65 protein-coding genes, 1 tRNA gene and 1 pseudogene (1 of these 67 running past the window's edge) are annotated in these 53,537 nt (G+C 56.1%); 18 read left to right on the forward strand and 49 right to left on the reverse strand.

Going from position 1 to position 53,537, the window contains the following annotated elements; genetic code table 11:
* The first annotated feature begins 260 nt into the window (after window positions 1-260).
* The 7 genes and pseudogenes from V6M90_RS28260 to V6M90_RS28290 all read left to right on the forward strand — a co-directional run bounded on the left by V6M90_RS28260 (window position 261) and on the right by V6M90_RS28290 (window position 7,143).
* On the forward strand, window positions 261-1,217 hold the full coding sequence (locus tag V6M90_RS28260) for a tyrosine-type recombinase/integrase (RefSeq protein ID WP_332847520.1): 957 nt from the start codon (window positions 261-263) through the stop codon (window positions 1,215-1,217).
* A 60-nt stretch (window positions 1,218-1,277) separates the two neighbouring features.
* A pseudogene (locus tag V6M90_RS28265) lies at window positions 1,278-1,409 on the forward strand (site-specific integrase); the annotation flags it as partial.
* 244 nt (window positions 1,410-1,653) lie between these two features.
* A complete protein-coding gene (locus V6M90_RS28270; RefSeq protein WP_332847521.1) occupies window positions 1,654-3,138 on the forward strand; it encodes a hypothetical protein in 1,485 nt (494 codons plus the stop codon).
* Window positions 3,139-5,052: 1,914 nt separating this feature from the next.
* Window positions 5,053-5,250 carry a hypothetical protein gene (locus tag V6M90_RS28275; RefSeq protein WP_332847522.1) on the forward strand — a complete coding sequence of 66 codons (198 nt, stop codon included), beginning with the start codon at window positions 5,053-5,055 and terminating at the stop codon, window positions 5,248-5,250.
* Window positions 5,247-5,741, forward strand: a complete 495-nt coding sequence (locus tag V6M90_RS28280; RefSeq protein WP_332847523.1) for a hypothetical protein — start codon at window positions 5,247-5,249, stop codon at window positions 5,739-5,741. The genes V6M90_RS28275 and V6M90_RS28280 overlap by 4 nt, the downstream gene beginning before the upstream one ends.
* A gap of 428 nt (window positions 5,742-6,169) precedes the next feature.
* Window positions 6,170-6,385 (forward strand): hypothetical protein, encoded by a 216-nt coding sequence (locus tag V6M90_RS28285; protein ID WP_332847524.1) that lies wholly within the window; start codon window positions 6,170-6,172, stop codon window positions 6,383-6,385.
* 146 nt (window positions 6,386-6,531) lie between these two features.
* Window positions 6,532-7,143: a recombinase family protein gene (locus V6M90_RS28290; protein ID WP_332847594.1), complete on the forward strand. Its 612-nt coding sequence runs from the start codon at window positions 6,532-6,534 to the stop codon at window positions 7,141-7,143.
* Between the two features lie 284 nt (window positions 7,144-7,427).
* Here V6M90_RS28290 and V6M90_RS28295 read toward each other — a convergent pair whose 3' ends face one another.
* From V6M90_RS28295 to V6M90_RS28310, 4 genes are all read right to left on the reverse strand, one after another.
* On the reverse strand, window positions 7,428-10,613 hold the full coding sequence (locus V6M90_RS28295) for a type I restriction endonuclease subunit R (protein WP_332847525.1): 3,186 nt from the start codon (window positions 10,611-10,613) through the stop codon (window positions 7,428-7,430).
* A gap of 5 nt (window positions 10,614-10,618) precedes the next feature.
* The gene (locus tag V6M90_RS28300; RefSeq protein WP_332847526.1) at window positions 10,619-11,887 is read right to left on the reverse strand and encodes a restriction endonuclease subunit S; all 1,269 of its coding nucleotides are present in this window, start codon (window positions 11,885-11,887) and stop codon (window positions 10,619-10,621) included.
* Window positions 11,884-13,449, reverse strand: a complete 1,566-nt coding sequence (locus V6M90_RS28305) for a type I restriction-modification system subunit M (protein WP_332847527.1) — start codon at window positions 13,447-13,449, stop codon at window positions 11,884-11,886. Before V6M90_RS28305 ends, V6M90_RS28300 begins: the two co-directional genes overlap by 4 nt.
* 651 nt (window positions 13,450-14,100) lie before the next feature.
* Window positions 14,101-14,229: transfer RNA gene (locus tag V6M90_RS28310), tRNA-Ser, on the reverse strand.
* A 132-nt stretch (window positions 14,230-14,361) separates the two neighbouring features.
* On the opposite strand from V6M90_RS28310, the gene V6M90_RS28315 reads away from it, so the two are divergent.
* Window positions 14,362-14,721, forward strand: coding sequence for a hypothetical protein (locus tag V6M90_RS28315; RefSeq protein ID WP_332847528.1), 360 nt, complete (start codon window positions 14,362-14,364; stop codon window positions 14,719-14,721).
* Here V6M90_RS28315 and V6M90_RS28320 read toward each other — a convergent pair.
* From V6M90_RS28320 to V6M90_RS28360, 9 genes are all read right to left on the reverse strand, one after another.
* Entirely contained in the window at window positions 14,702-15,223 is a 522-nt protein-coding gene (locus V6M90_RS28320; RefSeq protein WP_332847529.1) for a lysis system i-spanin subunit Rz, read from the reverse strand. The two genes, V6M90_RS28315 and V6M90_RS28320, sit on opposite strands and share 20 nt — an antisense overlap.
* Window positions 15,208-15,528, reverse strand: coding sequence for a DUF6527 family protein (locus V6M90_RS28325; RefSeq protein ID WP_332847530.1), 321 nt, complete (start codon window positions 15,526-15,528; stop codon window positions 15,208-15,210). Before V6M90_RS28325 ends, V6M90_RS28320 begins: the two co-directional genes overlap by 16 nt.
* Entirely contained in the window at window positions 15,525-16,058 is a 534-nt protein-coding gene (locus V6M90_RS28330) for a glycoside hydrolase family 19 protein (protein ID WP_332847531.1), read from the reverse strand. The genes V6M90_RS28325 and V6M90_RS28330 overlap by 4 nt, the downstream gene beginning before the upstream one ends.
* Before the next feature lie 56 nt (window positions 16,059-16,114).
* Complete coding sequence (locus V6M90_RS28335; RefSeq protein ID WP_332847532.1) at window positions 16,115-16,501, reverse strand: hypothetical protein; 387 nt, start codon at window positions 16,499-16,501, stop codon at window positions 16,115-16,117.
* Window positions 16,502-16,503: 2 nt separating this feature from the next.
* A complete protein-coding gene (locus V6M90_RS28340; protein WP_332847533.1) occupies window positions 16,504-17,034 on the reverse strand; it encodes a hypothetical protein in 531 nt (176 codons plus the stop codon).
* A gap of 30 nt (window positions 17,035-17,064) precedes the next feature.
* Complete coding sequence (locus V6M90_RS28345; protein WP_332847534.1) at window positions 17,065-17,721, reverse strand: hypothetical protein; 657 nt, start codon at window positions 17,719-17,721, stop codon at window positions 17,065-17,067.
* Window positions 17,722-18,047: 326 nt separating this feature from the next.
* On the reverse strand, window positions 18,048-21,773 hold the full coding sequence (gpJ, locus tag V6M90_RS28350) for a TipJ family phage tail tip protein (protein ID WP_332847535.1): 3,726 nt from the start codon (window positions 21,771-21,773) through the stop codon (window positions 18,048-18,050).
* Between the two features lie 58 nt (window positions 21,774-21,831).
* Window positions 21,832-22,425 (reverse strand): tail assembly protein, encoded by a 594-nt coding sequence (locus V6M90_RS28355; RefSeq protein WP_332847536.1) that lies wholly within the window; start codon window positions 22,423-22,425, stop codon window positions 21,832-21,834.
* 55 nt (window positions 22,426-22,480) lie between these two features.
* The gene (locus V6M90_RS28360) at window positions 22,481-22,903 is read right to left on the reverse strand and encodes a hypothetical protein (protein ID WP_332847537.1); all 423 of its coding nucleotides are present in this window, start codon (window positions 22,901-22,903) and stop codon (window positions 22,481-22,483) included.
* A gap of 196 nt (window positions 22,904-23,099) precedes the next feature.
* On the opposite strand from V6M90_RS28360, the gene V6M90_RS28365 reads away from it, so the two are divergent.
* A complete protein-coding gene (locus V6M90_RS28365) occupies window positions 23,100-23,327 on the forward strand; it encodes a hypothetical protein (protein WP_332847538.1) in 228 nt (75 codons plus the stop codon).
* A gap of 102 nt (window positions 23,328-23,429) precedes the next feature.
* On the opposite strand, the gene V6M90_RS28370 is transcribed toward V6M90_RS28365, so the two are convergent.
* The 36 genes from V6M90_RS28370 to V6M90_RS28545 all read right to left on the reverse strand — a co-directional run bounded on the left by V6M90_RS28370 (window position 23,430) and on the right by V6M90_RS28545 (window position 48,366).
* Window positions 23,430-24,185, reverse strand: coding sequence for a C40 family peptidase (locus tag V6M90_RS28370; RefSeq protein WP_332847539.1), 756 nt, complete (start codon window positions 24,183-24,185; stop codon window positions 23,430-23,432).
* Between the two features lie 2 nt (window positions 24,186-24,187).
* Window positions 24,188-24,940, reverse strand: a complete 753-nt coding sequence (locus tag V6M90_RS28375) for a phage minor tail protein L (protein ID WP_332847540.1) — start codon at window positions 24,938-24,940, stop codon at window positions 24,188-24,190.
* Between the two features lie 9 nt (window positions 24,941-24,949).
* Window positions 24,950-25,288: a phage tail protein gene (locus V6M90_RS28380; RefSeq protein ID WP_003175020.1), complete on the reverse strand. Its 339-nt coding sequence runs from the start codon at window positions 25,286-25,288 to the stop codon at window positions 24,950-24,952.
* Complete coding sequence (locus V6M90_RS28385; RefSeq protein ID WP_332847541.1) at window positions 25,288-28,344, reverse strand: phage tail tape measure protein; 3,057 nt, start codon at window positions 28,342-28,344, stop codon at window positions 25,288-25,290. The genes V6M90_RS28380 and V6M90_RS28385 overlap by 1 nt, the downstream gene beginning before the upstream one ends.
* 27 nt (window positions 28,345-28,371) lie before the next feature.
* The gene (locus tag V6M90_RS28390) at window positions 28,372-28,674 is read right to left on the reverse strand and encodes a DUF1799 domain-containing protein (protein WP_332847542.1); all 303 of its coding nucleotides are present in this window, start codon (window positions 28,672-28,674) and stop codon (window positions 28,372-28,374) included.
* A gap of 17 nt (window positions 28,675-28,691) precedes the next feature.
* Window positions 28,692-29,072, reverse strand: a complete 381-nt coding sequence (locus V6M90_RS28395; RefSeq protein ID WP_332847543.1) for a phage tail assembly chaperone — start codon at window positions 29,070-29,072, stop codon at window positions 28,692-28,694.
* A 3-nt stretch (window positions 29,073-29,075) separates the two neighbouring features.
* The gene (locus V6M90_RS28400; protein WP_332847544.1) at window positions 29,076-29,732 is read right to left on the reverse strand and encodes a phage tail protein; all 657 of its coding nucleotides are present in this window, start codon (window positions 29,730-29,732) and stop codon (window positions 29,076-29,078) included.
* A gap of 73 nt (window positions 29,733-29,805) precedes the next feature.
* Window positions 29,806-30,222, reverse strand: coding sequence for a phage tail terminator-like protein (locus V6M90_RS28405; RefSeq protein WP_332847545.1), 417 nt, complete (start codon window positions 30,220-30,222; stop codon window positions 29,806-29,808).
* On the reverse strand, window positions 30,219-30,875 hold the full coding sequence (locus V6M90_RS28410) for a hypothetical protein (protein WP_332847546.1): 657 nt from the start codon (window positions 30,873-30,875) through the stop codon (window positions 30,219-30,221). Before V6M90_RS28410 ends, V6M90_RS28405 begins: the two co-directional genes overlap by 4 nt.
* Complete coding sequence (locus V6M90_RS28415) at window positions 30,872-31,240, reverse strand: hypothetical protein (protein WP_332847547.1); 369 nt, start codon at window positions 31,238-31,240, stop codon at window positions 30,872-30,874. Before V6M90_RS28415 ends, V6M90_RS28410 begins: the two co-directional genes overlap by 4 nt.
* A 17-nt stretch (window positions 31,241-31,257) precedes the next feature.
* Window positions 31,258-31,761, reverse strand: coding sequence for a DnaT-like ssDNA-binding protein (locus V6M90_RS28420; protein ID WP_332847548.1), 504 nt, complete (start codon window positions 31,759-31,761; stop codon window positions 31,258-31,260).
* Window positions 31,762-31,819: 58 nt separating this feature from the next.
* Entirely contained in the window at window positions 31,820-32,395 is a 576-nt protein-coding gene (locus tag V6M90_RS28425; RefSeq protein WP_332847549.1) for a hypothetical protein, read from the reverse strand.
* A gap of 49 nt (window positions 32,396-32,444) precedes the next feature.
* Entirely contained in the window at window positions 32,445-33,413 is a 969-nt protein-coding gene (locus V6M90_RS28430; RefSeq protein WP_332847550.1) for a major capsid protein, read from the reverse strand.
* An 11-nt stretch (window positions 33,414-33,424) separates the two neighbouring features.
* On the reverse strand, window positions 33,425-34,135 hold the full coding sequence (locus tag V6M90_RS28435) for a hypothetical protein (RefSeq protein ID WP_332847551.1): 711 nt from the start codon (window positions 34,133-34,135) through the stop codon (window positions 33,425-33,427).
* Window positions 34,136-34,174: 39 nt separating this feature from the next.
* Window positions 34,175-35,263 carry a minor capsid protein gene (locus V6M90_RS28440; protein WP_332847552.1) on the reverse strand — a complete coding sequence of 363 codons (1,089 nt, stop codon included), beginning with the start codon at window positions 35,261-35,263 and terminating at the stop codon, window positions 34,175-34,177.
* Window positions 35,238-36,698: a DUF4055 domain-containing protein gene (locus V6M90_RS28445; RefSeq protein ID WP_332847553.1), complete on the reverse strand. Its 1,461-nt coding sequence runs from the start codon at window positions 36,696-36,698 to the stop codon at window positions 35,238-35,240. The genes V6M90_RS28440 and V6M90_RS28445 overlap by 26 nt, the downstream gene beginning before the upstream one ends.
* Complete coding sequence (locus V6M90_RS28450) at window positions 36,695-37,996, reverse strand: terminase large subunit domain-containing protein (RefSeq protein WP_332847554.1); 1,302 nt, start codon at window positions 37,994-37,996, stop codon at window positions 36,695-36,697. Before V6M90_RS28450 ends, V6M90_RS28445 begins: the two co-directional genes overlap by 4 nt.
* On the reverse strand, window positions 37,983-38,444 hold the full coding sequence (locus V6M90_RS28455) for a DUF2280 domain-containing protein (RefSeq protein ID WP_332847555.1): 462 nt from the start codon (window positions 38,442-38,444) through the stop codon (window positions 37,983-37,985). Before V6M90_RS28455 ends, V6M90_RS28450 begins: the two co-directional genes overlap by 14 nt.
* 31 nt (window positions 38,445-38,475) lie before the next feature.
* Window positions 38,476-39,099, reverse strand: a complete 624-nt coding sequence (locus V6M90_RS28460; RefSeq protein ID WP_332847556.1) for a putative metallopeptidase — start codon at window positions 39,097-39,099, stop codon at window positions 38,476-38,478.
* Entirely contained in the window at window positions 39,065-39,535 is a 471-nt protein-coding gene (locus V6M90_RS28465) for an Ntn hydrolase family protein (protein ID WP_332847557.1), read from the reverse strand. Before V6M90_RS28465 ends, V6M90_RS28460 begins: the two co-directional genes overlap by 35 nt.
* Window positions 39,532-39,723: a hypothetical protein gene (locus V6M90_RS28470; RefSeq protein ID WP_332847558.1), complete on the reverse strand. Its 192-nt coding sequence runs from the start codon at window positions 39,721-39,723 to the stop codon at window positions 39,532-39,534. The genes V6M90_RS28465 and V6M90_RS28470 overlap by 4 nt, the downstream gene beginning before the upstream one ends.
* A gap of 48 nt (window positions 39,724-39,771) precedes the next feature.
* The gene (locus tag V6M90_RS28475; RefSeq protein WP_332847559.1) at window positions 39,772-40,110 is read right to left on the reverse strand and encodes a hypothetical protein; all 339 of its coding nucleotides are present in this window, start codon (window positions 40,108-40,110) and stop codon (window positions 39,772-39,774) included.
* The gene (locus V6M90_RS28480; RefSeq protein WP_332847560.1) at window positions 40,110-40,481 is read right to left on the reverse strand and encodes a chemotaxis protein; all 372 of its coding nucleotides are present in this window, start codon (window positions 40,479-40,481) and stop codon (window positions 40,110-40,112) included. The genes V6M90_RS28475 and V6M90_RS28480 overlap by 1 nt, the downstream gene beginning before the upstream one ends.
* Before the next feature lie 132 nt (window positions 40,482-40,613).
* Window positions 40,614-41,438: a DUF1983 domain-containing protein gene (locus V6M90_RS28485; protein ID WP_332847561.1), complete on the reverse strand. Its 825-nt coding sequence runs from the start codon at window positions 41,436-41,438 to the stop codon at window positions 40,614-40,616.
* Between the two features lie 368 nt (window positions 41,439-41,806).
* A complete protein-coding gene (locus V6M90_RS28490; protein ID WP_332847562.1) occupies window positions 41,807-42,352 on the reverse strand; it encodes a hypothetical protein in 546 nt (181 codons plus the stop codon).
* Window positions 42,349-43,137 (reverse strand): HNH endonuclease signature motif containing protein, encoded by a 789-nt coding sequence (locus V6M90_RS28495; RefSeq protein WP_332847563.1) that lies wholly within the window; start codon window positions 43,135-43,137, stop codon window positions 42,349-42,351. The genes V6M90_RS28490 and V6M90_RS28495 overlap by 4 nt, the downstream gene beginning before the upstream one ends.
* A gap of 47 nt (window positions 43,138-43,184) precedes the next feature.
* Window positions 43,185-43,784, reverse strand: coding sequence for a recombination protein NinG (locus tag V6M90_RS28500; protein WP_332847564.1), 600 nt, complete (start codon window positions 43,782-43,784; stop codon window positions 43,185-43,187).
* Entirely contained in the window at window positions 43,781-44,050 is a 270-nt protein-coding gene (locus V6M90_RS28505) for a hypothetical protein (RefSeq protein WP_332847565.1), read from the reverse strand. The genes V6M90_RS28500 and V6M90_RS28505 overlap by 4 nt, the downstream gene beginning before the upstream one ends.
* The gene (locus tag V6M90_RS28510) at window positions 44,050-44,466 is read right to left on the reverse strand and encodes a recombination protein NinB (protein WP_332847566.1); all 417 of its coding nucleotides are present in this window, start codon (window positions 44,464-44,466) and stop codon (window positions 44,050-44,052) included. The genes V6M90_RS28505 and V6M90_RS28510 overlap by 1 nt, the downstream gene beginning before the upstream one ends.
* A 124-nt stretch (window positions 44,467-44,590) precedes the next feature.
* Window positions 44,591-45,328: a hypothetical protein gene (locus V6M90_RS28515; RefSeq protein ID WP_332847567.1), complete on the reverse strand. Its 738-nt coding sequence runs from the start codon at window positions 45,326-45,328 to the stop codon at window positions 44,591-44,593.
* Window positions 45,325-46,068 (reverse strand): replication protein P, encoded by a 744-nt coding sequence (locus V6M90_RS28520; RefSeq protein ID WP_332847568.1) that lies wholly within the window; start codon window positions 46,066-46,068, stop codon window positions 45,325-45,327. Before V6M90_RS28520 ends, V6M90_RS28515 begins: the two co-directional genes overlap by 4 nt.
* Entirely contained in the window at window positions 46,065-46,763 is a 699-nt protein-coding gene (locus V6M90_RS28525; protein ID WP_332847569.1) for a helix-turn-helix domain-containing protein, read from the reverse strand. The genes V6M90_RS28520 and V6M90_RS28525 overlap by 4 nt, the downstream gene beginning before the upstream one ends.
* Before the next feature lie 23 nt (window positions 46,764-46,786).
* Entirely contained in the window at window positions 46,787-47,593 is an 807-nt protein-coding gene (locus V6M90_RS28530; RefSeq protein ID WP_408637345.1) for a Rha family transcriptional regulator, read from the reverse strand.
* Window positions 47,594-47,676: 83 nt separating this feature from the next.
* Complete coding sequence (locus V6M90_RS28535; protein WP_332847570.1) at window positions 47,677-47,922, reverse strand: hypothetical protein; 246 nt, start codon at window positions 47,920-47,922, stop codon at window positions 47,677-47,679.
* A gap of 19 nt (window positions 47,923-47,941) precedes the next feature.
* Complete coding sequence (locus tag V6M90_RS28540; protein WP_040267807.1) at window positions 47,942-48,136, reverse strand: hypothetical protein; 195 nt, start codon at window positions 48,134-48,136, stop codon at window positions 47,942-47,944.
* A 35-nt stretch (window positions 48,137-48,171) separates the two neighbouring features.
* Window positions 48,172-48,366, reverse strand: a complete 195-nt coding sequence (locus V6M90_RS28545) for a Cro/CI family transcriptional regulator (protein WP_040267806.1) — start codon at window positions 48,364-48,366, stop codon at window positions 48,172-48,174.
* Window positions 48,367-48,474: 108 nt separating this feature from the next.
* On the opposite strand from V6M90_RS28545, the gene V6M90_RS28550 reads away from it, so the two are divergent.
* The 9 genes from V6M90_RS28550 to V6M90_RS28590 all read left to right on the forward strand — a co-directional run.
* Window positions 48,475-49,260: a LexA family transcriptional regulator gene (locus V6M90_RS28550; protein WP_332847571.1), complete on the forward strand. Its 786-nt coding sequence runs from the start codon at window positions 48,475-48,477 to the stop codon at window positions 49,258-49,260.
* 9 nt (window positions 49,261-49,269) lie between these two features.
* A complete protein-coding gene (locus tag V6M90_RS28555) occupies window positions 49,270-49,509 on the forward strand; it encodes a hypothetical protein (protein ID WP_332847572.1) in 240 nt (79 codons plus the stop codon).
* 4 nt (window positions 49,510-49,513) lie between these two features.
* On the forward strand, window positions 49,514-49,936 hold the full coding sequence (locus V6M90_RS28560) for a hypothetical protein (RefSeq protein ID WP_332847573.1): 423 nt from the start codon (window positions 49,514-49,516) through the stop codon (window positions 49,934-49,936).
* On the forward strand, window positions 49,923-50,390 hold the full coding sequence (locus V6M90_RS28565; RefSeq protein WP_332847574.1) for a hypothetical protein: 468 nt from the start codon (window positions 49,923-49,925) through the stop codon (window positions 50,388-50,390). Before V6M90_RS28560 ends, V6M90_RS28565 begins: the two co-directional genes overlap by 14 nt.
* A gap of 118 nt (window positions 50,391-50,508) precedes the next feature.
* Window positions 50,509-51,087 (forward strand): hypothetical protein, encoded by a 579-nt coding sequence (locus V6M90_RS28570; protein ID WP_332847575.1) that lies wholly within the window; start codon window positions 50,509-50,511, stop codon window positions 51,085-51,087.
* A gap of 438 nt (window positions 51,088-51,525) precedes the next feature.
* A complete protein-coding gene (locus tag V6M90_RS28575) occupies window positions 51,526-51,963 on the forward strand; it encodes a hypothetical protein (RefSeq protein ID WP_332847576.1) in 438 nt (145 codons plus the stop codon).
* Window positions 51,964-52,026: 63 nt separating this feature from the next.
* Window positions 52,027-52,788, forward strand: a complete 762-nt coding sequence (locus V6M90_RS28580) for a class I SAM-dependent methyltransferase (RefSeq protein WP_236318823.1) — start codon at window positions 52,027-52,029, stop codon at window positions 52,786-52,788.
* A 55-nt stretch (window positions 52,789-52,843) separates the two neighbouring features.
* Entirely contained in the window at window positions 52,844-52,987 is a 144-nt protein-coding gene (locus tag V6M90_RS28585) for a hypothetical protein (RefSeq protein WP_332847577.1), read from the forward strand.
* Between the two features lie 94 nt (window positions 52,988-53,081).
* Window positions 53,082-53,537 carry the 5' portion of an HNH endonuclease gene (locus tag V6M90_RS28590; RefSeq protein WP_332847578.1) on the forward strand. 78 nt of this gene lie beyond the right edge of the window, so the window shows 456 of its 534 coding nt (coding positions 1-456); its start codon is at window positions 53,082-53,084; its stop codon lies beyond the right edge, outside the window.

Raw genomic sequence — 53,537 nt, forward strand, 5'->3', positions numbered from 1 at the left:
TTCACCTCCAAGTCACCAGCGTGGCCACCACAGCCAAGCTGGTTGCGCTTACGCGCAACGCGCCATGCCTGGCGCACACAAAAAAGGGCCCACCTTTCGGTGAGCCCTTCTAGACCGCCCAGCAGAGCGGATTTTGTTTGGTAGGCGCGATTGGACTCGAACCAACGACCCCCACCATGTCAATGTCTGCTTGCGCAAGCTGCAAGCCTTGCTGCTCTTGGATTTCACAGAACGCCCATTCACATCATGAGGCGTCAAAAATGGCCAATATTCGCTTACTTCCGTCCGGCAACTGGAACGCTCAGGTACGGATAAAGGGTAAATCTCCCCAGTCAAAAACCTTCAACACCAAAGCTGAAGCAGAGTCATGGGCGAACCAGATCGAAGCCGTGACGATGGATCGCAAGCATCACACTATCTATACGTTAGGTATGACGTACTGCGAAACCATGCTCAAGGGCAAAGGCAGCTACGACCACGCACGGAAAATCGTGGAGCATCTGGGCAGACACTTCACCCAGCCCATTCACGAAATCACCCCGCAGATGATCAACGACTTCAAGATCATGCGATTGAAGAGAGTGAAGCCGTCCACGTGCAGAACGCAGCTCGCATTTATGTCCCGCTTCTTTAGGTTCGCCAAGCGCGGCTTGCTGATCGACATTCACAATCCCGTTAGTGACATTGCACTGCCCAAACCTGACCGGTCATCAGACAAGGTAATCCGTGCAAGTGAGCTTGAGCGGCTGCTGGCAAAATTATCTCCAACAATGAAGCTCATTGTTGAACTGGCATACGAAACTGCGATGCGACGCTCTGAAATCCTGAAGCTGACGAAAGACTGCCTGCACCTCAGTGACCGCATTGCCGATGTGATCGACGGGAAGAACGGCACACGGTCAGTCCCCCTCACCCACCGTGCTGTTGAAATACTCCAACTTGCCCAACTGTGGGCCACTGTGGCACGCCACCCAAACGGCCAAGTGTTCATGGTTACACCGCACGCCGTAACTCAGGCTGTGCGCTTGGCACGCGTGAAGGCAGGCTTAGACAGTAGCGTCCGACTTCACCAACTCAGGCATACCAGAATCACTAACGTGGCGAAGAAAGGGTTTAACAATGCTCAGATAATGATTGTCTCAGGACACAGGGATACACGATCCGTAGCGCGATACTCTCACCTGAATGTCAGGGACGTATTACACCTGATCGACTGAACAAACCGGATAGGCAGCCATGATGAATTAGGAGTTGGCTGCCTCGCCCATCCAAAGTGATTCGGCAAGTCAAAGACGAAATGTGGAGTTAACGATCCTCGTAAGACCTTCCACAGCTTCCGCCATACGTTCATTAATGACTTGAGGGATGCAGGAGTAGAAGACTCGCTGATCAAGCGTATCGTTGGTCATCTTTCCTACCAACCACAAAACGACCACCAATAGAAACACAACGATTGACAATATTCTCAGATGCTGTATAATTATGCCCCTTGCTAAAGCGAGCAAACAGACAATATGAAAACCTCCACGCGACCACCGAGCCAAATTGGTGCCTTGCAAGGAGGTTTTTTTGCGTCTGCGATTTACCAAAACCAATTGGCAGCAACCCGAGAGGAATTGCCTATGAATTGAACTTAAAGAAGGAGAAATTAAGATGACCAGTATCGCCCCCAATAAAGTGATCCACACCGCTGTATCCGCTCCGGGAGCAGGCAAGACTCAGGCACTCATTAGCCAAATTCCGTCTCTGCTTTCTGCGGGACGCTCTATTGCTCTAGCACTCCCCACCCTCGACCTCACCGATAGCTTCGTCAGCCGTTTGCCGACTGACGTAAATTACTGCGTCATCAACTCCACCACCTGTGATCATGTTGGCACGGAGCTGACGACTGCTTTGAAGACGAAGGCAAACCATCTGATTATCACGACACATCTGAGCATCTTCGCGGTACGACCAAATTTGCTCCAAGACTGGATACTAGTCATCGACGAACTTCCGCCTGTAGTTGATTTTCCAGCGTACCCATTCGAGCCATCGGAGCTTGCTCAACTGTTTGTGAACGCAGTGGAGCGGGATGGACGTCTACATATCCGGGAGGGTTGTGCAGGTGCGATAGAAACTTCATTGGCGACCTTCAAGGCTGTATCAGCAGGAGCTGAACGCACGTCGATGCTGAGCAAAGAAGGCGCTCGTATCTACGAATGCCTGAAGGATGGGCATCCAGTTTTTATTGATTCAGAGATACCTAATGGGAACAGGTATGTTCGATCAGTAGTCGAGTCCAACTGCTGGGACACCTTCGCTGCGGCGGAAGAGGTACACGTTCTTGCGGCCAGTGTAACTGGCAGTCAGTTCGATGATTTTGCTCAGGTGCATGGCGTCACATACGCAGGGTCGGATTTCACGCCAGCGTTTGACGGCTACACCTCAGCTGTCACGATCTACCCTGTCATGCCTAAGGGGCGCGATTTCAGCAAATCCGCAGTGACTATGACTGCTCATGGTGAAAGCCCCACGAATCAGCAGATAACGGGAAAGCCTATGGTAATTGATGAAATTCTAAAGGCCGCTCTCCAGAGAACTGTTGGAACTCCACTGCTGTTCAGTAACAAATGGGCAAGCTTCAGATGGTTGCCAAGGGGAGCTGTGCATCGCTGCTCGATCGACAGTCGAGGCTTGAATGATTATCAAGCCGAAACTGACGCCATCCTCTTGTTTGGTGGAAACCCATCGCCATCCGATCAGCTCGCACTGGAGTACCTAGCTGCAAAGTATGGTCGTGTATTTCGCCAAGGATTCATCGTCACTAGATTTTTGGAACCTAGCTTACAGGCAGCAACTCGGACAGCAGTACGAGACAGAAGCAATACCAAGGAAATTCAACTATTCGTACCGGATGAGCGAGTGGCTGATTACATTGTCTCTACGCACATGCCGAACGCCAGGATTGACTGGAGCTTGTCTGAAACCATCCCTGTCCTTAAAGATCGCAGAACGACTGAAGACCCAAGGAAACCGCAAGTATTCGAGCTATTTGCACAAGGCAAGAAGAATGCTGAAATTGTAAGCATCACATACGCTCATCGAAACACCGTTTCGAATTGGAGAAAAGAATGGCGTTTAGCTCAGGCTGCTTGACTCATAGCAACCCTGTAGATTCACCACCGTACGCTGACAATCCTGCACATTGATCCTAAGAAGCTTATTAGGAAAGGTGTGCAGTTTCATAACCTCTCCTCCCAAAGCTTAATCTTTGAGCATTGAATATTTCTGGGCTAGCTAGCCCAGTGAGGTATTAGAGATAGGTAGAGAATAGGATGGGGATAGACCCTATCAAATAAAGAAATTATATTCTGTTGTATACAACAGAGAGTATATATTCAGAGCCGCACCCTGAAACAACATAAAGTCAACATCTTTGTTTTGTGTTGGTTTCTCACCGGTACGGTGTACATCAATTAGATAGGCAGTGACACTTCTCGCGTCAGCGAACATTGGTTTGTATGAGAAATGAAAATCGTATCCAAATTAGTAGTCATGGTTATCACCATGTGCGCAGCTTTTGACTTCGTTCTGTGTTTTTTACCACAGAAACATCCTCAGCAAACATTCAATAAAAAGAGAGCGAAAGCGAACAAACCTCTACACATTCCACTCCAACGTTGACGTTGACGTTGACGTTGACGTTGACGTTGAATGCTATAGAGAGTGAATTGTCTGTAGACAGACAAACGTGCCCGATCACAAACACATACGTTTTAAACAATCAGTCTCGGTCGTCTACGACCAAAAGAAAACATATCACAAACATCCACATACCTCCCTAAAGTGTCAACATTGCATGCTTCTTGAATAAATCTAGATTACACTTCAACTTGAAAAGTAATCAAAATAAAGATTGCATTTAGTTGAATCAGTATAGACAAATTAGCTAAACTTTGATATAATAACCATATTAGGAGAAGAGCAAAACAACATCCTTACCATCATCCCCTCGTGGTGCTCCTGTTAGGTTATTTAGCCATTTCTCGACAGCGTGCTGGCAACTCTCCTCCACTAAATTCAAAAGGTCACCCTCAACAGGATGGCCTTTTTTATTGGCTACTCGGCAACATATGTAACCATTCAACCAATCACCTTAACAACCTCTAGGAGGTACATCTGTGCGTGTAAAACATTGCTTAAGCTGTAACAAAGAAATGATTAACAAACGGGCTCATATCAAAACATGCAGTTCAACTTGCAGAGTTCGTATTTGGCGATCCAAACAAAAACAACACATTCCATTGAAGTTGCTTTTCACAGTTCAGCACTTTGAAAGCTTGCGGCTTGCAGCGAACAACCTTGGACTGACTGTTGATTCGCTTGTGATGAGCCGTGCACTTGGAGCTCCACCATCCAGTTGCTGATGGCATTTACAACCTCACCAACTTCCATTGTAAAACATAGGAAATTTATTAACGAAAATAAGGAAATACAAAATTGAGCAATTTCCTCGTACTACATACACCATCACAATTGATTAAAACCGTGATCACCAGTTCAAAAACTCCGACACCAGATAATGAGCACACCTTTCATAATGCATCGATGAGGGTGCTTGATCGTTACTACAAGTTAAAGTCAAAAGCCAACCGCAATGGGACTCTGGTGTCTGCGGGTGAGCTCGCAGCCGTTAGTCCGTCGTTCCTGAGTTCGCTGGTCGAAACCGGATAAAAATGGCGACCCCCTAGCTAGGTACAGAGTACCTGTTTTACCTCGTCTACAAGCCACATAAACCGGGCATGTAAAGTACTAAATCAAACACATGTCAGCCTATTTCTACAATTAACTATTCAAAAGGAAAATCCACAATGAATATAGTGAACTTACTCACTACGTACGACCTTGAACGTATCTTGGCGTTTCAGCAAATCAAGCACTACATTTACATAAAAGTAGCAGCAGCTGGAATAGGTGATAAAACCGGATACCGCCGTACTATCGACTACATCGACAGATTTACCACTGAGTACGGTATCGAGGCTCGACGCCAAGCCGAGAGTGAATACCATGTTTAATCTAGAAGCATTCAATCGGGCAATTATAAAAGCCAAAGATCGACAATCAAAACAACAATCTACAGCCTACAAGCACAGCACTGCATCAAATGAACGTGCTGCAATAACTGCCGACGAGCAGTACCGCACAACAAGACTGAGCAAGATGCTTGCTCACATTACCAAACTAAAAGAGGTGAATTATAAATGACTGAGAAAACCACCAAGACTGAAAAGATCGTTATCAATGGCGCTCCCCCTAAGTGGAACGATGTTGAATTCGAAGCCCGTGTTGACGGATGGGTCAAAGTTTACCGAGGCACGACCCAATGTATGGAGCATGTGTGTTCACCTCTCCCACATGATTTTCTTGAGTTGGTAGCTGGAAAAGTATCAGAGGGTTACACGGTGGCTCGCAATCACGGCGTAACCAGTGAGTCGCTTAATCACTCATGCTGGATGATAAAACCAGAGGCTAGCCAGCAGAAAGACATTGATGACATTCGAGTGCGAGTGAAAGCTGAGTATGTTGAATTCCTGCAAGTTGAACACGCCCGATATCAAGACTTGCTGCGTCAACAACTCATTCAATCTGCTGAAGAAAAGGAGCAAAAGGCAATTGAACTTGCTAGACTCAAGCAGTTGGACGCTATTGAGAAACAAGTTCAAAGCTGCTACAAGCCACTTGAAATTCCAGAATAACAGGCATCACGAACAAGCAAGCCCGCTGACTGCATATGGTGGTTGGTGGGTTTTTTGTGGCCGCTATTCCCACAGTGCAAACAATGCAGTCACACAGTTTCAATCAACACTGAGTGACCAGTGATGGTTTCACCCTGCTCATCAGTGCAATGTTATCGCCAACGATCACCACCGTTTAAAACAGGATTACTTTCAGGTGATCAATCAGGAGTGACAACAGTCACCCACACACCTGCATTAGTGGGTCAATGCTGCTGAGCACCCGATTAAACCTGGGTTTCAACCATTCTGGGTTAAGCACGCTTCACTTTCTTCATCGAAAATCAAACGTAGCGAAACAATCCGAACACACTCAGGAAGAAAGCCGCCCGTTTCAGTCGTCCATGTGCTGAACTACGGTCTTTACACCATCTTCAAGGACGACAGGCATGCGAAACAACACAGATGCTCACATAGCCACCGCTGATGTGTTAACCCTTCTATTACACAACCAGCACGCGCTTGCCGCAGCAATTGAAGAAGTCGCCGTGTGGGCAAGGTCAACAGGTTCACCCGAAGTGCATGAGAACGCCGTGACCGCACTGGAAACTCTAGATGCGAACGCGTCAGCTATCACCACTGGCATTCTCAAACTGAGGCAATGATCGCTCGTACTGATAAGGGTATAGATCAACGAGCACGCATGCTAACGACCTTCGGGTGGTTTTTTTGTACCTTTATAAATCAATTGACCACCCTAACGAGCACGCATACAATGAGTATACCCAAACAGATACATGGAAAAATCATCATGTTCATCCGCGCATATCTTCGTGCTTCGACAGATTCGCAGGACGCCAGTCGCGCAAAACAATCGCTGATCGAATTCGCTAGTGAACACCGTCATAGGATCGCTGCCTTCTACATTGAAAATGAATCTGGTAGCAAACTGGATCGACCTGAACTGTTCCGATTGCTAGAGGACAGCCATGAAGGTGATGTGCTGCTGATTGAAGGTGTTGATCGTCTGTCCCGGCTTACTGCCCCAGATTGGGACATGCTGAAGGTCAAGATCGCGGCCAAAAAGGTGACAGTCGTATCCCTCGACCTTTCCACCAGTCACGCGGTGCTGAAACCTCAGAAGGACATGGATGATTTCACCAAGGGAATGATTGCTGCTGTGAATGGCATGTTGCTCGACATGCTGGCAGTGGTTGCACGTAAGGACTATGAAGATCGGCGTCGCCGTCAGGCGCAGGGTATTGAGAAAGCGAAAGCAAACGCCGTATACAAAGGTAGGCAGGTTGACCAGGTACTACACGCCCGCATCAAGGCATGCCTGGCTTCTGGGATGAGTCTCCGCACTACAGCAACCACGGTTGGTTGCGCACTGAGCACTGTTCAACGTGTGACGAAAAACTGAGCCCGCCTGTAAAGCTCTAAGGGGTCACTTAGACACAAGGGATGGGGTGCATAACAAATCACATGAGTGTTCTGCTTAAGCTACTACAGAGCCTTGCATAACTCCACATGGCCCTATGCTGGATTTTAATATTATGTGACACCCCCCAATCTCTCACTTAGCCTAAAGGGTTAAACATTGCCGCCATCCCGCCGGGGATTTCTACTGACGCTCAACTAACTCTGTTTCTCCCCCGGCTGTAGGAGAAGCATTAAAACACCGACAAAATACTTCGACCAAATACTTCAACGTGCAGCCGAGTAGACGCTCTCACCACCCCCAAAATAGCTACTGAAGATATGGACAAAAGCCAACTCGCACTTCTCATTATAGATTTCCTCACTGTAGCTGTCTGGAAGTCCATGATCAAAGACGATTTCAAGAGTACGACGAACGTCACCTCGTGCTCTATCCTTTTTCCGCCAGTCCAAAACTAACTTCTCAGCCTTCAAGGCTTCCAGCAGTTTCCGACAAACTTTTTTCACCTCCTCCTTTTCCTTTTCCGTCAAGGCAGGTTCCGGCTGAGTCAGTATGTCAAACAGTGCCAACTCCTCTTCCGAGAGTCTCTCGCGGATGGCACGCTGATCTTCCTCTTGAAGATCCACACTGAACTCAATCAGCTCTTTGAAGAGTGCGTCTATGTTAAGACTTCCGGAATTGTACGCATCGATCAGCTTTTGAAATTTCTCCATGAAAGTCTTCCTGATAGGATTTTCTGTCATCATGGATTCAAGCTTTGTACTCAAGAGAGCTCGGAGCTTTTCCGCCTCTGTTCTTTTGCGCCCTTTGTTGAATTTCTCTTTGAGCTTTTCGAAGTCAATTTCGCTTAGGTTTTGCAATGGCTCATCATCGATGTCTTTTATGAGATAAGGCACAGGGGCAACGGAATTATCCAGCAAATCTTCGACCTGCTGCATCACTTCGGAAATATCTACCGGCGGCTCCAGTGCTTTGATCTTCTGGGCCAAGACCGAGATCAGCACTGCATCCGCTGCCAATTCATTTGCTGATGGATCAGGTAGGATAGCTCGGTATACCCGAGAGATCATCCGAGCCAAGCTCATGAAACTATTTTTAATTTCCTCTGTTTCGATGAGACGCTCACGCGCATCGTCTAGCTTGGCCACCTTCCCGAAACCTGATGCATCCTTGATGGTTTGGGCATTGATGCCATGATCAGACAGAAAGGAAAGACCTTTCGCGATCAAATGCTTAAGGTACTCAACCAGTTCTGCCTTGCTCTTGATTGGACTGCCATCGCCTTCACCGCTACCAGATGACGCGCCGCCATAGATAGCCAATGCTTCTTGCAGCTTACGGAACACCCCGACGTAATCTACGATCAACCCAGCCTCTTTGCCCAGACACTTCCGATTTGCACGCGCAATGGTCTGCATCAGAGTGTGATTTTTCATCGGCTTATCGAGGTATATAGTTGAACAGGACGGCACGTCGAACCCGGTGATCCACATGGCGCAGACAAAGACCAAACGAAGAGGATCCTTAGGATCCTTGAACTTCTCTCCCAGATTCTCCTCAACCATGCGCTTGCGGTGAGGTAAGATATCCAACCCCTTGTCCTTTAGCTCTTTGACCTCATTCTGACCTTGCGAGACAACCACAGCCATATCGATAGAGGACATCACCTTTATCTTGTAGCGAATCGCTTCCTGAAGCTCTACAGGCGTTTTTACCAACTCCACCTTGAGTTGAGCCAGGTATGTTTTCCAGTGGTCCTGGACCTTGTAGTACATCTTCACGGCAGTTGCCTTGTCGATGCAGACCATCATCGCTTTTCCCTGGTGTCCACGACCTACAAAATGGTGCACCAAGTCCTTTGCGATAGCTTCCAAACGATCCTCGCGAGTGATCAGATGGTATTCACGGGCGAATACTTGCTCTACCTTCCGTTCCTGCTCCTCATCCAGATCGGCATCTTCTAGCAACTGAGCAAGATCCTCATTGAGATCCTCATTGATGAGCTGCATCTCAGGGATTCGATTCTCGTAATACAGAGGAACCGTTGCGCCATCAGCTATGGACTGCCCGAAGTCATACACCGAGATGTAATCTCCGAACACCTCCTTTGTTTTTTCCTCACCGGCCATCAAAGGTGTCCCTGTGAACCCCAAGAAGGCAGCGTTGGGCAGAGCCGTCCGCATGTTCATGGCCAGTGTGTCGTATTGGGAACGGTGAGCCTCGTCGGTAATGACAATAATGTCCGGCCGCTTAGAAAGCTCCGGATATATATCTCCCTTCTTGGTGCCGAACTTCTGAATCAAGGTAAAGACGTAACGATGATCCTCAATCAGCAGTTGCTTCAGGTGAGCACCGCTGCTGGCGTGGGCTTCGACTTCGCCTACAGCTCCGGTGGCTGCAAAAGTCTTATAGATCTGATCATCAAGTTCGCTACGGTCAGTGACGATCAAAAACGTCCAGTTACCAGGAATTTTCCGCAGGATTTTCTGGGCAAAGAAAACCATTGATAAAGACTTTCCTGAACCTTGAGTGTGCCAAAAAACACCTAGTCGGCCAGCTTCATTTTTGGGACGATCCTTGACCCGCCTTACTTCGCCAATGGCTTTGTTAACTCCTAGGTATTGGTGGTTCTTGGCTATTTTTTTGACGATCCCGCCAGCAACCGCCTCGAATACCGTGAAGTTCTCAAGGATATCTAATAGTCGTTCAGGCTCTGCGACCCCACGAATAGCAGTCTCCAATGAGACCACTCCGACCTCCCCTTCATCGTTGATTCGCTTCCACTCGAACAGATGTTCCCAAGCGGAGTAGGTGCTACCCACTACGGTCTCTGATCCATTGGAAAGCATCAGGAGTCCGTTATAGGTGAATAACTGCGGAATAACGGTACGATAGTCCGTGAGATTGTCATCGAAGGCCGCTTTCAGTGTCTTATGGCTAGCCTTCAATTCAACAAAAAGAAGAGGAATCCCATTGATGAAGCCCACGAGATCCGTTCGGCGGGTATGGTAATCACCCCTTACCCAAAATTGTGATGCGAGGAAGAAATCATTGGCTTCAGGATTCCTCCAATCGATCAGCTTAACGGTCTCAAGCCTGCTCCCACCGTGCTCATCAGTCACCTGAACCTGAATTCCATCCTTCAACAGGCGATAAACATCCAGGTTTGCGTTTACCGGTAGCATTTTGGAGCGATCACGGGTCAGCTCTTCGATAACCTGTTCTATGGCAAATGCTGGTAGATAGGTATTTAGGCTTTCAATGGCTGCTCTCAGACGATGCACCAGTACTACATCTTGCTGGGTCTGTCGCCCTTCCTTTGAAGTGCTTCCTGTCCACTCACTATAGAGATTACCTGTGCCCCAACCGAGAGAATCAAATAAGGCAATGGCAGGCTGCTCGATAAGAGCATCCTCTGAGTAGTCATGTGAGTGGGGCAGTGTCAGACTCATGCGACCTAAAACTCCTTCTCGTCGGGCATGGAAATATTGGAAACGTCAATTTCACCTGATATTAACTTAGGGAGCAGAAGATCGCGCTGAATGCGTAAATTATTGCTCTTTTTCTCAAGTGTTTCGCAAAGATCGAACATTGGCTTAACCAGTTTAGCAAATCGCTTGCATAGGTCGAGATGAGGTAAGCGTAGCTGGTAAGCTTTGATCAAGTCCGGATGAAGATGTAGCACATTGGCCCCGGTCGCATGGTTCTTGACGTTCTCAGAAAAGTCCGACCACCGCAACGCAGCATAGAGATAACTTGATGGAATTTCACCCTTAGGTTCAATCTTCACCAAATCCATTGAGATGATTCCTTTCAATTCGCCAAGCTCAGGAACTAGAGCCGCACGGGCAACTATTCGCCGATCTTGGGTCATATCGGTCACAGCCATTACAATATCACCACGACGAACCAACTGTTCTTCTTTGTATTTCCCTTCGTATCCCTTAAGCCCATCTCGCCTAAACCCACCATCTCGATTTACGCACTTGAGATTGACAAACGGTCGACCGCCTTCTTCGGCAAGCTCAGAACTTCTATATGATCTACCTCTGATGATTTCCGCAATATCTCCAATAGGCGTCAGATCAAATCCCGACTCCTCATGCTCAGGCAGGCGAAAGTGGACGAACCACTCTTCATACACGCGCCGAGCCATTTCCTCTAGGATTTCAATGCGGCGCTTGTTATTCTCAATCAGATTATCGTACGCAGAAAGAACTGAAGTTATTCGGTACTGCACGCTTAAGGGAGGCAGTGACAACGAAATTCGCTTGATTATATCTTGATTCAAAGACGCCATAGTGGCGCCATGCGAGCATTGCTGCATCATCCATGCCTGATGCTCATGTGTTAAAAAGCTATAGGAAAGATACTTTGCTAAGGCACGCCGCTCATTTAGAAACCTAAGTCGAAGACAATCGGAGCCCTGAAACCAATTATTTTGCTCTTCCTGTATGAACACGTGACGCTCTACAGCACCTTTTCTGCCGAAAACAATATCACGCGGCCTAAGAAGATGGGACGAAAGTCTTTTGACTGTATCTTCAGCAATAAACTCTAACTTTTGTTTTCGGATACTCCCAAACCCTATGTTTCTAACATTTATTACAGGCGTTCCGCTTTTAACATAGTCACTAGCTCGAAGCTGCGTCCCGAACGGACCCGTCTTAACTTCAGCCTCGCCAGACTCAACTAAGTCTCCAACTGAGCATGAAGTCCAGTTCACAGAGCAGCCTCCAATACCTGCAAAACATTCTGACCAACCAGCTCCTCCAGCTCTTGCGCCTCAGCATTCAGAACTTCAAGCTCCTCTGCGAGCTCCTCAAGACGCTCTGTGAAGTCCACGTCCTCGACCTTCCTCGCCGCCGCTCCCACATATCGCCCAGGATTCAGCGACCAGCCTTGTGCCTCAATTTCCTCACGAGAAGCTATCTTGCAAAGGCCAGGTACGTCCACGTAGCCATTACTCAGCCCCTGCTCTGCAAGTAGTTCGCCACCGCCCTGTTCCAACTCAGGAGCTTCCCCACGATAGAGCCGAACGATATTGGCGAGAAACTCTATCTGCTCTGGCTTGAAGTCTCGATGAGCACGGTCGATCTGCCGATAGGTATGGCGGGCATCAATAAATAGCACCTTCGCCGCTCTATCAACATCCCGCTCCTTGGCTCGATCAAAGAACCAAAGGGTACAGGGCAGTGTCACGGTATAGAAAAAGTTGGACCCCACAGAGACGATTACATCTACCGCGCCGGTCTCGATAAGCTTCTGACGAATTACCTGCTCACTACCCCGAGCGTCACCCGCCGAGTTGGCCATGACGAAGCCAGCCCGCCCGTTTTTTTGAAGGGATGAGTAAAACAGCTGAATCCATAGGTAGTTGGCGTTGTCCGTCTTGGGTGGTCCAAATGGGAATCGAAGGTCGCCTTCCAGACGCTCTTTGTCCACACCGGAGACATTGAACGGCGGATTAGCCATCACATAGTCGAAGCGACCGCCTTTCTCTGTCACGGACTCATGGGGATCTTCGTAGTAGGTGTTGGCAACCCGTACATCACCAGAAAGGCCATGCACTGCCAAATTCATCTTGTTAAGGTTGACAGTGACTTGTTCTTTCTCGGTACCGAAGATGGAAATTTCATCCATCGCAGTCTTATGGTGGCGCCTCACGAAGTCCGCCGAATGAGCAAACATGCCACCTGAGCCACAGGCAGGGTCGAAAATTCTCCCGTGATAAGGCTCTAGGACTTCAACGATCAGTTTTACGATTGACTCAGGAGTGTAGAAAACACCTCCTTTCTGCCCCTCTTTCATAGCGAAGTTGGCGAGAAAATACTCATACACCTTGCCAAAAGCATCACCGGACAAATCTACTGGACCTAATAGCTTGATCAGTTCCAACAGCACGTTGTTGCCCAACGGGATGTAATTGTGTGGCAAAGCACCTTTAAGGTCGGTGTTCTCGGCTTCGATGGCCTTCATTGCATCATTGATCGCTAAACCAATGACATCGCCCTCGGTCAGGGTCTGCAAGTATGAAAAGCGAGCAATTTCCGGTAGAAAAATGACACCTTCCGCTAGGTAATCTTCCTTCTTCACCTTCCGTCGACCACCGGAACCTACCGGACCTAGCTTCGTCTCAGCCGCAGCATAAATTTTATCGGCGTACCGTAAGAAAATCAGCCCAAGTACAGGAGCTGAGAACTCCGCTGGCCTCAATCCGGTGTTTGCCCATAGCTGGTCGGCCACTGCCCATAGTCGCTTTTCTACATCCCCACTAACCACGTCCATCCCCAATCGTAATTCAGAATCAAAGGACTGAAGTCTACTACAGCCAAAATATATAGTGGGTTTGTTCGGTGATAGCCCCCCCTAGACTCCTACCATCGTGGCGCGACATTCGCACTGCGCGAACTCAGTCCCTGCACTCGGGAACAGAGCGACCAATGCTTGAGATTGATTCGACGCTGCTCACGATTGAGCGACCTCGATTCAAACCATGCAGGAAGCAAAGGCAATGAAAGATATCGTGATCACCGTTTGTGAATTTCTTCGCTTGGGTAGGAATCATCGTGGCAACGGTTGAGGGATATTTCGCAATGAAAGGCACTTATGAGTATATCGGTGCCCTGATCAGCTTCGCTGTTGGCTGCCTAGCCTCTGGAGTGTGGCTTGTACTCTCAGCAATCCACCAAAATATTCAGACCATACGGAACATTGCCATCAAGCAGTCGCAAGGTTGATCCAACCTTCAACACCCGACCAAATCCCCACTGATCCAGAGCAGAATCCCATCCGAGAATGAGCTGATATCGGCGTTCACATTGCCCAGTGTGAACGAACCCGATATTTTGTGAACGTTCTGCATTAAATCCAAGACAACAAAAAAGGGCCCACCTTTCGGTGAGCCCTTCTAGACCGCCCAGCAGAGCGGATTTTGTTTGGTAGGCGCGATTGGACTCGAACCAACGACCCCCACCATGTCAAGGTGACAACGGAACAGATGCATCCCATTGATAATAAAGGAAAACATGCTGATTTTAGCTGCTCCCAAAAACAGCAATACGCCCTATAAGAATCAATAACTTAGCGTTGGATATTCCTACAGTACTCCCCTCCCCGGCGTCCTGCCGACGAACACCACTCCCAAATCACATACGCCTCGATTACTGTACACGCATACAGTATTTGAGCTGACCCATCATGAACATCGACGAAGACACCTCGGCGTGGCTTGGCTGCCCTACGCCCCTGGAAATGTACCGACACCAGTGCGCCCTGCTTGAGGACGAACTCACACAGACCCGCGCGATGCTGAGCAAGGCTCGGGCGAATGTCGCCGGCCTGGTGCAAATGAATGACGCACTGATCACCGTTAAGGCAGACGCTGAGAGCGCACTCAAAAAGGCAGCGTCAGAAATCAGCCGGCTGAACCTGGACAACTCACAATTGGACCGCCGCCTTAATAGCCTTATGGTCGTGGCCGAGCAGAGAGACCACTTGTTCAGGGAAAATCAGCGGCTGCTGATGGAGCTGAAGGCACTTAAGGAGCCACAGTCCTGACGTACGCCTGGCACGCCCGCAACGCGATCAGTCCTTGGTCGCCGGCATCAGTGATGGCGATAATTCGTTGAGCATGCGCTGCGTCAAGTTGGGCTCGACGGGTTGCATGAACCACGCCGACGGCGCCGGGGGCGGCAGGCACATTGCAGCCACTGGCTGGATCCTCGATGAGGACTGACAGCCGCAGATCAGAAGTGGCAAGGCGATCGCGCAGGCGAGCCTGTTTGCGCTGGGCATCGGATAATTCCTTGGTGTGTTGTTGGTCTTGGGTGGCGAGTTGGTTCTCGGTGGCCAGGCGCTTGTCCTGCTCGACGCGGACCTGGGCGGCGGCGGCGTTGCTTATCGCGGCCAGGTCGTCCTTGTGCAGGCCGGACTGCTCGGCGAGTTTCTTGCCCATCCGCCAGTCCTGCACCTGCCAGGCGCCTCCAGCACCAATGCCGATCAGCAGCAGGCAAGAAAAGAGGATCAGCGCGACCTTGTACTGTGTTACCAATTCGCCCATGACTCCTCCCAATTTGGCAGATCGACAGTTTGACCAGCCAGAGCATGCGTGCAGTCACTCAGGTACTGGATTCGACCATCGGTTACGAAGGAGTGGCAGACCACATCCTTTCCATGCATCCCATAGCGCGATAGCACAGAAGGCGTGAACGTTGGCGCCTCGGCATTGCCGTTGTAGCCCCAGCGTGGTCCAGGGCCAGCTCCAACATTCAAGCTATGCGGAAGATCGCAGCCATTGCAGAAGAACCACAGCGAACCGTCGGCCGCCTGTCCCAGGACGCGGGAGATCGTTTTTATTTCGCTCATGCCAGCACCTTCAGCGCCTTGTCGTACAGCGCCTGGCGGCCTGCAAGACCATTGGTGCCGCCGTTGATCCTGCGCGTGATCTTCACGAACTCACCCTGATCAGCCAGCGTGTTCAGGCCCTTTACCGACCAGAACCAGGCCGCCGACATTGCGGCGTGCTGTGGCTGCTCCAGCAGCTCAGGATTGTTGATCGGGTCCAGTCCAAGGGCCTCGCCGCAAGCGGCATAGTTGGCCCGGCCGGTGATCTGGATCAGGCCCCGGCCACGGTACTTGAAGCCGTCCCCCTTCACGGTATTGCCCAAGTCGGCACGGCCCTCGTAACCGGCCTGCTGCGCGGTTGGGCCCCAGATCTCGCGCACATACCGCAGCTGGCCAGACTCATGCCCGACCTGGGCGATGAAGGCGGCAACCCTGAGCGTGCCAACAATGCCGTACCGGCCCATGGCGGTGTTCAGCGCGGAAACAAAAACGCCGGCATTGCGGCCGGCGTTCGGGAGGATCTCCAGCAGTTGTTGCTCAGTGATGGGCATACCTTTCTCCAGGCGAAAAAAAACCGCTCAAGGCGGCTGCGGTGTTCCAGTGACGATCAGGCTTCAGCTGCTGGGATCTCTTCCTGCCGCTCTGCAACTTCTTCGGTTGCCACCATCGCTGGCGTGTCAATCACAACCGCATCCGGCACCAAGATGTGCAGTGTGATCATGTGCTTAAGGTCATACGGTTGGCCGTCCTTGGTGACGGTAACGGTCAATAAGCCATCAGCAAAATCTATCTCGACGTCCGCACGGGAGTCGATCTGGTTCACGGTGTAGCCCCAGCCACTATCAACCGGTGGAAATGGCACCATCCCCAGGCATCCGGTAATTTGATAGACCCCCTTCGATAGGCGCGCTGAGGTGACAGCAGTATCACCTTGCGTAACGAAGTCGTAAGTCACGCCTGTGGCGCCCAACACATTAATCGCTGCTCTTGCCATGGTCAGATCGCCTTGAGTGTGCCGTCGGAAGCACGGGTAGTGTTTTGAGTGGTGTAAATCGTCGCCCAAGCCGTCGGGGTTCCGCTATTTACGACGCTCCGAATTTTAAGGGCGTTCTGTCGCCAGTCACCAAATAGCTGCACCGCGTAAATATCAGGCAGTCCATAGTTCATGGACAGCAACGCACCATCTTGCGAGCCTGGCGGAGTGTTTGACGCCAGCGTCGAGAAGTCCCAGCCCCTGCCAGTCAACAGAATGTCGGTTGGGTTGGTTGAAACCCGCCCTTTAAGAGGTGCGTTGATTCCAGCATCGCCAACTTTCAATACGCGCCCAGCGGTTTGATCTTCTGCACTGGTGGTAAGAGTAAGTCCGATAGCTGCACGCACTCCTGCTGGAGTTATAGCTCCGGAAGGAGCGCCAAGCGCAGCATAGAGTTCTGTCGTCATCGCGTTGATCTTCACGCCGGTACTGCGCGTTGTATCTCCACCAGCCCCCGTAGGCGCGGTGCCGAGATTGATATCTTGTCTTGCCATCTAAGTAAACTCCGATTTGTGCATAAGCATCTATGCGATCTGCTTTGCAAAAACAACGGGGTTATACAGCGTTGTTGATATATCAACGCCAACAACCTGAATTACGAGCCTGTCATTTTCATATTGCCAGAGCGCATACATATTCCCCTGTCTGGACGTCAAGCCAGCAACATCCATAGCTACGTTATTAAGCAGCATGTAGTCTCCGCTCGACAGGCTTGATGGTGCTGTCCAGCTAAGTCTCGTTTGTCCTTGCCCTGTTTGCTCGGATCCAAGATACGTCCAGCTAACGATTGACCTGGTGAACTGAGCGCACGGCGTGCCGTTGTCGAAAAGTAGTTTTGCTGCACCGTCCCACAACCGCATCCCATAAGTGGCCGTAGGCGCGGACTTAAATGCCGCAGCGAACCACTTGCCAGACGTTGCCGTACCGGTTATCCCGATGAATGAAAATCCCGTCCAAGCCCCTGTTGTTCCGAGAACTTTACAGAATGAGAACAGGTTTGATTGGTCTGGCCGGATGAAAACAAGCGGAGGCTCATCCGAGGTAATAGTGCTAGGGAATGTAACGCTTACTCCTGAGCCAGCACCATTCCATGTGCCCTTCCCTAAAACCACCAGCCTGGAAAACTCAGAGTCTAGCGTGGTGACATTGTTATTATTGGTATAGGTTAAACCATAGGTCATTTATCTATACCTCATTACAAGTAGCCTTTGAGTTGTGGTTCCAAGTGGGCCGCTACTGCTTTGCCTGTTGCCAAACCAAACCCGGACAACTCCATTGAGCACCTCGGGTATAAACCCAATAGCACTGTTGAATTGCGCCGTGGTGTCATAAGGTCCCACCGCCAAACAAATTGCATTGTGCGTTGACGGTGAAACCCCAGCGACAGCAATGTCAACTGACCTGCCGGCGGACTTTGGCACCAGTACCGAATAGGTAACCCCGACCGTAAATGAGTTTTCATCAAGCTCAAGGGAGCCTGTAGGCCCCCATATCCGCATGCCTTCACTCATTCGGTTAAATCTCCGATCTGAACCCGCTTAACTCCGTTCACATCCCAGAATCGAAGAGAGCGGTTTGTCATAACGGAACGCCCCTGACCGGCGACGATACCGTTAATTTCGAAAGTGCCGTCGAAGTTCAAACGCCAACCAATAAGGCCTGGGTCGTAGTTGTTGGACTGGATAAAGCTGCCGATCTTGGCGTTCGTAATGCTGGCGTCCTGAATGAATGCCGACTTGATGAACGTCTGCCCGCCGGTGACCGCAAAGGGCACAATGCCGGCCTGCCCAATAGCGAACCTGTCGGCATCGATGATGAACTGCGTTTGCAGCCCGCCCGGACCGTTCTCCAGGCCGAGACCAATCCCGGCGTACTTGTAGAGACCGGTGGCGGTTTCGTACTGCATGCGCACCGACCAGTTCGCCGTCACCTTGCCGCTTACCGTTTGAATGGCTGTGGCGTTGGTCTGGATAGCCAGGGTATTGCCGTTGAGCGAGGTTTTCACCGTTTCGATGCTGGACGAAAGTGCGCTGTCCGCATTAATCCGCGCGGTTTGCTCGCTTACGACTGCCGCTGAGGTGGTCGCCAAGCTTGCCTCGACCACGTCGGTCCGCTGGCCCTGCACCAGATCGCCCTCGATCAGCGCGGACTGAGTGGACCAGACGCCCACGTAGCTCGCCTCCGATCCCATCAGCGCGCTGTCATCGCCCTGTAGCGGCGGGTTGACCTGCAGGTAAATGCCGTCAACCCGCTGCGCCGTGGTGGTGACCTTGCCGTCGAGCGTAGTAACCGAAGCCTTGAGCGTGCTGAGGCCGCTCGCTGTGGCCGTCACACCGGTTACCGGGTCGTTGACCGTGGCCTTGACCGCGTTCAGCTGCGTGGCCTGTGCGGTGATGTCCTGGCCGTGCTGGTTGATGGTGGCCGAGTTCTGCTGAACCTGGGTCACCAGCGCATTGACCGTCTGCACCACTGTGCCGATATCGGTCCAGTAGGTTGCGTTCGGAGGTGGGTTGTTTGCCGGTACCGAGCTCTTGGCCTGATACAGGTGCTGCCCCACGCGCACAATGTCGTTCAGCACATATGCCTTGGTCGGCACGTACTCCAGCGCATCCACTACCTGATCGATCAGTTGCTCCAGTTCGTCCTTGGCCGCTTCAATGCGCCCGTTTACCGAGTTCGGCCCATCACCATCGATCAGGTCGATGCGATCCTTCAGTAGCTGGCCCAGAGCTGTCTCGTCGATCTGGCCCTTGATCTGCTCAAGGATAGGCCCGGCGTCCGAGCTGGACTGGCCCATCACGCCATTCACTACCGGGTAGAACGGCCCGATGTTGCCGGTACGGTCCACCAGGCGCGCCCAGAAGAACAGGGTTGCGCCCGCCAGCAGAGACTGCATGCGGTAATCGTGCTGCGGATACGCCAGATCGGCGAGCTTGGTCGCCGCCGCCAGGTCGTTCGCCTGGCCATACCACAGCTCGGTGCGCTGGGTGTCTTCCGCGCCAGCAGGGAAACCCCACTTGATGCTGATCCCGAACAGCTCGCTGGTGGTGGTCAGGAACGACACCGCCGGCGGCAGGCCGGTTTTCCCTTGCAGATTGGTCAGGACGGAGTTTTTCCACACCGACGAGATGTCGAACGCACTCACCGCACGCACGCGGGCCAGGTAGGCACCCGAGTAGATCCCAGTGACGTCGACGCTCGTAGATCCCGTACGCTGCACCTTGATCCAGTTGCCGCTGTCCTTGCGCCACTCCACGTCGTAAGCAACAGCGCCGGTGACAGCAGGCCACGATATGTTCATGGTGCTGATGGCGATTCCCTGGTTTACCGCGAAGCTCGAGGTCAGCGTCACGCTGGCCGGCGCCGGAACCACGGTAATCGGGATGACACTTATCGGGCGTTCTTCCAGGCGCGCGCCGGTGTCGATGTGCGCGAACTTGCTCGGGTCGTACTGGACAGCCGAGATTTCGAACACGCCAGCCTCTGGCCGGGCCACGCTGACCACGCGATAAAGCGGAATGGCCAGGTCGTCAGCATCCAGCGCCCACACCAGTTCGGGCTCAGGCGCAACGGAATAAGCCACAGTAACGGTGACTTGCCGGCCGCTGACCAACTGCACGGTGCGCCCCTCGCACTTGCCGTCTGGCAGGTTGAGAATCAGCCGGTCACCGGGTTTGGCCTGGGTATCACGATCCAAGGTGATGACTTTGCCGCTCACCGCCGAGATACGCCCGCCCACCGGCCGACCGGCCAGGAGTTCGTCCGCGATGGGGATCACGTAGCCAGGCAGCGGGATGCGCCCGTCGAGGCCGACCTTGAAGGTAACCGCCCGATCCTTGGAGTTCGTGAGCAGCGCCCACTTGCCTCGGCGCTGGGCCTCGGATTCGCGGGTGCAGCCAATAGCGCTGATCTCCAGTGGATTATCACCATAGCGCCGCTGAAGCTTGGCGTCGGTCACTGCGGTGACGTCGGTGTCGAAGTTGTTCAGTGGGTTGTCGTAGCTGATCAGAGCCCGCGTGTAACGGGTTCGCTCCGATGCGCTCGAATAGGTGAACTTGCCGTCGATGACGTTCGCACGGGTGTAGGCGAAGTCGAAGTCGGTAGCGCGCGGCATATCTGCCAGCGTGAACACCTGGCCCTGGGCCCAGTAGGTCATGCCACGATAAATGGTCGAAATATCCTGTAGCAGCGACCAGGCGTCAGCCTTGCTCTGAAGGTTCAGGTTGCAGATGAAGCGCGGCTCCTGCCCGCCCTTCCCGTCCGTCACCAACTGGTCGCAATACTGCGAAATCCTGTACAACTCCCACTTATCTACCATCCACGGCTTGATGCGACGGCCAAGGCCGAAACGGTCGGCAGTCGTGATGTCGTAGGTCATCCAAACCGGGTTATCGGTCCAGGCCTGCTTAAACGTGCCGTCCCAAACGCCAGAGTAGGTGCGAGACACAGGATCGTAATTGCTCGGCACCTGCATCTTCTTCAGCTTGGTCTCGACGGTCACCGCCGGGATGCTGCGGAACTGCTCGGCTGAAAACTCGATGTAGAGCAGCGCGGTATTTGCGTAGCGAATCTTGGCGTCAATCACCTCAGTAAAACCGGCGATCTGCATCGTGTCGGAGATTTTGTTGTTGTTTTGGTTAATGGTCAGGCGCGTGATTTTCATCAACCAGCCAGTGGTCGCCTTTGGCAGATCGATACGGCGTGTGCGCTCGTACAGGCTTGTGGTCTTGCCGTCTACAGCCTCGCTCAGCACCTGCTGATAGGCGCCACCATCGGTCGCAAGCTCGACCTTGTACTCGATCCGGTAGCCGTTAATGTTGCCGCCAGAGTCCACCGACTGGAGCGCCGGCCACGCAAAACGAACGCGCACAGCGGAAAGCTGGGTATTGCTGATGGCCCGCACCCACGGCGTGCCACTGCGCAGTTCGGTGCTGATGGTGGTCTCGTTCTCGACCGAAGGGATGCCCTGGATATAGCTCTGATCCACGGCCCCGGTGCGCCATTCCCACTTCACGTTCGGGAAATTCATATTGCCCTGGGGGTCTTGAAGCGGCGTGTTGTCGAGGTAGATGTCTTTGGCGGTGGGCGTGCCTTCAAACTCGCCCTCCCCTACAGCGATCAGCATCTTGGCGATCGCGACAGAGCGCAGGCTATCCGGCACTTCGGTTGGCGTTTTCGGCTTGTCGGAGCCGCCCTTGGCGCCGTAAATGTCCAGCTTCTGTGCTGCGCCCATGCTTTTCTCCAGGCAATAAAAAACCGGCTCATGGCCGGCTGCTGTACTGCAATTTGGTTTACATCTGGTCTTCGGCGTAGATGGCGGCGCTGATAATCGCCCCGCCAACTCGACGCTTGCCGTAGCAGAGTGGTACCGGGTTGCCCGATGCCGTGGTGTTCTTGGCGCTACCGAAGGCGTAGCCGGGGGTGTTCTCGGGCGCCGCGCTGGTCTTGAGGCCGCCAGCCTGGGGGCTGAGCATCTGGATTACACCTCCGGCGACCAGGCCGATACCTGCGCCAATAAGCGGGGTGCCGAAGGGCGTTGCCGAGAAAATCACCCCGACCACAATCAGGATCGCGCCGACAATCGTTTGAAGAATGCCGCCACGTTTACTTCCCACTATCACTGGAGCAATGCGAATATCCCCGGCTCCGCTGTAGGCCAGCTCCTTCTCGCCGATGTTTCGTTTATCACGGAACACTGCAAACTCAAGCCCGCGTGATTTTGCATTCGACAGGAACCGCTCAAAGCCCGGAATCTGGACGCAAAGGGCTTTAATCGCTTCGGCCGGCGACTTCACAGAAAGCCTAAACGACTTCCCGAACTGACGGAGCTGCCCGTGCAGGCGAATGATCGTCATCGGTTGGTAGTTGATAGCTGAGGTCTGCATCAATTTCTCCGGGCGTTAAAAAACCGCCCTGAGGCGGCTTCATGATTTTCGTTTTTCAGTTGTAGTCGACGTATGGGCCAATGTAGAAGCCGGACATATCGCCACTGATGCGGTACAGACTTTCCTTTCCGGATTGAACTGTCGCCGCGATAGTTCGTATTGCAGCTCCTGCACACAGTCCTGATCCGGCAAGACCGGCGCCGAGATTCGGCGAGCCTGGAGGAAGGTAGAATGTGGCGCGCTGGCTGGTGCCAATCTTTGCTGCTTTTCGGCCATCGAAGTAAACGACGATATCGCAGCCTGACCCAACTGCGCCCGAATCCCTGACCACGGTAATTTTTCCGCTTTCGCCTTTAGGTTTCGACTGGAAGGCGTAAAGCTCATCAGCCGGAACCGGCTTCGCATCCCGCACTGAGATCGCCGACGAGGCACACCCCGCCAGCATCGCCACCGCTATCGCCGCTATCAAAATCCGCATGATCGATCCTCGTCCTGAAAGTAGCGACTGTACCCCGGACCTGGCCGTGCATCCAGCGTGGATGGAACTCCAGTGGCGACCGGGCGGCGCTCAGTAGTAGCCTCCTGCCACACGCAAGGATTCCCCAGTCCTTCGCCTGCAGGCCCAAGGACTGGGATAGCGCCAATATCGGCGTGTTTATGACCTGGAGGTCAATGTGTCAGAGTCAGATAACCAAGCAATGCAAGATCCTTTCAAGCTGGGCGTCCTCACCACACTTGTTCTGATAGGAAAAGCTCTAAAGTCCGACCAGGCCATCAATACAGAAGCGCTCATTTCGGAAGCTGAGAAACTGATTGCGAAGCTTCCGACCGGAGACAAACCACTGAATGAGCAGGATGATCACACGCTACCGCTTCGCTGGTTCTTAAGCGGTCTTCGCTAATGGAATCGCAGACAGCTCGCAAGATGCTGTCTGCGCTCATCGTGGACGGATCAATTCGATCTTTCATGCAATCTCTCCTGCGGCGATGCCGCGTCATGTTGGTTATTTTGCGTCTCTGTGCCTGAGGATCAGGCGTGTCCGGTCATGCCATGGGCCGCCGTAGACGATAATTTCCGACGGTCTGCCGTATAGGTGGTGCAGCAGGAATGGGCCAGGGCCGAACGTGCCCGACTCTTCGCCAGGTAACGCCGGATCAGTGCCCAGGTAAATCCCGGCGTGGTTCGGGTGAACGGTACGGCCCACATGCATGACGATCATGTCGCCGCGCTGCGGCCGATCGACACGCACGAAGCCGGCGGCCTCGTAGTTCGACTCGTACAAGCTCGCGTTCTCCGCACTTTCCCACCAGCCATCGGTGCGCTGGAAAGCTTCGAACTCCAAACCCCATTCGCGCGCATACCAGTCAGCGCAGACCTGCCAACAGTCCCAGGCGCCGTGCACAAACGGGCGCTTGAGCAGCGGCGTGCTGCCCGTCGGCGTGATCGTGCGCATGTCGCCCTCGGGCCAGGACAAAATGTGCCAGGGCAAGGCGCTAGCCTCGCACATGGCCAAGTCATGCGGTGACGGCCTGCTGGTGGCGTCTGGGTGCGAGTGGACAATGCCGATCACTTCGCCCAAGTCTTCCGCCGCAGCGTAGTCCTCGGGATCGAGCCGGAACTCTTCGTTCGGCTCCGTGGCGATGTTCCGGCAGGGGAAATACTTCTGCGCCCGGCCGACGGCCAGCAGTAGGCCGCAGCATTCGCGCGGATACTCGGCCGCCGCGTGCGCCTGGATAGCCGTAATAATGTGCTTGCGCATGGTCAGCTCCGGGCAATCAGGGAAACGGCGGGGAATCCACCGAAGGACAGTTCGTTGTTCTCGCCGAAGCGCAGCTTGCAGGACGACAGACAGCCCTTGCACTGATCCTTGGCAGGGTCATCAGTGGGGTCGTCCTCGTCGTCGAACATGGCGGCGCCGGTGTAGCCGCAATCTGGCCCGCGGTAACCATTGGTCATGGCCCAGTGGCAGAACGTGGTCATCTGCCGGCCTGGCAAACCGTGGTTATCGATCTCTCCAGGGGATGACAGCTCCCAAACTACCGCCTCGCCGTCCTCGCTCGTTTTCTGGTCGATGTACCAGATCTCTAGCGCCTCCTGAGTGGGGTCAGCGGTTGGGTTGCCCTCGGGAAAATTAGCGGCGTCGAGGTACTGCGCCAGCGTCTCACGCACAGTCAGCTTGAACTTGAGCATGTCCTCGAAGGCCAAGCACAACGCTGTGACGCGACCGTTGACGTTGCCTGCGGCAAAGGTTGGCCGAGAGGCGGTGCCGTCACTGCTCGAGGAAATACCCTCAATCTGCACCGGCCACGCCGCGTATTCCTGGCCCTGCCAGATAATCGACTTGGCGGGCAGATTCTCTTCCGATCCCTCATAGGCCAGCAATTCCTCTGGCGTGTGCGGTATCGCGTGACCGTGGAAGCGCAGGTAGTCCGCGCCGTATTCGGTACCGTCAATTTCGAACAGGCGAATCTCGCCGCCGGGCTCCAGTTTCTGGATGTCCGTGATCAGTGCCATGGGCAGGCCTCAGGGGTGAAAGGTTTGTTCGAAGGTGGCGGTGATTGCGTAGACCTGGCCGCCACGGTGAACCGGTTTGTAGCCGTTGCACTTGTAAAGGCCAAGCTCACCCAGGGGCGGCTCCCAGAGGAAGCCTTTCGCCCCTTTGTGTCGATCGAGGAACGCCATGATGTCTTTGATGCGAGGCTTCAAGCCAGTGAAGGTCACCGGCCAGGATTGCGACCGGTTGTTGAGGCCATCCTCGACCGACTGCTCGTACCCGTCGCCGAACTTCTTGGAGCGGACGCGCTGGGCTATATCGCCCTCCGCGCCCTTCTCCGTCGCCCAGGTGAATCGTTCGATAGCCATCAGCGCCCCTTGATTGCTTTGTTGATGACGCCGCCCTGGCGCATATCCTTCGAGCGCAGCTCTTGGTACTTCTGCTCTACAAAGGTCGCCAGCTCCTTGCCGAACAGGTCATAGCCTGGCTCGTCAGCGGTAGACGTCGCGTTACCGTCACCATTGATATGCACCTCGACGTTGATCTGTGTGCCACCAGTTCCGCCACCGCCCATCGCTATGACCCCAAGCTTGCCGCTCGACGTCCTGGTCAGAGGCATAATCGCCTCTTCTCCAGCCTCACCCATGACTCCGGTCTTGCCGTTTGCCATACCGAACGCGGTGGGCTTGCTGACGATGGAGTTCGTGAATGCGCCGCCATCGGCGAACATCTGAACGCCGCCAGACCAGGCTCCGCCATTGGCTTGTGGGAAGTAGGTGCTGGAGTAGCCGGCTGAGGAAGCGCCCAAGTTCGAAGAGGTCGCACCGGCAGAGCCGGCGGCCATTCCGTTGCCACCTCCAGCAGCGCTGCCGCCGAGGTAGCTCGCCGCCGCACCAACCAGGCTGCCCAGCAGTGCCGAACTGGCCTGTCGAGTAGCTATGCGTGCCATGTCAGCCAGTATCGACTTGGCGAAGTCGGAGAACGAAGCTTTGCCCGTCATGGCAAAGTTGACGATGGAGTCCTCCATGGAACTGAAGGCGTTGCCGAACAGGCTTTTTGTTTGCCCGGCGATGTTGCGCGCCGAATCCAGGTAGTTATCCCAGGCTGCCGTTGCGCCTTTCGTCCAATCGCCCTGGGCATTCTCCACATCCGCATAGTTCTGCCGGATCTGGTCCGTCGCGGCCTTGTTCGCGTCTGCGAGAGCCTGAGATTTACGAGTGAACTCCTCCTCCGACATGTTGCGCGATGGATCAGACTTCTGGTTTGCAAGCTCCAGCGACTGCTGCGCAAACCGGTCCTGCTGACTGTTCAGCTCGCCGCTGAGTGCGTTCTGGCGATCGCCCTGCCCCACGCCGAGCACTGCACGCTGACCTGCAAGCTCCAAGGCCCTCTGTTGCTGCCCCAGCGCCTGCACGTAAGTGCTGATCGCCCGCTCCTGCCTTGCCAGGCGCCCGGTCTCGTTGGTAGCGAGCACTTCAAGCTGGCTGTCCGCGTCCTTCTGCGCCTTGACCATTCCTGCGCGCGCGTCGGCGATCTTCTGGTCCAGCTGGATGCTTTGCGCAGCCGAAGTGGACTTCTTGCCCTTGGCAGCCTCAAGCGCTGCAATCTCTGCCTCGTAGGCGGCCGTCGTCTGGTCAAGTTCGTTGCCGATCAGGGCCTGGCGGCGCAGCAGGTAGTCTTCCTCCGACAGCAGGCCGGCTTTTTGAGCCGCTTCCAGTTCCTTCTCATAGTTTTTGTAGGTGTCAGTGATCGCCGCCAGGTCGTTTTTTGCATTGTTGAAGCTGGTCAGATCGACCTGGGTGCCAGCGGCTTTCGGATCCTTGAACTTGTCGTTGATGTTGGCGATGTTTTTGTCGACCGTTGCCTTGGCCAGGCGAGGGTCGTTCGGCGCAACCTTGCGGATATCGTCGAGTTGTTTTTTGTAGTCCTTGAGTGCGTCTGCCCGCTTTTGCTCATTTGTCCAAGAGGACTTGGTGAGCGCATCAACCTTCTGCATCGAGGTTATTGCAGACTGCTGAGCCTTCGCCTGATCGCCTTCCAACTTGGCGATTTCAGCCTGGGCCGCCCTCTGGTCCTCGAGCATGTTCAGTCGGTTTTGATAGAGATCAATCATCTCCTGCTTGTTTTGGAACAAGCCAACGTCGCCGGATTGCGCGCTCGACAGGTCCCGGCGAGCCTGTTCAATATCGGCGCCGATATCCGGGCGGCCGATGTTCTTGAGGCTGTCGGCGGCCCGTGCGACTGCGTTGTAACCTTTCTCCCAGAAACTCAGGTTCTCCAGGATCTTCGGCGTGCGCTCGTTGATGGCGTCGGCATAGGACTCGGTGGCCAGCTTCACAGCGCCGGCGTGGTCGCGCTGCTCTTCCAGGGCGGCGATCTGAGAGAACACCGAGGCGGTTAGGTAGTGGTACTGCTCGTTCAGCGCTGCCGATGCCTTGACTGGCTCGTCGGCCAACTTGACGAACTCGGATACCGTCTCGCTGACGGCCTTGCCAGTGGCTTCCTGCATCGATACGGCGGCTTGGGTGATGCTGGCGAAACTCTCTCCGGCGATCTTGCCGTTATCTGCCAGTTGGGCCAGAGCTGCTGCTGCCTGGCCTGTGGTCCCGACGGTAGCGCCGACCTGACGCGCCATATCGCCCAACTGACCAGCACCCACACCGGCGTAGTTACCGGTGAGGATTAGCGACTTGTTGTAGCTGTCCTGCTCTTCACTGCCCTTGTGGTAGGCGTATGCCAGTCCACCCACGGCCGCGGTGGCCAGGGCCAGCGGCGCTAGGATGGCGAGAAGTCCGGCAGCACCTGCACCCGCGCCGGCGCCCAACTGGGCCACGGCACGTACGCCACTACCCCAGTCACCCGAAGACAGCGCGTTACCCAACTGTACGACGTTTTCCTGGGCCTGGCGGGTGCCGAGGCGCAGCTTGTCGAAGCCTGTGGCGGTCTTTTCGAGCTTTCCGTAATCCTTGTCGATCTTGCTCAGGGCGCTGTTGTACTGGTCCTGACTGATTCGACCCTCGTCGAGATGCTTGCCCAGCTGCTCGACCTGCGTGTCCAGCTTAGCCAGCGCGGCACGGGCAGGGTCAATAGCCCCCAGCAGGCTGTTCAGCGCCTTCTGCTCGTCCATAGCGGACTTGGCCAAAGCCACCTGCTGCTTATCGAGCTGAGCCGAGATCTTCGCCGCCTCGGCCTCGCCGTAGGCGCCGGTCTTGGTCAGCTTGGCAAGCGCGTCGCGCTGTTTCGCCAGGTCCTGCGTGGTTTTGGCGCTGGTAGACAGCGACTTCTCCAGCGCCTGCATTTCGTTCATCAGCGAAACGGCGGACTGCTCGGCCCGGCCGCCGGCCTTCGCCATTTCATCCAGGCTCGTTTTGGCCTGGATTGCATCGGCCGAGTCGATCTTTACGCCGAGTTCTGCAATGTTCATCGACTCACCTTGAATAAGTGCCCGCAGTCACGGGCTGTTTTCCCTTTCCTCCGCCATAACGCGCAGGGCTTCGCCTTCCAGCACCTGAAGGTCAGGGAAGATTTCAGCGAGTTTCTTTTTCTTGATGCCGAGGAACCCGGCCACGTCGCGGATGCTGCTGTAATCGAGCCCAATTGCGCCGCCGGCGCCTGCTCGCCACTGGGTGGACATGCGATTGAACAGAAGGAAGGCTGCCCAATTGCAGGGCCAAACCTCCACTTCTTCAACCAGATCGCCGGGGGCAAGGCCGAACATGCCGATAACCGCATCAGGCACGCTCGGCGAGTACATCGCGCGGGCGGCGTCGGTCAGTTTCCCAAGCGTGCCTGGCTGTATGCGCCCTCATGGGCTTTCACGACAGCCTCGGCGGCACCGTGACAGGACTTCACGAATGCGACGATGTTGTCGTCGCTGTATTCGTCATCGAAACCCCAGCCGACCACCAGGTCTTTGATCTGCTGGGTTTGCTGCTCGGTATCCACGGCAACAATTTCCGACCAAGACGGCTTATCGCCCAGTGCGGCCTGTGCCTTCTTCCGTTTCTCGTTCCACTCATCGAAAAGAGCGGCAAGCTCGGCGCGATCGCGGTACCTGAAGGTGAACTCCACCTTTTCGGGCGTGCCGCCGACGATCGGGATCAACACGGGCGCAGTGAACGTGGCGTTCTGCGCGATACGAATCTTGGCCATGGATTACACCACCGCAGTCAGGTAGCGGGTCGGCTCGGATTGCAGAGCCAGGCTGACGGTTCGGGTCAGCAGGTTGCTGCGGGACACGGCTGGCTGCTTGGAGAACGACGTGTAGGTGCCGTACAGCAGCGTGTCGTTGCCAGGGAGATTCAGGCGCGCGGCTTCGATTTGCTTGCCTGCGTCAGCCTTCATGAGCACGCCGTTGAACGCCTGGGCAGGATCATCCGCGATGGTCAGCGTCATGCTGGCCGCAGCCTTGTCGGTCGGGATTTGCTTGCCCTGATCGTTCTCGAGAAACACCACGTCCAGGTAGTTCTGGTCACCGCCCGAGAAGGCTACGTCGGTGATTTGTGGGATCTGAACCCAGGTCAAAATCTTGCGCATAGAGCCCACGCCGCCGGCCGCCGGGTAAATCTGCGTATCTGTGGTATCGATGCCCTCCAGGGTGATCGCCGTTGCCGTGGCAGCCTTCACGCGCACTACCTTGCTGTCCAGCTTGCTCCAGCCAGAGCTGAGCAGGACGATATCGCCCGCAGCAATGGTGCCGCCAACAACGGTAGCGATCGCCTCGCTCGCATTGCTGAGCGCAGTAAACGGCAGAGCCGCAGCGTACGTGGCGGCGTGCTGAAAGGTGCCGCCGTTCGGGATTTTGTAGCCCATGGGGTATTTCCTCTTTGCAGATGTGAAAAAACCCGCTCGATGGCGGGTCTCTGGGTTTGCCCAATGGGCGGGATCAGTTGGTGTCGGCTCGGTACAAGAACGAGACTGGAACGGTATAAGTTGAATCACCCGTAATGCCAGGGCCTGGGTCAACTGGCGACATGGTCACCACGGTGAACGCACCCTTCGTGTCCCTGGCGTATAGCGGGAACAGGTCAACCAGTTCGGTGGTTATTGGGTTGGTCTTGGCCTTCCCGGTGCCGGCCGGCGCGATGATGCTGACCTGAAATACTCCGGTGTACAGCCGGTGATCTCCGCCGAGCGTGTTGCTCGCGGTATCGCCGGGAATGGTGAAGGCTCGTAGGTAGGTCTCGCCGTCTGCCGGCGTGTAGGCCGTGTTCTCGAAAACGATCTTCAGCTTCTCCAACCTGGCAGCGTTCCAGGCGATGAGCTTTGCCTCGTAGATCGAGGCGATGATTGCGTGACTCATACCTGGTTGTTCCTGATGGCCTCCAACACGATCTGCTGAAAGCGAGCCACGGTTACCCGGACCATGCCGCCGGGGGCCTGGGTGGAATGGCCGAACTCCAGCGGGATTGCGTACGGCAGGTTGTTGACGATGAAAGCGGTTTCCCCGGCATTGAACTCAATAGCGCCAGCCACAAGCCTTGCGGTCGCTGCGGCGCCTGTCGGGTCCGGGTGAATGCGGATGCTGTTGTCGACGGAGCCGATGGAGAGGTTCCAGTTCGCCCGGAACCGGCCGCCAACATAGTCTTGGCCCGCAACCAACCCATTCACATTGAAGTTCTGGTCGCGCTCGGTCTTCGTCAGAGGCTTGGCGTATTTCACTCCACGCTTGAGGTTTCCCGCTTTCGTGAAGTTCGATTCGTTCAGGTTGATAAGCGTGTTGCGGACCGCGACCTTGAAGTCATAGTCGTCGGCCGCCCGTGTGTTCGCCTCGCGGTAAGTGACGTTTGCGGCCCAGATCTCCGGGTTACCCACGGGAGACATCCGGATCAGGCTGCTGCCGATCTCGATGATGATCTCTCGCAAACTGGCGTCGATCGCTTCGCTGGCCTGAGCGGCGAACTCGGCCAGGCTCAGGGCGAAACTACCGGACTGGCCGGCGCCTGCCCGGCTCAAGACCGCACCTGCAGCTCATACAGGATCGGTGTTCCGGCCGGGTTGATCTCTTTCAACGGTGGCACGATTGACCAGGTGCGGCCTTGGGCGACCACCTTGTCCAGCAATCCAGGAACCCATGCCAAACCCTGAGCGGCAATCTTCAGCTTCTTGTCGCCCTGCCTGATAAGGCTGTTGTTCTGGAATTCGATACCCGTGAAGTCGAGCAGGATGCCTTGGGCGATTTGCTCGACGGTCGCGCCCGACGCTTCCGCGCCCGTCTCCGGGTCGTACTCGCCGGGCTCCGTCTTGCTGATGGTCACGGGCTGGCCGAACTCTGTGATCATCTCCAGAGCCATCACGGCCATTTCGTCGTAAAAGGCCATAATGGTCTCCATTACAGCTATGCGCGCACTGCGAACAGCCCGCGCTTTTGTAGGTAGTCGGCAAACTGCGTAGCACTCGGCCGGTCCGGCGCCGCCGGCAACAGCCGACCGCTGGTGTTGGAAATCGTGGCGTACTCGCGAGTTACCGCGCCCTCGACGCGCTCCAGAGTCACAGCCCCCTTTCGTTTGTCGATTGGGTCGATGTCATCCTGATGAATCTCGGCGGCCAGGGCCATCTGGCCGTACTGGATCCGTGCCGGCAGGTAGTTATCCGGCTTGATCTGGCAGTCCAGCTCAACACCCCGGCGCGGCCAGGCCAGCGCCTGCTCGCTGTTCATCTTGCGGCCTTTCCAGGTCATGCCATCCATCACCAAGGCGGCCCGGCGAAGCAATGCTTCCTGCTCAGGAACGCCCGCGGGAATGACCGTACCGAATTTCACGGCATACAGGGCCAAGTCCTCGGCACTCGCGTAGCTTTCGGCGTCAGGCTTGCCGGTGCCGTCCTCGATGATGAGTGTCATGCGTCAACTCGCTGGAATGGTTTGAGATCGGCCGCCGGGTCACCGGCAGCCAGCATTATCACGCCTTGGGCAGATCGGCGACGAGCTTTTCCAAAGATTCTTTCGAGGCGTTGGCCCGGTATGGCACCTTCGCTTCGTCGAGTTTGGCCTTCAGGTTGGCGATTTCCTTCGCCTCGGTATCCACCTGACCGGCTTTGTCGGCCTGCTCAAGAAGGTCGTCCACCTGCAGCTGAAGAGCTTTCAGCTTCTCGACTTCACCGTCACGCTCGCGAATGAGGCTTTCCACACCGGCGTTTACCGCTTCGAACACCTGAAACAGGCGATCAGCGACAGGACCAAGTTCGCCATCCGGGCGCACCAGTTCTTGACCGGCGAATGACTCGACGATCAGACCGACAGATTCGAGTTCTGCACGGAAGGCATCGATATTGACGCTAGAGTTGCCACCATCAATCAGCAGCACCTTCGGTACTTCCTTGACCGTAACGTCAGGCACGTCGTCGGCAGCATCTTCGCGGCTTTCGGTAACGCTTGCGTCGACGATGCGCAGGCCGCTTGCTTTGGCGAGTGCCTTCACATCTTCCTGGTACTGGTGGAATGGACCAGGCAGATACCAGATGTTCTTGTTGCTCATGATCGTGTCCTCGCCAAGCCGGGCACTGGGCCCGACTCGGCTGTCAGGGTTACTTGGAGGCGTCACCGATCAGAGCCACACCGGCGGTGTGCTTAATGCTGGCGGCGGTTTTGTCCCAGTTGGTCCCGGTGCCCAGCTCGGCGTCGGTTGGCGACGCCCCGCCGGTGGCGGTATCCCAGGTGTAACCCTTCAGGCCCAAGCCGAAGGTGTAATCGACCTGAATGGTGGTCTCGATGCGAGCCTTACCGTTGTCGGTGGACACGTTCGAGATGATGTCGCGGTTGTCGTGGACCAGCGCCGAACCGGTGGACAGGCCGAGGATGATCTCCTTGTCCGGGGTGCCAGCCTGCAACAGCGCAGGAGCATCGGTTACCACGGACACTTTGCCCAGGATGTCGACGACGCGAACGTTGCCCGCGACGAACAGGTTGGTGGAGTTGGCGATGGCCTGGCCGATCAGCTTGTGCCAGGTGCTGCCGCGCATCACTTGAGCTACCAAGTTCTGGCTTGCGTCACCGAACTTCGCGTGTGCGTTGTTCAGACCGGCCTGGGTGATACCAGCGGTTGCCGACACATCGTTCACAGCTGCCGCTTGGGCGGTGATCGCAGCCACCAGGGCCGCGATTGCAGTGTTCAGCTGGTCCTTCAGCAGGATCTCGGCAAACGCACGACTGGCAACCTCGATGCCTTGCGCGGTTGGGCGCTGCAACCAGGTCATCTGCGATGGCTCGTAACGAACCGGACCGAAGCCACCGGCGATCTTCACCGAGGTGTTCTTCAGCTCAGTCAGGTCGGTTGCGCTGACTGCGGAGTTGGTCGCGTAACGATCAACACGGCGCTGGGCGGAAGCCAGATTCTGGAAGAACGACTCCTGCAGGTAGTCGCCGGTGAAGCCGTTTGGCGACAGGACAATAGCGCCATTGCTGGCTTGGTTGAACGCGTCGGTCATCTGATCGAGCGTTTCCAGGGTGGCAGGCATGACGAAGTCGTTGAAGACCTGCATTTGAGACAGAGACATGGGTTATTTCCTTACTTGAGAGGGAGATCCGGGAACCGGCTCGCGATCGCGGCCTGTCGTTCCTCTTTGGTGCCGCCGATTTTTCCTTTTGCGGCCCCGCCGCCACCTCCGGCACCGGCAGCCCCGCCGCCAGATGCCTTACTACCCGCGATCAACGGCGCGAAGGCCGTGTCGTTTGCGAATTCTGCTTTCAGCTCATCCAGCGTTGCGGCGGAGAGCTTGCCCTGCTGGTCGAGGACGACCACAACAGGCTTCCCATCGCGCTGCTCGACGCTCAGACGGCGCTCAATGTGCGGCAACAGGGCTTTGGCGCTGCCTGGAATTGCCAGTGCAGATGCAATATCAGTAGCGGTACGGCCAACGGTCAGATCCCGGATCTGTGTGCTCAGCGTCCCACGCTCCTGTTCCAGTAAGCCGTTCAGCTCAGCTTCGCGGCGGTTGAATTTTTCCGACCAGGACTTTTCAAGCTCTTCGACGTTGCCGGATTTGCGAGCGTTTTCTTCACGCTCCAGGCGGGCCTGGTCTTCGGCATCCTTACGCGCCTTGTCGGCGGTCTTCTTCTCGTCCAGCAACTCTTGGACCTTGGATTTCAGGCCAGATACGTCTTCTTGCTGCGGCAGGCCTTCAATACCGAGGACAAACTTGCCTTCCTTCTCGGTGTAGAGCGATTTAACGGAGTCATCGAGACCGTCAAGAGTGTCCAGCTGATATTTCAAACCCATTTGCTTGTCTCCCAGAGACGTTAGTGCAGGCCCTGCCTGCTATTTGATGCCTGCCCGCTCGAACGCCAGAGGCTCAAGAGCCTTCATCTGCACAAGGGTCAGAGGTGAAAAGTTGCGATCAAGCTGCAGCTCGGAGAATCGTTCGATGCTCAGGCCGCCTTCGCGGAACAGCTTGGCGCGGACCGGGCCGATGGCCTTGTCCTGAAACGCCGCTGGCTGCTGCTGGAGCCAGTCGTAATAGCTGAGGTCAGCCCTCACCTGCTGCGCACCGCCGTCGCCTATGGATGCCCTCGTTGCGTCCTTGGCGAACAAGGCGCTAAAGCGAGTCACCGCCACCACTGTCGAGCGACAGTTGATGTGGATCGGCGGCCTCGGCCCCTCAGTCAGCTTGAACCGTTGCTTATCCAGCGTCCGGCACTGGCTGGTGGTCTTCGAATCCAGGGTGCTGACCCACTCCACCGACTGCACGACGTCGCTGTTTTCCTTCAGCGTCTCCATGCGCGCCTGGGTGGCGACGTGCTGCACCGCCGTCCGCACGATGGCGCCGGCGTTGCGGTTGGTCGTGGCCAGGATGCCGTCGTTGTACTGGAGTGCCTTGGTGCCGCGAATGTTCTTGATGATCTGGAAGTTGGTTTGGCCTTCGAAGAAGCCCTGCCTGATCGCACCTGTGAGGCGTTGCCGCTCCGTGGCGGTGAATCCATCAATGAACAACTTGAGCAGCTTCCCGCCGTCGGCACCGCGCACGCTGAGCGGATTGGTCAGGATTGCCGCCCTGATGGCAGTAGCACCTGGCACCGCAGCATCGAAGGTGACGCCCACCGGCGCCGCCCGAGTCAAACTGGTCGCCTCAAACTCGGCCTCGTAGTTGGCGATGTCCACCAGATCGAGGTTCAGCTTCTCGCTGTACCGGTCAAAGATGCCCAACAGCAGGCTATCAACCTCGCTCAGCAGCCGCTCCAGGCGAGCGACGGTGTAATCCGTCAGGTCCGTGCGCGTCAGCCGCTCACGAATCGAGCGGTCGATCTCCTTGAGGAAGGGTGCGAACTTCTTCACCTCTCCCGACTTCAGCTGCTCCAGGAACACCGCATGCCGAATGGTGGCGTCAAGGATTGCTTGGTTTGCCGCCATTCGGAATTACCTCGGTGTCGTCCAGGGCTGGCCCGGTGCTTTGTGCCTCCAGCTCATCCCGGATGTCGTCGTCCGTCTTCTCTGGGTTGATCACGCCGCGATCACGCAGGTACTGCCAGAAGTCGCCTTCGGGTAGCTTGCCGCCCTGAACTGCGTTGAACAGCGCCGCAAGGATCGTTGCATCCAGAGTGATCTGGCTGAAGTCTTGGTTGAGTTTGTAGACCACTTCGCCGGGGGCATTCACGAACTCGGCCATCCACGTAAGGCACTGGCTGTACGCCTCGCTGACGTTGCTCACCACCAGGGAGAGAACGCTGTGCTCGGCGGCGCTGTCGTTGTCGGCCTGGGTTGCGGTCTTCACCGCACTGCCCCGCTCGATCAGCCGGGCACCAAGCGAAACCATGTCCTGTTTCTTGGCGTCCATGGCCTCCTTGGCGACCGTGTTTGGCTGAGCCTGCCATACGCCGCATGCGCCATTCACAGGTAGCAGCCAAGGCGCCCTGGAGCCCAGGAATATCCCGGCCTTTTCGAGGTGGTCGCGCCATTGCTCATCAAGGCCAGACATCCATGGTTGGGGCTGGCCAACCAAGTACGCTGCCTCTTCATAATCCGCGCTGTTGCGGTAATGACCGATATTCACTTCGGCCATGTCGTATAGCGGGGAGTCGTCGATGCTGGTGTCGTTGTTCTCGCTGCCCAGGAACTGGAACGGGATGATGCGCCATGGCTGACCCGAGCCATTCAGTGGGGCGAATGGCGCGACGGTCATCTCCGTCTTGCTGGAGCCCTCCTCCCATACTTCCTGGGTGTATACGCCGGACACATCCAGGCGCAGCACGCGATATTGCACAACCTGCTCGCTGCCGAACCCGTCGTCAGTATCGACGTCGATCTTTTCGCGCAGCACAACCAGGCTCAACAGGTGCTGACCGCCAACCTGGCGCGTCTTCCAGTTAATGATCGACTCAGCCGGGTAGCTGGCGACGTTTGCACGGGCGCGACCGGCTTGCTCGTCTGCTTTGCTCACAGTGCCAGGCTCGACAGCGGCATAGTCCACCAGCAGCCCGTGACGGCCGACCTCGAGCAAATGCCCGATAACCGATTGCGATTGCTGGTAAACGCTGACGCCCTGCCCGTCTATGTCCTTTGTCACGTAGTCGAGCGCACCGGGAACTGTCAACGTTGGCCAGGTGCGGAACACCGCTCCCACCAAGCTGTGTTTCGTCCGCCCAGTGGCGTTGTAGAACACAGCGCGCTTCTTGTACGCGTCGTACCGGTCTCGGTTGTCCTGGGACTTGTCCGAGGCATTCGGCCGGGGCAAGTAATAATCGCCGGCAGCCTTGACCGTTTCCGAGCCCTTGCAGACGTCGCGCACCAAGCGCCAGCGGTATTTCGCCGCCGTGTACTCGGGACGGGTGAAAGTGACATCCGTCATCGAGCGACCCCCATTTTCATTGCGGTGACCGGTTTGATGATCGGGTACTCGCGGTGGATGAAGTAGCCGCCTGCGTCGTTCGCGTGATCGATGCCGGCGGTTTTGTCTGGCTCCCCGTTCGTGCCCCACACCTGCTGCTCCAGGCCATCGGCATAGGTTGGGCAGGTGAAGGGGTTGACCAGGTAGCGGCGCTCGCCCTGCGCATTGCAGAAGACGGCGTTCATTGCGTTGATTCGGTCCTTCACCGGCGGATTTGCCGCTGGAGCGATGACCGCAAAACCTGCCTGCTTGAGCATGGCCAGATCGGTGATGCTGGCGTTCACGGATTTGCGCGAGTCGCCCGAGGCATCCGGATATATCCTGATCTCGCACGTCTTCTTGAAGTCGTTGCCGTCGTGCTGCCAGTAGCGCTCTTTGATGCGGCGGATCATGTCGGGCGTGTCGTAGCCATCGATCAGTTCATCTACCGCCCTGGGAAAGCCCTGATCGCGCTTGACGTGGGTGATCGCCGCCATCTTGCCGACGTTGAAGTCCATCCCAATGAACAGCGGCTCGCCGGGCTGCACAGTGTCGAAGCATCCGTTGAGCTTGCGATCGTAGGCCGTGTAGATCGTGCCGGACGTCAGGTTGACGAACTGGCCTTTGAGGTATGCCATGATCAACTGTGGCGGATACGACTCCATCAGCGAGGCGATGTAGTCATCCGGCAGGTTCAGCTCGTTATCGAACGTGCTGGCCTGCACCAAGCCGTACATCTCTTTGAGCGAAGGCTTGTCGCGCAACTGCTTCACGAATTGCAGGAAGACGAACTTGAAGCCCTCAGGCGTCGTTGTGACGTCCACCCCGTTCTTCAGCCCGGGCAAGTTGTAGCGCATCCGGGCAATGATCTTGCGCCAGGCCTGCTGCGCCTTGACTGCGGTCAGCACGTCCAGCTCATCCACCAGGGCATGGCCGATCTTGAAACCGACAATCGTCTGCGGCTTCTCCATCGACCGACAAATCACAGTGCCGCGGTACTGCCGGCCGCTGTAGATATGAACTTCGTGGTTCGCCTGGTTGATCTTGGTCTTAAGCCCCCAGTCGTAAGCCACCTCATCCATGGTCGGATAGAAGATGTCCCGGATTTGCGGGTAGGTCGGTGCGAAGTAGCCAGCGTTGACGCCAGGCCACTCCATGAAGTGCTTGCTCAGCGCCGAGCATCCCACCCAGGTCTTGCCTGAGCCGAACCCAGCAACGAACGCACGAAACTTGTGGGGCAGCGTGAGGAACTGAGCCTGCGGAACGTTAAGGCTCGGCATTCGGCTTCCTCGCATCCACCACATCGACCTGAATGCGGGTCGGGATCACCGGTTCGTCGCCAGCCTCTTCCTTCCTAGACCGGTTGACGAACATATCGCCGGTTTCCTTTGCAGCCTGCTCAAGTATCTGCATGGCGAGGGGGATGTTCTTCGAGCTATCAGCTCTCTCGAAAGACCGATTCATGGCGCGAAGGCGGAACGCGCGGTTGGCGATCGGGATTTCTGCCGTCTCTTCACGGAATCGCTTACGGGTGTCCTGGAACAGGGTCACCCACTTCACGGCAAGCCCCTTCCCGGCAGACTTAGTTGGGTCGTGCGTCTCCACCTGCTGACGGCTCACCGCAATCCCGTATTCGTTCTTGACGGCCTCCACCACTTGGGACGGTGTGTCAAAGCACGCCAACGCCTGAACGATGAAGCTCTTCACCTCATTTTTCAGGTTCGCCATAGGTTCTCATCCGTCTAGAGCCTGTCAAGAATCAGGCCAGCTTGAGCAGACAGGTTCCGCAAGCCCTCGATATATTCAGTTTCCCCACCTCGGCGGGTTTGTTTGCAGCATCTACCAGCACCTGAACGTCAGGGCTCGCACCATAGCGGCGGACCACACCAACGAACTCTTCTACGTCGTGGCCCTGCAGCTTGATCTTCGGTGCGCCGTCTTGGGTGAATGCTGGTTGACCGTACTTATCGGTCGCGTGAGCCAGGTGATAAAGCTCGTGTTCGATCAAGGCGCAGAACTCAAGGTCGCTGCACTCGGCGCAGTAGTCAGCAGCCAAGGTGATAATGAAGGCAGGTACCTCGCCGAACCAATCACGCATCTGTTGTTCCATTCGAGCCTTCTGCCAACCGCCGGCGCGGAACGCTACCTGCTCGGCTTGGCCCAGCACCGTACGACCCTGCTTGGCGAAGCTCGAAGAAGCCCACATGACCCTGATGTCTGCATCCAGTAGATGGGCATGGTCTTCGTTATGAATGCTGCCGGTGTCGGCGAGGATCTCGGATTGGAGCCATTCCCATACTTCAGGAGCAGGGGTCAGGCGGATGCCGAAGTCTGATAGGTCGGCCAGCTCAAGCAGTGGCTCCGGGGGCATTGGTCTTTGCATCAGCCATCCCCTCGTTGATGATCACCGTGCGGATCGTGCCGCCGGTTCCAGTGTCGCGCTTGGCAGCCATCTGAACCGCCTCGTGCGCAGTGGCCCCCATATCCATGGCAGTGATCGCGTGGTCTGCTCCCGACCCGATTGCATAGGTTGCGTCCAGCAATATCGGGCTCTTCCAGAATCCGTCTTGGACACTGGCACCAACACACCACAGAGAATCGCCATCAGCGACGATGGCCGAGGCGTCCACCTCCTTGGTGACGGTTGCGCCAAAGTAGGCATCCTGCAGAGCGGTGTAGTCACAGGTCTTGCCGCACATCACGAACTTGACGCCCTTCACTTCATGGCACTTCTGATAATCGTCGTAGGTGATTGAGCTGCCGCAGGTGATCTGGGAGTCATAGGCGATCACGCCGTCTTTGTAGGCAATGGTCGTCATTCGATCACCATTTGGTGTGTCTGTGCATGGGCGTGGCCGTGAAGCAGGCTGACTATCAGGCCCTGAGGCAGCCCGGCCTGCTTCGCAGCGTCCACGGCATCAGCAATGGCCTTGTCGAGAGCGCTTACCGCAGCGTTGATGTCCGGGCTCATTGGCAGGACGTGCCGAAGGCGGGTTACTTTGCTCATCTACGAACCTCGCGCCACGATTTGGCGGTTTCGAAAACGTGGCGCGGATTAAGGCGCCTGCCGCTCTACCGCTTCGTTGACCTTCTCGGCCGCCTTGCTCGCGGTGTCAGCGGCCTGGACTGCCGTGTTCGATGCCTCTTGCACCTTGACTGCCGCGTCCTGGGTCTTCTCGGCGAGGTTGGTCAGTCGCAGGTCACGCTTACCAAGCGCTGCGTCATACGCGGCGCGAACCTCGGCAAGCTGCTTGGTGTGTTCAGAGGTAGCCGACCAGACGCCCGCCTGCCAACCCAAGGCAAACCCACCGGTAACCAGCAACAGCGCGATGACCCAAACCTCGGCTCGCCTCCACCAGTGGCGGGCAATGAAGTTGATTGCGCATCTCTCCATCAGGCGATACCTCCAAGCTTGGTGCGCAGGCGGTGTATCTCTTCGCTCTGCTCTGTGACGCGCTCAGTGAGCTGGCCCACCTGACTGGTGAGGGCTTCGATCTTGCCTTCCATGCGGCCCACTGCGGCGGCGAGGTCATTGCGCTCTTTGGCGAACTGATCAGCGCGGGACTCGGCTTCTTTGCGGGCGGCTCGTTCCTGGTTCAGGAGTTCGTTTAGCCGCTTTAGGGTCCCGATGTCGGCGCTGTCCATGGCCCGGTCTGTCGCATCCTTGGACAGGAACTTCCTCAACCACAAAAGACCACCGAGCAAAACAGTGCCGGTACCGCCAAGCCACGCGAACGTGCCAGGGCCAAGGTCGTTAGGATCCATCGCCACTCCATAGAGAAAGGTGGTCGAGGTACGACCTGTACAAATAAGTCGGCTCCAGCAGCACTCCCAGCTCGGAGCAATGGGTGTGGTGGAGCCGAAAACGAAAAGGCCTGCTAAGTGGCAGGCCAGGAATTAGCGTGAACGATGAAGCAGCCCGCCAGGCTGGAGCTCGGCGCGAATCACTTCTTTGACCTTCTCAGTAACGGAACCGTCGATCCGATCCACCTTCTCTCTCAGCGCCTGCCCGAGAGCGGTCTCGTCAATGCTGGCAGCGATATCGCGGAGTATTTCTGATGCATCGCGACCGTTGACTGCAAAACGGTCAGCGTTGATCACGAACTGCGAGTTAATGCCTACCCCGAAGCCTGCAAATACCGGCTGCCCCAACGAGTTAAGTTTCACCTTCACGCTCCAATCATCCTGCCAGGGCGACGCGATAGTGCCGTCCTTGACGAATGCTTCATTGAGGTAGGTTGCGCCATCGACAACCTTGAAAGGCTCAAGCTGGGCAGGCTTTGTCAGATCACCGATCCGCCATCGAACCACTCCATCGATAATCGTCGTAGTGCATCCGCCTGCACGCACGATCCGTGTGCCGGTCATTTTTGCCTTCTCCAGGCGCGCGACAATCTCTTCATGAGTTTCTTGGCGATCGTAGGACAGCGTGGTTCTGACGTCGGAACCGTCGCAGTCGAACGAAAAATCTTTGGTCGCGAACTGGGCATTGTCGCGGTACTCGGCCGGGATCTTAGCCACCTCGGCGCCGATGAATGCATAGCGTTCGATAGCATTGGCTGGCAGATCGTACTCAGACCACTCACCAGCGGTCACAGTAATCGTCTGCGGCTCGGCGCTTGAGGAAGGGCGCGTCGGGTTGATCTCGAACTCACCGGTGCTGTCGATCTTCCAGCCGGAAACGCCCGGCACGTAGTTGCTGGATTGGATAGAGCCGGACATTTGCTGTACTCCAGAGACAGAAAAGCCCCGGCAAATGCCGAGGCCCTGAATAGGTGCGCGGTCTTTCCCGCTGTCAGCCAAAGACAATCCCGGCGTCGACGCCCCAATGCATCGATCTCGCCGTTCTGGTCTCGCGCCACTCTGGAAGTCTGGTGTGAACAGAGCGCACGGGCTGCCGGTGTTCTTTCGTGACGCGTGACTTCCGGCTATACCGCGTCCAGGGGTCCCGAAGGCTGTCCTGGCTACAGGTTAATTCATTTGTAGCGCCCACAAAAAAGCCCGACACGGTGGTCGGGCTTTTTTGATCCACTCCTACATGCGCAGGAATGACAGGATGGGGAGATAATGGCTCATTGGCTCAGTCTTCGTCAAGCGACTTCTGATATCACAAGGCCTTCCTGCTCAAGAATGTGCTGAGCCTCCACCAAGGCACGGTCCACGCTGCTCTCCAGGGCCTTGCGAATATCCCGTCTCCACCGCTCCTGGGTCTTGATCGGGTGCGGCTCGTTCGACCAGTTGTCCATCTCGTACCAGCCGGCCGGCAGCACGTTGGTGGAGCGCTTGCCGTCAACACCAGGAAGCCGAGGCAACGCCCAAGTCACCACAGCGCAGTGCCGGAATCGTTCCGGCGCCGGCGAGCGCATCACCCGGGTCAGCTCGGCAATAGCTGCGTGCTTGCGTTCGGTATCCGTGGAGAACTTCGCCACCAGGGCCCGCCAGTGCTCGGCCGACAAGGCCTTGTGTAGCCGACCGAACACCCAGCAGTCCTGAAGAAACGCTGCCTCCTTGCCAACGATCTCCCCCTTTTGCTTGGCACACTGCACCTTGGGCTCGAAGTCACAGCCGCCGGCGGAACTGATGGTCTCGGCCGCGAGGGCTCGAACTACTGCTGAAACAACGTTGCGATAGGTCATGCTGCAGCCCTCTTGAGTTCTCTGGTCTTTGCCCGGTATTCGGCGGTGATGGCTTTCAGTTGCTCGATGGGTATTGGCTTCTTGCCTGGCCTGGCGAACACTGCATCTATCGGATCAAGCCCCTCCCTTATGCGGTTCACGATTGATCGCACAGATACGGTAACGCCCGGCTCCCGAGACCATTCGGAAGCGGTTAGGGTGTAGCCTTCAATCGTTATTGCCACGGCGTTACTTCTTTCGTGCTTGTGATTGGTCTTACGTGGCGAAGGAAGCGGCTTGCGGCCGTTGTGGGTGATCTTGCGACCGAAAAGCGCCTCAAAATCAGACATCCCTGATCTTTTGCGGCGCATAACAGTGGCGCCGGCGACCGCTACTCGTGGGTCTTCGCCCCATTGGGTGGCGGTCTTTCGCACACCCTCGAACTCAATCAGGCCGATGTCAGTGAGGCTGGCGTAGCTCTCTTGGGTGAATCCACGCCTCGTATTGCAGCCCCGACAAAGGATGCGCAGGTTGCTGCGCTCGTTGTTTTGACGGTTTTCGTCAATATGATCGACGTGGCAGGTCAGCCAAGTCTCATGCTTCCCGCATAGCTCACAATCTCGGCACCCAGGCCCAACTTCGGCCCACATGACATGTCGATGCTCAAAAACGTAGCCACCCTTGTCTGCGAGCGCATGGCCCGGCTCGTACACGCGGATGTAACCATTTGGCGTGATTACGCGTTGCTGACGGCTTGTAGGAAGCTTGTCGGTTGTCCCGTTCCGCATCACACGGAAGTAATGCATCTGGCAAAGCTGGGCGGCCTGATACCTGGCGGCACGACCACAATTATCTACGCGGCATGGCATTGGATTCGGGCCTCCAGGCGACGGCACTTCTTGGCGAAAACCGCCTTCAAGCGCTTTAGGTATTGGATTTCATGGCGGACCAGTTCCTGATTGCACTCCAGCCACACAACCTTTTCCGCGCCGATCTTCTCGACCAGGCGGGGCCGGTAAACCATGATGTTTCCGCTCAGGTGGGCATTGCACTGGGAGCAGGATTTGTTCATGTTCCATAGGTTGAATCTGAGGTGTGCGGCGGCGCCCACGCTGCGAAAGTGCGAGCAATGCCATTGGCCACCCCAGCTCGCCGGCTTGTCGCAGCTGATGCAGCCCAGATGAGCGTCACGTAGGCGGACATACCGGTTGATTACTGCCTGGGCCTCTTTGGCGTGATCCGCCCTGCTCTTCAGCTTCTCCTTGCGCACCTTGATGTCCTTCCGCTCGATTTGTGCCAGAGCCTTGCGCGCCTTGGGTTCATGCCGTGGAGCATCGATCATTGCGCACGCCGGGCTGCATACCGCTTGGCCCATCCGCGAAGGGACGAATGAGGCCCTGCAAGTAGCAACGCGGCATTTCTTCGGCTTGGCCGGCTTCCGTTCGATGGTCATACAACCTCCTTGGCTTTCTGCTGCTCATGGGTGAAGTTGCCGCGCAGGGGCATCAGGTTCTTTTCGTGCTTAACCGCGTGCATGCATCTGAATTTGCAAAGCCATCCGCCTACTCCGGCCGCAGGCCTGAATTCGTAAACCTTGCCCGTGGTGGGTGATACGATCAGGTCGCCAGGCATTACAAATCGCAATAGTTCTGCGGTCTCGCCCAGATACCCGCCTGAAATCACCAGCGCCAGGTCGCCCGGGTTGAAGTTATGGCTCATCAGTAGCGCCCTCCCCAGTTGTCTTTCTGCGTCCACCGCACCTGGTGCTCGGCGCCGAAGCAATGAACCCACTCGATCAACTCGCCGCACTGCTTCACGGTGAGCTTGCTTGTGCGCTCGTAGATGACGTCGAAGCCGTTGCCGTCTACCGCTGGTATCATCTGCGGCTGATCGCCAGACTCGCGCAGCCAGGCGGCCGTCAGCAGGCGCTTCCAGATCAGGACATCCCACTTCTTCCCGGCATGCTCGACTTGGGAAGCGATATCTGCCAGCGCCGCGTGCAGGGCCTTGTTCTGCTCCCCGCTGCGGTCCACTTCGGTGATGGCCAGCTTCTTTGGCCTGGCCAGGTCCAGGCCGGCGATGTAGCCCATGGCCTTGTTGCGGTCTGATTCGTTGCGGATCTGGAGGCTGGTCACTTGCCCCACCCCGCGAAAGCACTGGACGGACGGTAATAACTTGGGCGTCCAAACCATGTCCCAGGGATGCAGGGCCCACAAATGAGAAACGCACCGATCACGACAACAGCGAATTTAAACGTGGTCATGACTGCTCTCCCTGGCCCGAGGCGGCGCCCTCTTCTTCCCACGGGAAAGGACTGTACGACTCGAAGTCGGTCTCCCAATGAGCCGGCTCCGTCATGCCCACGTTGTCGTAATGCGCCTGGCAGTGGGCGCACCTGAAAACGTAAAGGCCCGATCCCTTCTCGAAATAGTCCTCCCGATATTCAAGGATCTCCGCCTGGATCAAGGCCAGCTGCTCGACGGTGATTTGGCCGCTGATAGCGCTGATGAATGGATCGTCGCCTTCGCTGTTGAAGACCTCGATCCAGACCGACTCTTCGCTATTGCGCCAAGCGTTGGCGTCGTACTGGCTCTGCTCAAGATCGTCACGCAGCGCCTCGTTCTCAGCCTTCAGCTCAGCATTCACCTGCTCGTAGGCTTCGTAGCCGGTCTTGAGGCCGGCGAGTTCGGCGCGGAGTTGGTCGCGCTCGGCAGCCAGAGCTTCAAAGTCTTCCAGCGGACCAAGAACGCCATCCCCGCCGCAGGTGCCGCACACGTCCATGTCAGGTTCTGGCGGCTGGTTGTGACCCTGGTAGGAGCTGTGACCGGAATAGACTTCGCCCTGGCCACCGCAGTCGCGACACACGCAAAGTCGAGCTTTGATGCGCTCGTTCTCGTCGATCAGGGCCAGGACTGCGGATGGAGTTGCTACCGTGTAGGCATGCCCAAGCGAATGATGATGCTCGGCCAGCCGCTTCAGTTCGTTGTAGTCAGTCATGTCCGTTGCTCCTGATTCTTGTTCTTGCCGAATTTCGCCATCAGCAGCTCGCGGGCGGACTTACCGTCAGTTGGGATGCCTTGCTGGAGGATTCGCGCCTGGGTCTGCTGGTCGGCCAGTTCGTTGGCGAGTTCGAAAGCCGTCTTCTGGCTGTCATGCCCGATACCGGTGAGGATCTTCCCGTCCAGCGGCTGGCCTTCCTGGGCGCGTCGGATCACGATCGCGTAGTTGTGGTCGAAGCGCTGGCGCAGGCCCTTGTCTTCCTGCTTGGCGCAACGCAGGTCAAAGATTCCCGTCTCGTTGGCTGCGATGCGCACGCCGTCGTGGCTGTAGACGCCCATCAATGCCTCCACCCATGCGTCAGCGCTCGCTGGCAAGCCGAACGCCTCTGGCCCAGGCGTGCACCAGCCTATGAACTGGCCGACGCTTGGGGCGAACGGTGAGCCGCTCTTGCGGCACTGCTCGATTCCATAACGGATCTGCTCCAGGGTGCGGATGCCGGCTGCCATGAAACCCATTGTCCAGTTGCGCATCGCGGCGGCCTTGGCCTTGTCGTCCGGCCATGCCTGCTTGTGGGCCGGGAAGATGGCCTGCAACTGCCGAAACAGGCGCTCGACCACTTCACCGGTGGCGTCATCCACAACGCCGAGCTGGGTTCCTGGCTGCGCCGGGGCCTGATAAGGAGTGGCGTTGACCAGGGCACGTGCTGCGCCGGGGATCATTTGAGTGACGTTCTTCATAGGTCATCACTCGTATCGGTGCGCCACGACTGATCGTAGAAGTCCGGGCCGTTGCTGACAGTTTTGCCACCAGGCACCACCTTGTCCGGGAACAGGCCGGTCCAGCCGTTGCTGATGGACTGGTTGATCACGGCATCAGCGTCGTGGTGGCCTGCCAGGGTCTTGGCTTGCTTTGCGCAGGTGGTGGCGGTGAGCGACTTGCGGATCTCCTTGCGGTGCTGGCACCAGTCAGCCCATGCCGAGTCGCTCACGTTGCAGGGCTTGGCGGTCAGCGGATCGAACTTCACAGCCTTCGCTTTTTTGCGAGAGGGAGCGTCAGCGACCGGCTCTTTTACTGGTTCAATGACTGGTTCAAAAGAGTGACTGGTTCTGGTGCTTTCTGGGCCTACAGGGGGTGTAGGCGGTGTGCCTACACCTGTGCTTTCTGGGCCTACAGGGGTGCTCTTTGTGCCTACACCCCCAAGGGTCAGCAAATAGAGGTTCGACGAGTTGCCTTTCGGCCCATCGCGGTTCTCAATTTTCAGCAGGCGCTGCTCTTCCAAGTGCTTGATATGGCGGCGAACAGTGCTGCGGTCGATCTCGCATTGGTCTGCAATGTGCTGGTAGGACGGCCAGCACTCGCCCAGGTCGTTAGCGTTGTCGGCCAGCTTGATCAGCACCAGCTTGCGCAGCGGGTTACCGACCTTGGTCTTCATGGCCTTTACCATCAACTCCATACTCACGCTGCACCCCGCATAGCCTTGTCGTGGGTGAACAGGCCGTCCCAGGTCTTCTTCATGGGAAGTTCTCCGGCCAGGTACAGGTCGTACAGGCGTGCGGCGCCCTTCTTCAGCAGAACAGGCGTGTAGGAGATGAACGGGTCTTTGCCGTGCGGGGTGACTTCCACCTGGTGTTCGGTCATGTACTTGTCGCGGGCGTATGAGCCCACACGATGGCGCAGGCCGGACTTGCTCTCGTTGTAGAGCCAGCTGCGCGATTCCAAGTACTTGCCCACCTGCATGACGTTGACCCCATTGAGGCCCTTGCAGAATTGCGTGTGGGTCATGCCTTCCTTGAACAGGTTCTCCATGGAATGGATCTTGGTGGCCTGGATCTGCACCTCGATCGACAACTGGTTTTTCTGCTCAAGCTGGTCGGCCCAGGCTCTGGCGGCTGCTACTGGGTCAGCGAAGTTGGGCAGGGTTGCAATAACCCGCCCTGCGCTCGATTCGAGCTCTTGCCAGCGGTCAATGACCTTGGCGCGATGCTCGTCGCTGTAGCCGGCCACCACTAAGTGCGTATCGCGCTCAATGAGGTCGTAAACATCAATCGGGCGGCCGCCAGTGGACTCGCGTCGGCTTTTACGACTTGATCGTAAAAGGTTTTTGGTGAAGAGCCGCTCAATCGTGGCAATCACATCGTTGTGTCGCGCCTCGACCAAATCAGCGATTTCTCGCGATGACATTGTCCGCGCCACGTTTTCAGATATCGCAAATCGTGGCGCGGGATTATTGAGGGCCTGTACATCAGTGTTAGAGGTATGCATAATCGGCCTCACAGATGATTTTGCTGTATGCAGTTAAAGAAGCCGGGATTGCCCCCCGGCTTTTTTGTGCCTGCGATTCGGGTTTATTGGTTGAGGTCTTCATCAGTCCCTCCTTTTTCAGGCCCTATTCCGGGCTTCGGCGGTTCTCGCCTTGTTGTTGGTAGATGCCGGATCTTCCCGGCGCCTCGTGGCCTGGTCTTTTCGAAAAAGCGTTCTGCTCCAAGCTTTGCGGCGTACTCGTCAGGCGTCATGCCTTCAGCTGCTGCCAACCGTTCAAGCTTTTCGTAGAGGCGCCCATCGATCCCGTGGCTGATCGTGGTTTCAGGCACATAGCCTCCTTCAGGGCCTTCAGGCCTGCATGTGTTTACCGGTAGCATTCGGTTCAACGATGCTTTCCAACTTCTCCTCGACGCACATGCGTACAAACACGGCAAGCTGCAGCTTGTGCAGGCGAGCCACGGCCTTTAACGCTTCGTAGGTTTCGTCGTCGTAACGGGACTTAATCTCCCGGTCTTTCAGGTGTCGTGTGTCGTCATATGCCATTGGTGAGGCTCCTTTAGTGAATGCATGCAACGTGGTTAAGCAGCTGATTTTTGGGACGGGAACGGACGCTGCTCTTGGGCCGACAAGCTGCCGTCCTCTTCGAGGGTCACGAACACATCGCGGCCTACACGGATCGCTTTACTCAGCGCGCCCTGGGTGCAACCAAGCATCTGGGCGGCCTTCGTATGGCCGTGTTCTTTGGCAAATTCGGTGAGTGTGATTCGGCGCATTGCGGCGTCCTCTACGTAGATTTCACCACAAGTATGACCGCCGGTATTGTTCGCAGTCAATACCGGCGATATTGGTTAAGTAAATACCGTGGGTAATACCATCAGCGAATGAAAAAAGACTCTCGACGGCTTCCGTTATCCGAATGGCAGCTGCAAGACAGTGCCCGGCTCAAATCCCTATTCCAGGCTAAGCGCGGGGAGCTGAAACTCACCCAGGAAAAGCTCGCTGCCGAATTGGGCGATGGCGTCACCCAAGGCGCTGTCAGCCACTTCATGAACGGCCGCACCGCGCTGAGCGTGAATGCGGCAGTCGTATTTGCTCGATCCCTGGGCGTACCAGTCTCGGAGATAAGCCCCACTCTCGCGGCACAGATTGAAAAAATGTCTCAGGCACTACCTGGAAGAGACGTTCAACAGCCAATTGACGGTCGCACTCCCCCGCGCAGCTTCGATCTGAAGGATGAGTCTGGCTATACGGGCGTGATGCAGTTGACCGCCCGAGGCTCGACCGGAGGCGGTGACGACAATCCGCACGTCGAAATTCGCGGCGTGATGGCGTTCAAGTCGGCCTGGCTGCGAGCCAACAACCTCAACCAAAAACACCTGGACGTTATCTATGCCAGCGGCAACAGCATGGAGCCGACAATCAATGACGGCGACGTGCTGCTGGTAGATGAGTCGAGAGTGGAGCCGAAGGACGGACAGATATTCGCCATGCAGAGCGAGTCGAAAGGCACGATCGTGAAGCGCCTGGTGAAGTCGGACTTCGATGGTTGGATCATCAGAAGCGATAACCCGGACAAAGCGCGTTACGGCGACGAGACGCTGCGTGACGGAGAGATAAACGAGGTTCGCATCATCGGGCGCGTCGTCTGGCGCGGCGGGATGCTTTAGGCGGTTGCCATGGCCCTGACCAAAACCAACCAGCAACTGCGCCGAGACCTCAAAGAGGCCGCAGCCCTGCTTAAGTGGTCAGGTGTGGATCTGATGCAGGCTGCTGTGCGGATGTCCGAGGCAGGCCAAGAAGATGAGGCCCGGGAGTTGCTGAAGATTGCAGCTAGCTATCAGGCTGTCGAGGACAAGCTGGCGGGTTATGCGGATGAGGTGAAGGCGCGGCAGATAAATCGAAGCAAGCCCGAGTAGGCGCATGGCTCTGCGCGGCGGGATGCTTTGGCGAACGGTATTGCTTTACAAACTCACCAGGATTGCCTGGATTTGGGACTTTAAAATAGGGAGCGTTGAAGTGATCAAGAATGGCCTGAAAATACCTCACGTGAGGTCTGAAAATTACATTAGTGAGTTCGTTGACCAATTCAACGTTGCTGGCATAAAAACGCAGGACTACGGCAAGATCGTTGTCGTGATGGGCCGCGACGAAATCAGCGTCAAGGAGGAAGAATTCGTTTCGCAGCCAGATGGGACCTTTGGCCTTCGAACATCCGACGAAGCTGTAATAATGACCAGGTACATTTTTGCCAATATCTCCATGAGTATCGAGTCTGCTAGGCGCCTGATAGACAACCTTGAGGGCGCCATAATGCAGGCGGGCGGAACGAATGCAGAAAAGTAATCCGGCAATCCTATCCTCTGCTAATGTCTCGAAGACTCAGGGTTGGATGGTGGCTGGATTCGTAATAGCAAACAGGGAAACCGGCGCGGTTCAAGCAATGCCGGTCTCTGGTGAGCTATACTCACCATTCCACTTTCAAGATCGCCAAATTTATCTAGGCAGCGATACCATGGCAAAGCCAAAAACATCGGAATCCACCGGCGCGTCGACGATGCAGCTATTTGCTACGGTAACCATCCCGCTGCTTGCGGTGATCATGGGTGGTGCGGTTGCCTATTTCAATCTTGAATCAAGCATCAAGGAGATTCGGATAGAGGCAAAGACGGATCTTCAGCGAGCCTCAGACCGCATTGAGTCGAAGCTGGACAAGATAGATGGAAAGTTTGACAGGCTCGATGAAAGACTTGGAAAGGCGGTAACTCCGCAGCCAGCGAGCGAGCGGCCAAAGAGTTAATCAACAGATACAGAGCCCGGCCCAGCGCCGGGCTTCTTGTTTCTGCCACCCCATGCCTGCTAATGGTGGCTGTACGCCACGAATGGTAAAGTGCTGACTCAATTATGGGACGGATCCAATGAAAACGAAGACAGCGATTTTCTTTTTTGCGGCTTGCCTTGCGGCGCCGGCATTAGCGGCCAAGAAAGCTCCAGAGCCCGACCCATGGACGCGAGAGCCTGACAGTTTCATGGGCATTAGTTTTAACAAAAATCTCGAATCCTCTCTGCCTGCCTGCCCCAAAAATTACGCAGCTACTGGCGCAATGTGTCGGGAAGCGCCCTATCAGACCTATTACCGGATTCAGCATGGACCGGAAATAGGCGTCGGGTATCAACTGGGAATCATGGCCTCGAGCGGTGCCGTTGACTCTTTTTACCTGACGACAAATCCTGACCGATTTGAAGACTTGGTGGCTATATTCATCAAAAAATACGGCGAGCCGTCTCAGCGCATTCCGCAAATAGTGAAGACGAAAGGCGGGGCTGAGTTTCAGAATGAATTGCTGTTGTGGAAGGGAAAGGCCGTAACGATCGTAATCACTAAATACGACGGAGATATCAACACCACCTCCGCGTCCCTGCAGAGCAACGCATCCACCGAACGCAAAGCGCAGGAGAGAAATTCCGGTGCGGCAAGCGGCGCCAGCAAGCTTTAAAGAAAACGCAACCCATTGAGCCCGCCACTGAGCGGGCTTTTTTGTGCCTATTGAAAAATACATGACCGGCGGTATTGACCTCACAGAATACCGGCGGTATTGTTCGCTCCATCGAGTCACCCAACAGGGACTCGCCAGGGCCTCAGGGCCTGACCGCTCTTTAGTCACACAGCTTCACCATTGCCGGATCACCACCGGCCCAGATTCAAAGGCAGCGATGAACCGGCCTAAACGGTTCAGAGGGTTGGCAACTGACCCGGGCGTGCAGCGTAAAGCGCCAAGAACAGTTATCCAGCGGGAGAACAAGCCGAAAGGCCCGCGGCTGGAATGACATTTGATTCAAGCCGGTGACCGACGCCAGTAGCGGGTCACGGCGCCACAGATTTCCTCGATGACCTTGGCGACAGGGTCATCCGGAAAATCAACGGAGGTAATGAGATGGGAAAATTTGAGAACTTACCGGAACAGCTGATGGCTGTCTTTATGCTCGGATTTCCAGTGGGAGGCTTGCTTATAGGTGCCCTCCTAGTTGGCCTTGTGTGGCGAAAGGCCTGGGCCTGGATTGACGATGCGGAGGCCGGGCGCAACCCGGTTCTGGAGTTTATGGCGCGGCTGCGTGGATGGGCGCCGTATACAACGGAGGGCAATGGCTACCAATGGTGGAAAGACAAAAAGGGCTCAACGCAAACGGAGGTTCTGCTGCCGTTTCTTGGGTTGTTCTTTTTCTCACCTCTCGCGGTCTTCCTCGCTATCAAGCTTTACCCGGTCGTCATGGCAGCCGTGACACTTGTTGCGGTCGCTTTTGTGGCTCGGTTCGCCCGCCGGCACAAGAAATTGTTCGACAAGCACCTGAAAGATCCCGAAGCGCACAAATGACGGACCTTTTCACTGATGTCCATCCAGAGCGGTGGGCATTGGGAAAACAACCGGGAGTCACACATGAAAGTCGATAACGAAGTAATGGCGCTGCTCAGCGCCTCGCGAACCGAAGACAACAAGTTGTTTATTACTGGCGGCCAACTCGACAAGAGCCTGTACCAGCGCCTCGACAAGACGCTGAAGGCCGCCGGGGGCAAGTGGAATACCAAGGCAAAAGCACACCTGTTCGCCGGTGACGCTGCTGACGCAATCGAAAACATCCTGATGACTGGTGAAGTTACCGTGCCGCAGGACTTCGGCTTTTTCCCCACTCCGCCACACGTTGCAAAACAGGCGGCTGATCTCGCCATGATCGGTGACGGAATGATGGTGCTGGAGCCGAGCGCAGGGCGCGGTGCTCTTGCGGTGGCCGCCAACTCCGCTGCAGTAGGCGTCATGGTCGACATGCACGAACTGTTGCCGGAAAACCATAAAGCGCTCATTGAACTGAAGCTGCCGCTGTCGGGCGTTTCTGAACCTGGCGACTTTCTACAGGTTGAGCCGAAGCCCATCTATGACCGGGTGCTGATGAATCCGCCATTCGACAAGAAGCGCAGCGACATTCACCACGTAGTTCACGCCCTGAAGTTCCTCAAGCCCGGTGGTCGGCTTGTGGCGATCATGCCTTCCGGTGTGACCTTCCGCGATGACGCTCTGACCCGGGACTTTCGCGGGATCGTAGAGCAGCGCGGGGGCAGTATCGAAACCCTACCAGAAGCCTCATTCAAGCAAGCCGGAACGATGGTCAACACCGTATTGGTGGTGATCCCGGCCGCAGCCTGACGACCAGCCCCATGACAGCCGGGAAAGACCGGCACCCACCTACCCGGAGATCACCATGCTCCTACTGTTCCTGATCGGCGCAGCGCTCAGCCATGCGCGGCCAGAACCGCCAACTGATGACGGCCTGCCAACCGGTCCACTGCGCTTCCACCGCGAGCGCTGGCGTTCTCGACCGGGGCCCTTGGCGTTCTGGCGCTGATGGCCCCGCCCAAAAACCTGACAACTACTGCATCCGAAAGCCCGGACGTCCAACCGGGCTTTCTTTATTACGCTTTAGAAGATCGGAGGTGTAGATGAAAACAAGCAGCTCCTACGTTGTTTCTTTGCTCCGTTACGATCCTGCCGACGGCGCTATGTACTGGAAGCCCAGGCAGGCACATCAAGTCAACCACCCTGAACTACTTGATCTCTGGAACAGAAAGTACGCTGGAAAGCGAGCGGGCACCTCGAACAGAGACGGCTACGAAGTGATACGGGTGGGCGGAGATCAGTTTCGCACCAACCGGCTCGTTTGGGAGTTGCATCACGGGCCTATCCCGGATGGCATGCAGATAGATCACATAAATGGTGATCGCCGGGACAACCGTGCCGCCAACCTGCGCGCCGTAACAGCTGCCGAAAACAACAAGAACATGCGGCTATCGCACCGCAACACCAGCGGGATTCACGGAGTCTTCTTCGTCCACTGCGACCAAAGATTCCAAGCCCACATAGTCGTCGACAGGAAGCACATTTACCTCGGCTATCAC

Source organism: Pseudomonas lactucae, from assembly GCF_036688725.1.
GTDB lineage: Bacteria > Pseudomonadota > Gammaproteobacteria > Pseudomonadales > Pseudomonadaceae > Aquipseudomonas > Aquipseudomonas lactucae.

Excerpts from the sequence above, each read along its gene's own strand:
- V6M90_RS28260 (WP_332847520.1), top strand. The coding sequence starts at position 261 with ATGGCCAATATTCGCTTACTTCCGTCCGGCAACTGGAACGCTCAGGTA.
- V6M90_RS28270 (WP_332847521.1), top strand. The coding sequence starts at position 1,654 with ATGACCAGTATCGCCCCCAATAAAGTGATCCACACCGCTGTATCCGCT.
- V6M90_RS28275 (WP_332847522.1), top strand. The coding sequence starts at position 5,053 with ATGTTTAATCTAGAAGCATTCAATCGGGCAATTATAAAAGCCAAAGAT.
- V6M90_RS28280 (WP_332847523.1), top strand. The coding sequence starts at position 5,247 with ATGACTGAGAAAACCACCAAGACTGAAAAGATCGTTATCAATGGCGCT.
- V6M90_RS28285 (WP_332847524.1), top strand. The coding sequence starts at position 6,170 with ATGCGAAACAACACAGATGCTCACATAGCCACCGCTGATGTGTTAACC.
- V6M90_RS28290 (WP_332847594.1), top strand. The coding sequence starts at position 6,532 with ATGTTCATCCGCGCATATCTTCGTGCTTCGACAGATTCGCAGGACGCC.
- V6M90_RS28295 (WP_332847525.1), bottom strand. The coding sequence starts at position 10,613 with ATGAGTCTGACACTGCCCCACTCACATGACTACTCAGAGGATGCTCTT.
- V6M90_RS28305 (WP_332847527.1), bottom strand. The coding sequence starts at position 13,449 with ATGGACGTGGTTAGTGGGGATGTAGAAAAGCGACTATGGGCAGTGGCC.
- V6M90_RS28315 (WP_332847528.1), top strand. The coding sequence starts at position 14,362 with ATGAACATCGACGAAGACACCTCGGCGTGGCTTGGCTGCCCTACGCCC.
- V6M90_RS28320 (WP_332847529.1), bottom strand. The coding sequence starts at position 15,223 with ATGGGCGAATTGGTAACACAGTACAAGGTCGCGCTGATCCTCTTTTCT.
- V6M90_RS28325 (WP_332847530.1), bottom strand. The coding sequence starts at position 15,528 with ATGAGCGAAATAAAAACGATCTCCCGCGTCCTGGGACAGGCGGCCGAC.
- V6M90_RS28330 (WP_332847531.1), bottom strand. The coding sequence starts at position 16,058 with ATGCCCATCACTGAGCAACAACTGCTGGAGATCCTCCCGAACGCCGGC.
- V6M90_RS28335 (WP_332847532.1), bottom strand. The coding sequence starts at position 16,501 with ATGGCAAGAGCAGCGATTAATGTGTTGGGCGCCACAGGCGTGACTTAC.
- V6M90_RS28340 (WP_332847533.1), bottom strand. The coding sequence starts at position 17,034 with ATGGCAAGACAAGATATCAATCTCGGCACCGCGCCTACGGGGGCTGGT.
- V6M90_RS28345 (WP_332847534.1), bottom strand. The coding sequence starts at position 17,721 with ATGACCTATGGTTTAACCTATACCAATAATAACAATGTCACCACGCTA.
- gpJ (WP_332847535.1), bottom strand. The coding sequence starts at position 21,773 with ATGGGCGCAGCACAGAAGCTGGACATTTACGGCGCCAAGGGCGGCTCC.
- V6M90_RS28355 (WP_332847536.1), bottom strand. The coding sequence starts at position 22,425 with ATGCAGACCTCAGCTATCAACTACCAACCGATGACGATCATTCGCCTG.
- V6M90_RS28360 (WP_332847537.1), bottom strand. The coding sequence starts at position 22,903 with ATGCGGATTTTGATAGCGGCGATAGCGGTGGCGATGCTGGCGGGGTGT.
- V6M90_RS28370 (WP_332847539.1), bottom strand. The coding sequence starts at position 24,185 with ATGCGCAAGCACATTATTACGGCTATCCAGGCGCACGCGGCGGCCGAG.
- V6M90_RS28375 (WP_332847540.1), bottom strand. The coding sequence starts at position 24,940 with ATGGCACTGATCACGGACATCCAGAAACTGGAGCCCGGCGGCGAGATT.
- V6M90_RS28380 (WP_003175020.1), bottom strand. The coding sequence starts at position 25,288 with ATGGCTATCGAACGATTCACCTGGGCGACGGAGAAGGGCGCGGAGGGC.
- V6M90_RS28385 (WP_332847541.1), bottom strand. The coding sequence starts at position 28,344 with ATGAACATTGCAGAACTCGGCGTAAAGATCGACTCGGCCGATGCAATC.
- V6M90_RS28390 (WP_332847542.1), bottom strand. The coding sequence starts at position 28,674 with ATGTACTCGCCGAGCGTGCCTGATGCGGTTATCGGCATGTTCGGCCTT.
- V6M90_RS28395 (WP_332847543.1), bottom strand. The coding sequence starts at position 29,072 with ATGGCCAAGATTCGTATCGCGCAGAACGCCACGTTCACTGCGCCCGTG.
- V6M90_RS28400 (WP_332847544.1), bottom strand. The coding sequence starts at position 29,732 with ATGGGCTACAAAATCCCGAACGGCGGCACCTTTCAGCACGCCGCCACG.
- V6M90_RS28405 (WP_332847545.1), bottom strand. The coding sequence starts at position 30,222 with ATGAGTCACGCAATCATCGCCTCGATCTACGAGGCAAAGCTCATCGCC.
- V6M90_RS28415 (WP_332847547.1), bottom strand. The coding sequence starts at position 31,240 with ATGGCCTTTTACGACGAAATGGCCGTGATGGCTCTGGAGATGATCACA.
- V6M90_RS28420 (WP_332847548.1), bottom strand. The coding sequence starts at position 31,761 with ATGACACTCATCATCGAGGACGGCACCGGCAAGCCTGACGCCGAAAGC.
- V6M90_RS28425 (WP_332847549.1), bottom strand. The coding sequence starts at position 32,395 with ATGAGCAACAAGAACATCTGGTATCTGCCTGGTCCATTCCACCAGTAC.
- V6M90_RS28430 (WP_332847550.1), bottom strand. The coding sequence starts at position 33,413 with ATGTCTCTGTCTCAAATGCAGGTCTTCAACGACTTCGTCATGCCTGCC.
- V6M90_RS28435 (WP_332847551.1), bottom strand. The coding sequence starts at position 34,135 with ATGGGTTTGAAATATCAGCTGGACACTCTTGACGGTCTCGATGACTCC.
- V6M90_RS28440 (WP_332847552.1), bottom strand. The coding sequence starts at position 35,263 with ATGGCGGCAAACCAAGCAATCCTTGACGCCACCATTCGGCATGCGGTG.
- V6M90_RS28445 (WP_332847553.1), bottom strand. The coding sequence starts at position 36,698 with ATGACGGATGTCACTTTCACCCGTCCCGAGTACACGGCGGCGAAATAC.
- V6M90_RS28450 (WP_332847554.1), bottom strand. The coding sequence starts at position 37,996 with ATGCCGAGCCTTAACGTTCCGCAGGCTCAGTTCCTCACGCTGCCCCAC.
- V6M90_RS28455 (WP_332847555.1), bottom strand. The coding sequence starts at position 38,444 with ATGGCGAACCTGAAAAATGAGGTGAAGAGCTTCATCGTTCAGGCGTTG.
- V6M90_RS28460 (WP_332847556.1), bottom strand. The coding sequence starts at position 39,099 with ATGCAAAGACCAATGCCCCCGGAGCCACTGCTTGAGCTGGCCGACCTA.
- V6M90_RS28465 (WP_332847557.1), bottom strand. The coding sequence starts at position 39,535 with ATGACGACCATTGCCTACAAAGACGGCGTGATCGCCTATGACTCCCAG.
- V6M90_RS28470 (WP_332847558.1), bottom strand. The coding sequence starts at position 39,723 with ATGAGCAAAGTAACCCGCCTTCGGCACGTCCTGCCAATGAGCCCGGAC.
- V6M90_RS28475 (WP_332847559.1), bottom strand. The coding sequence starts at position 40,110 with ATGGAGAGATGCGCAATCAACTTCATTGCCCGCCACTGGTGGAGGCGA.
- V6M90_RS28480 (WP_332847560.1), bottom strand. The coding sequence starts at position 40,481 with ATGGATCCTAACGACCTTGGCCCTGGCACGTTCGCGTGGCTTGGCGGT.
- V6M90_RS28485 (WP_332847561.1), bottom strand. The coding sequence starts at position 41,438 with ATGTCCGGCTCTATCCAATCCAGCAACTACGTGCCGGGCGTTTCCGGC.
- V6M90_RS28490 (WP_332847562.1), bottom strand. The coding sequence starts at position 42,352 with ATGACCTATCGCAACGTTGTTTCAGCAGTAGTTCGAGCCCTCGCGGCC.
- V6M90_RS28495 (WP_332847563.1), bottom strand. The coding sequence starts at position 43,137 with ATGCATTACTTCCGTGTGATGCGGAACGGGACAACCGACAAGCTTCCT.
- V6M90_RS28500 (WP_332847564.1), bottom strand. The coding sequence starts at position 43,784 with ATGACCATCGAACGGAAGCCGGCCAAGCCGAAGAAATGCCGCGTTGCT.
- V6M90_RS28505 (WP_332847565.1), bottom strand. The coding sequence starts at position 44,050 with ATGAGCCATAACTTCAACCCGGGCGACCTGGCGCTGGTGATTTCAGGC.
- V6M90_RS28515 (WP_332847567.1), bottom strand. The coding sequence starts at position 45,328 with ATGACTGACTACAACGAACTGAAGCGGCTGGCCGAGCATCATCATTCG.
- V6M90_RS28520 (WP_332847568.1), bottom strand. The coding sequence starts at position 46,068 with ATGAAGAACGTCACTCAAATGATCCCCGGCGCAGCACGTGCCCTGGTC.
- V6M90_RS28525 (WP_332847569.1), bottom strand. The coding sequence starts at position 46,763 with ATGAAGACCAAGGTCGGTAACCCGCTGCGCAAGCTGGTGCTGATCAAG.
- V6M90_RS28530 (WP_408637345.1), bottom strand. The coding sequence starts at position 47,593 with ATGCATACCTCTAACACTGATGTACAGGCCCTCAATAATCCCGCGCCA.
- V6M90_RS28540 (WP_040267807.1), bottom strand. The coding sequence starts at position 48,136 with ATGGCATATGACGACACACGACACCTGAAAGACCGGGAGATTAAGTCC.
- V6M90_RS28545 (WP_040267806.1), bottom strand. The coding sequence starts at position 48,366 with ATGCGCCGAATCACACTCACCGAATTTGCCAAAGAACACGGCCATACG.
- V6M90_RS28550 (WP_332847571.1), top strand. The coding sequence starts at position 48,475 with ATGAAAAAAGACTCTCGACGGCTTCCGTTATCCGAATGGCAGCTGCAA.
- V6M90_RS28555 (WP_332847572.1), top strand. The coding sequence starts at position 49,270 with ATGGCCCTGACCAAAACCAACCAGCAACTGCGCCGAGACCTCAAAGAG.
- V6M90_RS28560 (WP_332847573.1), top strand. The coding sequence starts at position 49,514 with ATGGCTCTGCGCGGCGGGATGCTTTGGCGAACGGTATTGCTTTACAAA.
- V6M90_RS28565 (WP_332847574.1), top strand. The coding sequence starts at position 49,923 with ATGCAGAAAAGTAATCCGGCAATCCTATCCTCTGCTAATGTCTCGAAG.
- V6M90_RS28570 (WP_332847575.1), top strand. The coding sequence starts at position 50,509 with ATGAAAACGAAGACAGCGATTTTCTTTTTTGCGGCTTGCCTTGCGGCG.
- V6M90_RS28575 (WP_332847576.1), top strand. The coding sequence starts at position 51,526 with ATGGGAAAATTTGAGAACTTACCGGAACAGCTGATGGCTGTCTTTATG.
- V6M90_RS28580 (WP_236318823.1), top strand. The coding sequence starts at position 52,027 with ATGAAAGTCGATAACGAAGTAATGGCGCTGCTCAGCGCCTCGCGAACC.
- V6M90_RS28585 (WP_332847577.1), top strand. The coding sequence starts at position 52,844 with ATGCTCCTACTGTTCCTGATCGGCGCAGCGCTCAGCCATGCGCGGCCA.